The sequence below is a fragment of the Chitinimonas sp. genome (genome assembly GCF_036568685.1).
Taxonomy (GTDB): Bacteria; Pseudomonadota; Gammaproteobacteria; order Burkholderiales; family Chitinimonadaceae; genus Chitinimonas.
The window spans coordinates 1-55,639 of sequence record NZ_DATCSC010000047.1 but is presented as its reverse complement, the minus strand read 5'-3'; the positions used below and the strand labels follow the sequence as shown (position 1 = coordinate 55,639).

General features: G+C 63.6%; 55 protein-coding genes (1 of these 55 cut by a window edge). 32 read left to right on the top strand and 23 right to left on the bottom strand.

The features are described from left to right. The 4 genes from VIM95_RS07675 to VIM95_RS07660 form a co-directional block, all read left to right on the top strand. A protein-coding gene (locus VIM95_RS07675) for a DUF1345 domain-containing protein (RefSeq protein WP_331984446.1) crosses the window boundary here: on the top strand, nt 1-407 show its 3' portion. The gene continues 283 nt to the left of window position 1, outside the view; 407 of the gene's 690 nt are visible here — the last part of the coding sequence; its start codon lies beyond the left edge, outside the window; it ends in the stop codon at nt 405-407. Nucleotides 408-516: 109 nt separating this feature from the next. Next, complete coding sequence (locus VIM95_RS07670) at nt 517-870, top strand: GFA family protein (RefSeq protein ID WP_331984445.1); 354 nt, start codon at nt 517-519, stop codon at nt 868-870. Nucleotides 871-1,069: 199 nt separating this feature from the next. Beyond that, entirely contained in the window at nt 1,070-2,077 is a 1,008-nt protein-coding gene (locus tag VIM95_RS07665) for an SDH family Clp fold serine proteinase (RefSeq protein WP_331984444.1), read from the top strand. 111 nt (nt 2,078-2,188) lie between these two features. After that, nucleotides 2,189-2,641 carry a hypothetical protein gene (locus VIM95_RS07660; protein WP_331984443.1) on the top strand — a complete coding sequence of 151 codons (453 nt, stop codon included), beginning with the start codon at nt 2,189-2,191 and terminating at the stop codon, nt 2,639-2,641. A 6-nt stretch (nt 2,642-2,647) separates the two neighbouring features. On the opposite strand, the gene VIM95_RS07655 is transcribed toward VIM95_RS07660, so the two are convergent. After that, on the bottom strand, nt 2,648-3,412 hold the full coding sequence (locus VIM95_RS07655; RefSeq protein ID WP_331984442.1) for a class I SAM-dependent methyltransferase: 765 nt from the start codon (nt 3,410-3,412) through the stop codon (nt 2,648-2,650). 176 nt (nt 3,413-3,588) lie between these two features. Between VIM95_RS07655 and VIM95_RS07650 the strand changes: the two genes are divergently transcribed. From VIM95_RS07650 to VIM95_RS07640, 3 genes are all read left to right on the top strand, one after another. Then, nucleotides 3,589-3,990 (top strand): OsmC family protein, encoded by a 402-nt coding sequence (locus VIM95_RS07650; protein ID WP_331984441.1) that lies wholly within the window; start codon nt 3,589-3,591, stop codon nt 3,988-3,990. Nucleotides 3,991-4,117: 127 nt separating this feature from the next. After that, complete coding sequence (locus tag VIM95_RS07645) at nt 4,118-4,624, top strand: GNAT family N-acetyltransferase (RefSeq protein ID WP_331984440.1); 507 nt, start codon at nt 4,118-4,120, stop codon at nt 4,622-4,624. A gap of 151 nt (nt 4,625-4,775) precedes the next feature. After that, complete coding sequence (locus tag VIM95_RS07640; protein WP_331984439.1) at nt 4,776-7,817, top strand: sensor histidine kinase; 3,042 nt, start codon at nt 4,776-4,778, stop codon at nt 7,815-7,817. A 32-nt stretch (nt 7,818-7,849) separates the two neighbouring features. Here the strand turns inward: VIM95_RS07640 and VIM95_RS07635 are convergent, their stop codons facing one another. After that, on the bottom strand, nt 7,850-8,317 hold the full coding sequence (locus tag VIM95_RS07635; protein WP_331984438.1) for an Lrp/AsnC family transcriptional regulator: 468 nt from the start codon (nt 8,315-8,317) through the stop codon (nt 7,850-7,852). Nucleotides 8,318-8,494: 177 nt separating this feature from the next. Here VIM95_RS07635 and VIM95_RS07630 point away from each other — a divergent pair, with 177 nt between their 5' ends. Beyond that, entirely contained in the window at nt 8,495-9,421 is a 927-nt protein-coding gene (locus tag VIM95_RS07630) for a hypothetical protein (RefSeq protein WP_331984437.1), read from the top strand. Here VIM95_RS07630 and VIM95_RS07625 read toward each other — a convergent pair. The 3 genes from VIM95_RS07625 to VIM95_RS07615 form a co-directional block, all read right to left on the bottom strand. After that, nucleotides 9,410-11,620, bottom strand: a complete 2,211-nt coding sequence (locus VIM95_RS07625) for a DUF6351 family protein (protein ID WP_331984436.1) — start codon at nt 11,618-11,620, stop codon at nt 9,410-9,412. The two genes, VIM95_RS07630 and VIM95_RS07625, sit on opposite strands and share 12 nt — an antisense overlap. Before the next feature lie 157 nt (nt 11,621-11,777). Continuing rightward, entirely contained in the window at nt 11,778-12,194 is a 417-nt protein-coding gene (locus tag VIM95_RS07620) for a DUF6210 family protein (RefSeq protein WP_331984435.1), read from the bottom strand. Nucleotides 12,195-12,229: 35 nt separating this feature from the next. After that, the gene (locus VIM95_RS07615) at nt 12,230-12,985 is read right to left on the bottom strand and encodes a class I SAM-dependent methyltransferase (RefSeq protein WP_331984434.1); all 756 of its coding nucleotides are present in this window, start codon (nt 12,983-12,985) and stop codon (nt 12,230-12,232) included. 181 nt (nt 12,986-13,166) lie between these two features. On the opposite strand from VIM95_RS07615, the gene VIM95_RS07610 reads away from it, so the two are divergent. From VIM95_RS07610 to VIM95_RS07585, 6 genes are all read left to right on the top strand, one after another. Beyond that, nucleotides 13,167-13,310 carry a hypothetical protein gene (locus tag VIM95_RS07610; protein ID WP_331984433.1) on the top strand — a complete coding sequence of 48 codons (144 nt, stop codon included), beginning with the start codon at nt 13,167-13,169 and terminating at the stop codon, nt 13,308-13,310. A gap of 45 nt (nt 13,311-13,355) precedes the next feature. Further along, nucleotides 13,356-13,886 carry a DUF4337 domain-containing protein gene (locus VIM95_RS07605; protein WP_331984432.1) on the top strand — a complete coding sequence of 177 codons (531 nt, stop codon included), beginning with the start codon at nt 13,356-13,358 and terminating at the stop codon, nt 13,884-13,886. Nucleotides 13,887-14,157: 271 nt separating this feature from the next. Continuing rightward, the gene (locus VIM95_RS07600) at nt 14,158-14,556 is read left to right on the top strand and encodes a hypothetical protein (protein ID WP_331984431.1); all 399 of its coding nucleotides are present in this window, start codon (nt 14,158-14,160) and stop codon (nt 14,554-14,556) included. A 37-nt stretch (nt 14,557-14,593) separates the two neighbouring features. Then, nucleotides 14,594-15,532 (top strand): LysR family transcriptional regulator, encoded by a 939-nt coding sequence (locus VIM95_RS07595; protein ID WP_331984430.1) that lies wholly within the window; start codon nt 14,594-14,596, stop codon nt 15,530-15,532. 118 nt (nt 15,533-15,650) lie between these two features. Further along, the gene (locus VIM95_RS07590; protein WP_331984429.1) at nt 15,651-16,424 is read left to right on the top strand and encodes an SDR family oxidoreductase; all 774 of its coding nucleotides are present in this window, start codon (nt 15,651-15,653) and stop codon (nt 16,422-16,424) included. Nucleotides 16,425-16,613: 189 nt separating this feature from the next. Further along, entirely contained in the window at nt 16,614-16,766 is a 153-nt protein-coding gene (locus VIM95_RS07585; protein ID WP_331984428.1) for a hypothetical protein, read from the top strand. A gap of 74 nt (nt 16,767-16,840) precedes the next feature. Here the strand turns inward: VIM95_RS07585 and VIM95_RS07580 are convergent, their stop codons facing one another. After that, the gene (locus tag VIM95_RS07580) at nt 16,841-17,872 is read right to left on the bottom strand and encodes a sensor domain-containing diguanylate cyclase (RefSeq protein ID WP_331984427.1); all 1,032 of its coding nucleotides are present in this window, start codon (nt 17,870-17,872) and stop codon (nt 16,841-16,843) included. Nucleotides 17,873-18,128: 256 nt separating this feature from the next. On the opposite strand from VIM95_RS07580, the gene VIM95_RS07575 reads away from it, so the two are divergent. After that, complete coding sequence (locus VIM95_RS07575) at nt 18,129-18,281, top strand: hypothetical protein (RefSeq protein ID WP_331984426.1); 153 nt, start codon at nt 18,129-18,131, stop codon at nt 18,279-18,281. Between the two features lie 112 nt (nt 18,282-18,393). Here the strand turns inward: VIM95_RS07575 and VIM95_RS07570 are convergent, their stop codons facing one another. Further along, nucleotides 18,394-18,912, bottom strand: coding sequence for a carboxymuconolactone decarboxylase family protein (locus tag VIM95_RS07570; RefSeq protein ID WP_331984425.1), 519 nt, complete (start codon nt 18,910-18,912; stop codon nt 18,394-18,396). 122 nt (nt 18,913-19,034) lie between these two features. Continuing rightward, nucleotides 19,035-19,349, bottom strand: a complete 315-nt coding sequence (locus tag VIM95_RS07565; RefSeq protein WP_331984424.1) for a hypothetical protein — start codon at nt 19,347-19,349, stop codon at nt 19,035-19,037. 174 nt (nt 19,350-19,523) lie between these two features. Here VIM95_RS07565 and VIM95_RS07560 point away from each other — a divergent pair, with 174 nt between their 5' ends. The 3 genes from VIM95_RS07560 to VIM95_RS07550 all read left to right on the top strand — a co-directional run bounded on the left by VIM95_RS07560 (nt 19,524) and on the right by VIM95_RS07550 (nt 23,100). Beyond that, a complete protein-coding gene (locus tag VIM95_RS07560; protein WP_331984423.1) occupies nt 19,524-20,963 on the top strand; it encodes a PLP-dependent aminotransferase family protein in 1,440 nt (479 codons plus the stop codon). Nucleotides 20,964-21,022: 59 nt separating this feature from the next. After that, complete coding sequence (locus VIM95_RS07555) at nt 21,023-21,220, top strand: hypothetical protein (RefSeq protein ID WP_331984422.1); 198 nt, start codon at nt 21,023-21,025, stop codon at nt 21,218-21,220. 464 nt (nt 21,221-21,684) lie between these two features. Beyond that, a complete protein-coding gene (locus VIM95_RS07550; protein WP_331984421.1) occupies nt 21,685-23,100 on the top strand; it encodes an OmpP1/FadL family transporter in 1,416 nt (471 codons plus the stop codon). Nucleotides 23,101-23,343: 243 nt separating this feature from the next. Here the strand turns inward: VIM95_RS07550 and VIM95_RS07545 are convergent, their stop codons facing one another. The 4 genes from VIM95_RS07545 to VIM95_RS07530 are packed head-to-tail and all read right to left on the bottom strand — an operon-like array spanning nt 23,344 to nt 29,367. Next, a complete protein-coding gene (locus VIM95_RS07545; RefSeq protein ID WP_331984420.1) occupies nt 23,344-24,792 on the bottom strand; it encodes an efflux transporter outer membrane subunit in 1,449 nt (482 codons plus the stop codon). Beyond that, on the bottom strand, nt 24,789-27,905 hold the full coding sequence (locus VIM95_RS07540; RefSeq protein WP_331984419.1) for an efflux RND transporter permease subunit: 3,117 nt from the start codon (nt 27,903-27,905) through the stop codon (nt 24,789-24,791). Before VIM95_RS07540 ends, VIM95_RS07545 begins: the two co-directional genes overlap by 4 nt. Nucleotides 27,906-27,907: 2 nt before the next feature. Further along, a complete protein-coding gene (locus VIM95_RS07535; RefSeq protein WP_331984418.1) occupies nt 27,908-28,999 on the bottom strand; it encodes an efflux RND transporter periplasmic adaptor subunit in 1,092 nt (363 codons plus the stop codon). After that, nucleotides 28,996-29,367, bottom strand: a complete 372-nt coding sequence (locus VIM95_RS07530; RefSeq protein ID WP_331984417.1) for a hypothetical protein — start codon at nt 29,365-29,367, stop codon at nt 28,996-28,998. The genes VIM95_RS07535 and VIM95_RS07530 overlap by 4 nt, the downstream gene beginning before the upstream one ends. Nucleotides 29,368-29,816: 449 nt before the next feature. On the opposite strand from VIM95_RS07530, the gene VIM95_RS07525 reads away from it, so the two are divergent. Further along, nucleotides 29,817-30,404, top strand: coding sequence for a TetR/AcrR family transcriptional regulator (locus VIM95_RS07525; protein ID WP_331984416.1), 588 nt, complete (start codon nt 29,817-29,819; stop codon nt 30,402-30,404). A gap of 26 nt (nt 30,405-30,430) precedes the next feature. Here the strand turns inward: VIM95_RS07525 and VIM95_RS07520 are convergent, their stop codons facing one another. Both VIM95_RS07520 and VIM95_RS23365 read right to left on the bottom strand, forming a co-directional pair. Then, nucleotides 30,431-31,048 carry a TetR/AcrR family transcriptional regulator gene (locus tag VIM95_RS07520; protein WP_331984415.1) on the bottom strand — a complete coding sequence of 206 codons (618 nt, stop codon included), beginning with the start codon at nt 31,046-31,048 and terminating at the stop codon, nt 30,431-30,433. A gap of 65 nt (nt 31,049-31,113) precedes the next feature. Then, on the bottom strand, nt 31,114-31,479 hold the full coding sequence (locus VIM95_RS23365) for a SirB2 family protein (protein ID WP_414648496.1): 366 nt from the start codon (nt 31,477-31,479) through the stop codon (nt 31,114-31,116). Between the two features lie 30 nt (nt 31,480-31,509). Here VIM95_RS23365 and VIM95_RS07515 point away from each other — a divergent pair, with 30 nt between their 5' ends. Further along, complete coding sequence (locus VIM95_RS07515) at nt 31,510-31,953, top strand: SRPBCC domain-containing protein (protein ID WP_331984414.1); 444 nt, start codon at nt 31,510-31,512, stop codon at nt 31,951-31,953. Between the two features lie 25 nt (nt 31,954-31,978). Here VIM95_RS07515 and VIM95_RS07510 read toward each other — a convergent pair whose 3' ends face one another. The 3 genes from VIM95_RS07510 to VIM95_RS07500 form a co-directional block, all read right to left on the bottom strand. After that, complete coding sequence (locus tag VIM95_RS07510; RefSeq protein WP_331984413.1) at nt 31,979-33,358, bottom strand: MFS transporter; 1,380 nt, start codon at nt 33,356-33,358, stop codon at nt 31,979-31,981. Between the two features lie 420 nt (nt 33,359-33,778). After that, a complete protein-coding gene (locus VIM95_RS07505; RefSeq protein WP_331984412.1) occupies nt 33,779-33,991 on the bottom strand; it encodes a hypothetical protein in 213 nt (70 codons plus the stop codon). Between the two features lie 154 nt (nt 33,992-34,145). Then, nucleotides 34,146-35,408 (bottom strand): DUF418 domain-containing protein, encoded by a 1,263-nt coding sequence (locus VIM95_RS07500; protein WP_331984411.1) that lies wholly within the window; start codon nt 35,406-35,408, stop codon nt 34,146-34,148. 324 nt (nt 35,409-35,732) lie between these two features. Between VIM95_RS07500 and VIM95_RS07495 the strand changes: the two genes are divergently transcribed. From VIM95_RS07495 to phnF, 8 genes are all read left to right on the top strand, one after another. After that, a complete protein-coding gene (locus VIM95_RS07495) occupies nt 35,733-36,755 on the top strand; it encodes a putative 2-aminoethylphosphonate ABC transporter substrate-binding protein (RefSeq protein WP_331984410.1) in 1,023 nt (340 codons plus the stop codon). A gap of 78 nt (nt 36,756-36,833) precedes the next feature. Next, the gene (locus VIM95_RS07490; protein WP_331984409.1) at nt 36,834-37,379 is read left to right on the top strand and encodes a phosphonate degradation HD-domain oxygenase; all 546 of its coding nucleotides are present in this window, start codon (nt 36,834-36,836) and stop codon (nt 37,377-37,379) included. Between the two features lie 7 nt (nt 37,380-37,386). Further along, nucleotides 37,387-38,499 (top strand): putative 2-aminoethylphosphonate ABC transporter ATP-binding protein, encoded by a 1,113-nt coding sequence (locus tag VIM95_RS07485; RefSeq protein WP_331984408.1) that lies wholly within the window; start codon nt 37,387-37,389, stop codon nt 38,497-38,499. Next, nucleotides 38,496-40,196, top strand: coding sequence for a putative 2-aminoethylphosphonate ABC transporter permease subunit (locus tag VIM95_RS07480; protein ID WP_331984407.1), 1,701 nt, complete (start codon nt 38,496-38,498; stop codon nt 40,194-40,196). The genes VIM95_RS07485 and VIM95_RS07480 overlap by 4 nt, the downstream gene beginning before the upstream one ends. A gap of 35 nt (nt 40,197-40,231) precedes the next feature. Further along, a complete protein-coding gene (locus VIM95_RS07475; RefSeq protein WP_331984406.1) occupies nt 40,232-41,329 on the top strand; it encodes a 2-aminoethylphosphonate--pyruvate transaminase in 1,098 nt (365 codons plus the stop codon). Between the two features lie 25 nt (nt 41,330-41,354). Continuing rightward, on the top strand, nt 41,355-42,197 hold the full coding sequence (phnX, locus tag VIM95_RS07470; RefSeq protein WP_331984405.1) for a phosphonoacetaldehyde hydrolase: 843 nt from the start codon (nt 41,355-41,357) through the stop codon (nt 42,195-42,197). Beyond that, nucleotides 42,194-43,300 carry a TIGR03364 family FAD-dependent oxidoreductase gene (locus VIM95_RS07465; protein WP_331984404.1) on the top strand — a complete coding sequence of 369 codons (1,107 nt, stop codon included), beginning with the start codon at nt 42,194-42,196 and terminating at the stop codon, nt 43,298-43,300. Before phnX ends, VIM95_RS07465 begins: the two co-directional genes overlap by 4 nt. Nucleotides 43,301-43,313: 13 nt before the next feature. After that, on the top strand, nt 43,314-44,057 hold the full coding sequence (gene phnF, locus VIM95_RS07460; protein ID WP_331984403.1) for a phosphonate metabolism transcriptional regulator PhnF: 744 nt from the start codon (nt 43,314-43,316) through the stop codon (nt 44,055-44,057). 137 nt (nt 44,058-44,194) lie between these two features. Here phnF and VIM95_RS07455 read toward each other — a convergent pair whose 3' ends face one another. Next, the gene (locus VIM95_RS07455) at nt 44,195-45,217 is read right to left on the bottom strand and encodes an extracellular solute-binding protein (RefSeq protein WP_331984402.1); all 1,023 of its coding nucleotides are present in this window, start codon (nt 45,215-45,217) and stop codon (nt 44,195-44,197) included. Between the two features lie 301 nt (nt 45,218-45,518). Here VIM95_RS07455 and VIM95_RS07450 point away from each other — a divergent pair, with 301 nt between their 5' ends. Continuing rightward, nucleotides 45,519-46,289, top strand: a complete 771-nt coding sequence (locus VIM95_RS07450) for a transporter substrate-binding domain-containing protein (RefSeq protein WP_331984401.1) — start codon at nt 45,519-45,521, stop codon at nt 46,287-46,289. A 49-nt stretch (nt 46,290-46,338) separates the two neighbouring features. On the opposite strand, the gene VIM95_RS07445 is transcribed toward VIM95_RS07450, so the two are convergent. Together VIM95_RS07445 and VIM95_RS07440 are read right to left on the bottom strand one after the other, a co-directional pair. Beyond that, complete coding sequence (locus VIM95_RS07445) at nt 46,339-46,560, bottom strand: hypothetical protein (RefSeq protein WP_331984400.1); 222 nt, start codon at nt 46,558-46,560, stop codon at nt 46,339-46,341. Nucleotides 46,561-46,604: 44 nt separating this feature from the next. Further along, nucleotides 46,605-47,597: a GlxA family transcriptional regulator gene (locus tag VIM95_RS07440; RefSeq protein WP_331984399.1), complete on the bottom strand. Its 993-nt coding sequence runs from the start codon at nt 47,595-47,597 to the stop codon at nt 46,605-46,607. Nucleotides 47,598-47,709: 112 nt separating this feature from the next. Here VIM95_RS07440 and VIM95_RS07435 point away from each other — a divergent pair, with 112 nt between their 5' ends. Together VIM95_RS07435 and VIM95_RS07430 are read left to right on the top strand one after the other, a co-directional pair. Next, nucleotides 47,710-48,330, top strand: a complete 621-nt coding sequence (locus VIM95_RS07435) for a cysteine hydrolase family protein (RefSeq protein ID WP_331984398.1) — start codon at nt 47,710-47,712, stop codon at nt 48,328-48,330. Between the two features lie 130 nt (nt 48,331-48,460). Continuing rightward, nucleotides 48,461-50,866, top strand: coding sequence for a DUF1631 family protein (locus VIM95_RS07430; protein ID WP_331984397.1), 2,406 nt, complete (start codon nt 48,461-48,463; stop codon nt 50,864-50,866). A 3-nt stretch (nt 50,867-50,869) separates the two neighbouring features. On the opposite strand, the gene VIM95_RS07425 is transcribed toward VIM95_RS07430, so the two are convergent. From VIM95_RS07425 to VIM95_RS07415, 3 genes are read right to left on the bottom strand one after another with little or no spacing between them, the layout of a single operon-like run. Further along, nucleotides 50,870-51,943: a lipocalin-like domain-containing protein gene (locus VIM95_RS07425; RefSeq protein WP_331984396.1), complete on the bottom strand. Its 1,074-nt coding sequence runs from the start codon at nt 51,941-51,943 to the stop codon at nt 50,870-50,872. Then, nucleotides 51,943-54,477 (bottom strand): ABC transporter permease, encoded by a 2,535-nt coding sequence (locus tag VIM95_RS07420; protein WP_331984395.1) that lies wholly within the window; start codon nt 54,475-54,477, stop codon nt 51,943-51,945. Before VIM95_RS07420 ends, VIM95_RS07425 begins: the two co-directional genes overlap by 1 nt. After that, nucleotides 54,474-55,154: an ABC transporter ATP-binding protein gene (locus VIM95_RS07415; RefSeq protein ID WP_331984394.1), complete on the bottom strand. Its 681-nt coding sequence runs from the start codon at nt 55,152-55,154 to the stop codon at nt 54,474-54,476. Before VIM95_RS07415 ends, VIM95_RS07420 begins: the two co-directional genes overlap by 4 nt. Before the next feature lie 294 nt (nt 55,155-55,448). On the opposite strand from VIM95_RS07415, the gene VIM95_RS07410 reads away from it, so the two are divergent. Then, nucleotides 55,449-55,639 (top strand): carboxylesterase family protein (locus VIM95_RS07410; RefSeq protein ID WP_331984393.1); only part of this gene is annotated, 191 nt, incomplete at its 3' end.

Below are 55,639 nucleotides of genomic sequence, written 5' to 3'. Positions count from 1 at the left end.
TGGTGTTGGCCGCCATCGTCTCGCTCGGTGCCATCGTGGCCGAGCTGGGTACGGCGCATGACCTCGCCGGTTGGCCGCGCTTTATCCATATCGGCCTCGCCATCCTCACCATTCTCTCGTCCTGGTTCTTCACCCAGGTCATGTTCGCGCTGCACTACGCGCACGACTATTACGTCAACATCACCCATGGCAAGGCCGGTGGGCTGGACTTCCCCGGCACCCACGCACCGGGCTATGGCGACTTCCTCTACTTCTCCTGCATCATCGGTACCTCGGCCCAGACGGCGGATGTCACCATCACCGGTAGTTCGCTCAGGCGTACCAACCTGGTCCACTGCATCCTGGCCTTCTTCTTCAACACCACCTTGGTTGCTTTGCTCATCAACATTGCGTCGAGCCTGATCTAGGCAAGCTGCAAAGTATCGGGGCCGTGGCGGTGGCTAGACAGGGTGGGCTGCAAGGCACTGCTTTCTAGCGTTCTGGCGAGTTAAAGCAAACTTTCACTGGAGTCTTCCAATGCAACACTACCAAGGCAGCTGCCACTGCGGTGCCATCCGCTTTACCTTCCAGGGCGAGCCGCTCGTCAAAGGCCTGCGCTGCAATTGCTCCATCTGCCTGCGCCGTGGCGCGGCCATGACGCCCTACATCATCGCGCCCGAGCATATCCAGATCGAGGCGGAAGACGGCGCCCTGGCCACCTATAGCTTCGGCAGCTGCGTGGCCAAGCACCACTTCTGCAACCGCTGCGGCATCTACCCCTTCCACCAGACCATGCGCTGGCCGGGGCACTACCGCGTCAACCTGGGCTGCGTGCAAGGGCTCGATGCCACCAAGCTTCCGTCGGATGTATTCGACGGCGCTGCGCTCTAATTGCACATCGGCAACAGTCCCCCATTTGAAGGATTGCCAAGGCGGGCAGGGCAGTGCCAACATCATTGCCGGCTACGGCGAGCAAGCCCTGGGGAGGGGCGGCCGGGCCAGCACCCGACAACGGGCGCTTCTGGAAGCCTTGGTCGCTAGCTAGTTATGGCTTCTGGGAGTTCCCTTATTAGAAGAGGGACATCAAGCTTTGGAAAAAGCACCAGAAAAAACCATCAAGCAGCCGCCGGTCCTGTTCAGCAAGACCCAAGGCCTGATCGCCAAGATCAGCACCCTGCTCGGCGCCCCGCTGATCACCTACTGGACCAACCCGCGCGGCTCGGTCTGCCATAGTGATTCAGTGGCCCTGTTCGAGATCCTCGAATCCATCGGCCACCAGCAAACCATCTACCTGTTTATCAAATCCAACGGCGGCAACGGCCAGGCCTCGCTGCGCCTCGTCAACCTGCTGCGCCAGTACTGCCAGAAGCTGGTGGTGCTGGTCCCGCTGGAGTGCGCCTCCGCCGCCACCATGATCGCCCTGGGCTCCAACCAGATCCTCATGGGGCCCATCGCCTACCTTACAGCGGTCGATACCTCGCTCACCCATGCGCTCTCGCCGGTGGACAAAGACAACGACAGCGTATCGGTCAGCCTGGACGAGCTCACCCGCGTGGTCCGCCTCTGGCGCAGCGAGCAGCCCAACGAGCTGGAGAACCCCTACAAGGCCCTGTTCCCCCATGTGCACCCCTTGGTGATCGGCGCGGTGGATAGGGCTGAATCGCTCTCCATCATGCTGTGCAAGGAACTGCTGGGCTACCACATCAAAGACCCGCTGGTGGCCGAACAGATCGCCACCACCCTCAACAACAAATACCCCTCGCACGGCTACCCCATATTGCTCAACGAGGCCCGCATCATTGGCCTGAACGCAGACCCGCTACCGCACGAGATCAACGCCCTGCTACTGGACCTGCACCGTCACTACAGCGAGATGGGCCAGAAAGCGACGACTGACTTCGACGAAATCCGCGCCCATGGCAACGAGATATTGAACATCTGGGAGACCAGCAACACCCAGATCTACTTCCAGCAAGACAAGGATTGGTTCTACCGCGCCGAAGAGCGGCGCTGGATCACCATGAACGACAACTCAGGCTGGCGGAAGATTACGCGGGTGAAGGATCGGATACGGAAGACGGAGTTGCATATTGTTTAATGGGCATGTTGATTGAGCTATGAAAATTTACCGCCTCGGCATTGAGATCAGAAAGATTTTGGCATTTGTTATGGCTTTGAAATGAACCCGCTTAAGAGCAATACACTACATATGTCCTTGAATGTTGCTGCGAAACTTCTTCCCCTAGTCTTTTTTCTCACTAGCGCTGTTTTGCCTATTAGCGTGCTTGCGGCAGATGCCGATTTCTCCGGCCGCTGGTTCATAGACCTTCGCTCCAAGGAGGAACGCAAGGCAAAGGTTGAGTGTGGTTCCGCGGAGTTTTATCTGGTCCAAAAGGGCAAGAAGATAACGGGGCAGCATACCTTTGCGACACCACAGTGTGGGCGCATGAATGATAGTGAGGAAGAGACAGTAAAGGGTGAAGTCATAGGCTCTACCGCTATCCTGACGGTTACCAGTGGCCGGAATGGGGCAGTCGTGCGGGGTAAAGCTGTCCTACAGAAAGGAGCCCTGCACTGGCAGGTACTTGAAGAAATAAAGGCGGGCGATGTGGAGGGTGATTCGGCCTTGATTTTGGAGAAAGGTATTCTCGTTCGGAAATAAATTGAATTACAGGCGTTCAGTATTGGGCTTACGCTCAAACAATACATGCACCCAATTCCCCCGTGCCGGCGTCACTGCCCGCTGCACATCATTCAAGGTGACCGCTGCCCGCGTCAGCACCTTCTGCCATAGCGTGCGCTGGCTGGGGCGCACCAGCACCGCCCCGCATTGAATGCACGGTTCCTGCTGGCTATAGGTGCCATAGGGGTTGCCGGCCCGGTCCATCATCCAGCAAGCAAGGCTGTTGGTGCCTTCGCGGGTCTGGCCTACAAAGGATGTCTGTACCGCACGGTAGTCGGGGAAGAGCGCTTGCAGGCGGGCGAGGTCGAAGCTGTTGACGTGGCCCCAGGGCGGGTTTTTCTGGCCGCATTGCTGGCAGGTGGTGCGGCCAAAGCGGATGTCCTGCTTGTAGGGCACGCCGATCAGCACATAGCGGCTGGCTACCCGGCCCAGCTCGGCGCAGACCTTGGGCAGTATCTCGGTCGGGATGTGCTCCAGTACCTCGGCGCAGAAAACCAGGTCTGCGCTACGGTCTTCAAACGCCAGCGCGGCGGCATTGCCTTGCACGCAGGTGATCTGGTCGTGCTCGATCTCTGGCTTGGTGAGGTCCAACGCGGTTACCCGCTGACCTTTCTTGGCCAGCTCCACGGCCAGGTAGCCGTCCCGCGCACCAATGTCGATGATATGGCCCAGATTGCCTGGCACCAGCCGCATCAGGTCCGCTATCCGGGCCTGTTCTGGCTCACTGTTCCGGTATTCGGTCAGATCCATTACCCCTCCAGAAACGGGATAAAAAGGGCCGGGCTTGGTGGTTTGCTGGGCAGCGGCTCCGTGCGGAGCCGTACAAGCGTCTCGAATCAGTCTAGTCTTTCCTGGTAAATGCGCTGGCCAGCTCTCTGGCGCGCATGTTCCAGGTCAAACGGTGGTTTGGTTAGCTGGGAGTTGCGATGCAGATTTCGGCAAAGGTCAAAAATAGCGGGCAGGTCCACGAAACCAGCGTGACCACGGGCGACACGACGCAGACGCTGGCGGTGCCGGCCAAAGCAGCGGGCAATGGCTCCGCGGTGAACGGCGGAGAGTTCCTGATGCTGGCGCTGGCCACCTGCTACTGTAACGACCTCTACCGCGAGGCCCAACGCATGGGCATAGCGCTGGTCAGCGTGGAGGTCGAAGCCAGGGCAGAGTTCAAGGGCGTGGGCCTGGCGGCGCGCAATATCGAGTACCGGGCGGCGGTGGTGTCGCCAGCCTCACCCGAGCAGATAGAGGCGCTGCTGCGGGAGACCGATGCCGTGGCCGAGGTGCACAACACTGTAAGGGCAGGCGTGCCGGTGGTAATGAAGGGGGCCTGAGTTCGCCAGGGTGTTCGGCATTGGGTGCGTAGCAAGGCAAAGAGCGCAGTGTTATGGGGTCTGCCTTCCGTCAGTACTTTCGCCTACCATGGCAACCCGTCGTCCCTGTAACACTTCGAGTCCCCCCATGCCGCTCCACATCCGCCCCGCCGTCGTGACCGACGCCGCCACCATCCTGCAATTCATCACCGAGCTGGCCATCTATGAGAAGGCCGAGGACCAGGTTGCGGCCACCGTTGAGACCATTACCTCATCGCTCTTTGGTGCAAGCTCGCCGGCCAAGGCCTTGATCTGCGAGCAGGGCGGGGTGGCCATCGGCTTTGCGGTGTATTTCTTTTCCTATTCCACCTGGCTGGCCAAGCCGGGGCTGTACCTCGAAGACCTTTACGTCTCGCCGCAGGCGCGTGGCCTGGGTGCTGGCAAGTACTTGCTGCAGTACCTGGCCGGCATTGCAGTGGAGCAGGGCTGTGGCCGCTTCGAGTGGAGCGTGCTGGATTGGAACGAGCCGGCCATCGGCTTCTACAAATCCATCGGCGCCGCGCCGCAGAGCGAATGGGTGCGCTACCGCATGGAAGGCGAGGCGATCCGCGAGTTTGCCACTACCGGTAATGCAGCCGAGCCGGTGCCGGCCTAGGCCTGCTTCAACCGTCCTTGGGCCGGTGTGATGGCAGGCCCCTGCGCATCCTGTCTTGTGGATAACCACTAGCGAGTAAGGGTGTCAGGCCTATGTCAGCCTTGTGTAAGATCGGCGGTTGCCCCCCGCTCACGCTGAACACGAGAACGATATGCGCCCCTTGCTGCGCCTGCTGCACGTTCCCTTTGCCTGCTTTGCGCTCTGCGCCTTGCTGGCGCTGGGCCTACCCGCCCATGCGTCGGGAGAGGCCGAACCCAACCACCTTATTACCCTGCACCACACCAGCTGGCAGTCCAAGGATGGTGCACCACCCTATGTGACCGCGCTGGCGCAAACGCCAGATGGCTGGCTGTGGGTCGGCTCCTCGGTCGGCCTGTTCCGCTTCGACGGCGTGCGCTTTGAGCGCTTTACCCCGCAGGGGGCCGCCATGCCGTCGAGCTATGTGCGCAGCCTTTCAGTACTGCCAGATGGCTCGCTCTGGGTGGGCTACCTCTATGGTGGCGTTTCGCAGATCCGCAATGAGCGCATCGTCCACCACTACGCCCCGCGCAAGGGAGGGCTGCAAGGCTCGGTTCTCGATGTAAAGGTGGATGCCCAAGGCCAGCTCTGGGCGGCCAGCATCGTGGGCTTGTTCCAGCTCAAGGGGAGCGACTTTGAACGCGCGCCGGCCGAAATGCAGGCTCCCAAGAGCGCCATCCAGCTGCTCAATGACAGCCAGGGCGGCCTGTGGCTGCGCAGCGCACAGGGCGTGTACTACCGCGCCCCTGGCAAGCCGGCCTTCGAGCAACAGCCTGGCGAGTGGGGCTGGGGCAACCTCCTGGAAGCGCGCGATGGCAGCGTATGGGGGACTGATACCTCACAAGGCGGTGTACGCATGCTGCGCGGCCCGCTCAAGGGCACTGCCAGTCTGCAGTGGCAGCCCAGGCCGGGCGCCAATACGCAGATGGCGCTCGACAAGGCCGGCCGGCTTTGGGTGCTGCGCGAAGATGGTGTGGAAATGCTGCAAGCTGGCGGTGGCGGCAATGCCAGCCGGAGCATGAGCCGGCAACAGGGCCTGAGCGGGGAGAGCGGTACCGCCCTGCTGGTGGACCGCGAAGGCAACATTTGGGTTGGGACTGGCAACGGGCTGGACCGCTTCCGCGAGAACAAGCTCACCCAATACCCGGCAGCAGCTTCGCAAGGCGAGGCGCTGCCCCTGGCCGTGGGCAAGGATGGCGCGATCTGGACAGACCAGCAGTGGATCGCCCACCCGGGTGCCGCGCCCGAGCGGTTCGACCCCGCTCCCCCATCGGCCACCAATTTCTCGCTGGCAGAATATGTGGACCCGCAAGGCCGGCTGTGGACGCATACCCTCGATGGCCTCTACCGCGTGGAGAAAACCGCGCAGGGCTATAGCCGTACGCTGATCCCCCCTCCACCCAACATTATCCGGGCCTTGGCCAACGGCCTCGGCATGGATGGCGAGGGTAGCCTCTGGATCACCTTCGGCCCGCAGCTGTACCGGCTCAAGGCGGGTGTATGGCTGCGCAATGGCGGCTACGACGAGCTGGGCAAGAAGGCCTACACCACGATCTATAGCGACCCGAACGGCGACATGTGGTTCGGCGCCACCCAGAACACCCTGGTACGCCTGGCCCAGGGGCAGGTGCGCCGCTTCGACAGCAAGGACGGCATTTCCCTGGGCACCATCATGCAGGTCTACCGAGCTGGCAAGACGCTTTGGGTGGCAGGCGAGAACGGCCTGGCCTTCTTTGACGGCACACGTTTTCATCAGGTGCTGGGAGAGGGCGATGAACCCTTCCAGTCCACTGCAGGTATCGCCCAGGGGGCCGACGGTGACCTCTGGCTCAATGGTGGCCTGGGCATCTTCCGCATTGCTGCGGCCGAGCAAGCCAAGCTGTTGGCAGAGCCTGGCTACCGCGTGCATTTCACCCACCTGGGCTACGAGGATGGCCTTTGGGGTGCAGCGCCACAGCTGGGTGGCGTACGCTCGGCGGTTGCAACGGGCGGCAAGCTCTGGTTCACCACCACCACCGGCCTCTTCTGGCTGGACCCGGCGCACACCCTGCACAATGATCTGCCGCCACCCGTGTTGATCAAGCAACTGGCGGCTAAAGGGGGGCAGGGCGCAGATGTGCCCTACCTGCCGCAAGCCGGTCTGGCACTGCCGGTGGGGTCGCAGCAACTGCGTATTGACTACACCGCGTTGAGCTACACCATGCCCGAGCGCATGCAGTTCCGCTACAAGCTGGAAGGGGCGGACGATGCTTGGCAGGATGCCGACAACCGCCGCTCCGCTTTCTACACCAACCTCGCGCCGGGCTACTACCGCTTTGTGGTGCAGGCTGCCAATAACGATGGCGTCTGGAACAATGCCGGTGCCAGCCTCGGCTTCCGTATCGCGCCCGCATGGTGGCAGACCACCTGGTTCCGGGCGCTGGCACTGGTGGCCGTGCTGGCATGCATCTGGTTGCTCCATCGTGTACGGCTTTTGCAGGTGGCGGGCCACATGCGCGAGAAGTTGGCGGAGCGTTTGGACGAGCGGGAGCGCATAGCCCGCGAGCTGCACGATACCTTGCTGCAGTCGGTACACGGCCTGGTGCTGATCTTCGACAAGGCGGCCGGCCATGTGGCGGCCAACGAGGAGCGGCAACGGCTGGAGCGCGCGCTGGAGGTTGCCGGTGCGGTGATCGAGGAGGGGCGCGACCGAGTACGTGGCCTGCGCCAGGACGACCAAGCGGGCGGCTTGTTCGATTCCTTGCAGCAGCACGGCAGCCAACTGGCCGAAGACAGCAGCGCTGAATTCCACGCTACTGTGATCGGTGAGCCGCGCAAGCTGCACGCGTTGGTGAGCGAGCAGTTCCGCGCCATCGCCAAGGAGGCGATCTACAACGCCTTCCGCCATGCGAGCGCCAAGCACGTCGAGCTACAGGTGCAGTATGGCGAGAGCATGCTGCGGGTTACGGTACGCGACGATGGCTGCGGCATACCTGATGCCATACAGCAATCCGGCGCGCGCGACGGTCACTGGGGCCTGGTGGGTATGCAGGAGCGGGCCCGTAGCATCAAGGCTACGCTGAGCTGCCGCTCCAGTGCGGCAGAGGGCACGGTATGGCAGTTCTCCATCCCGGCCCGGTTGGCCTACGAGCATGCGCCGGGGCAGGGCTTCTGGCGCAGGTTGTTGTTGGCCTGATGCGTTGGGTTACCAGGCTTCAGTACCGCCGTTTAATCAGGTATCGGTACCTGTAAGCCAACTTTGACCGGCTCCATCACCACGGCGGTATGGAATTTCTGGATATTGGGGTTGTTGAAGAACAGCCGGTGGGTCAGCCGTTCATAGTCGGCCATGTCTTCGGCGGTGACGATCAGCACAAAGTCGTGCTCGCCGGTCACGTAGTAGCACTGCTGCACCTCGGGCATGCCGCGCATCTGGGCCTTGAAGTCGGCCACGATATCGCCTCGGCCGCGGGTGAGGGTGACCTGGATCACCATGCTCAGCTTGCGGCCCAGCGCCTCGGGTGCCAGCACCGCCTGCTCGGCGCGGATGATGCCGGTTTCGCGCAGGCGTTTGATGCGTCGTTGTACCGCAGTGGCCGATAGTGCCACCACGCCCGCCAGTTGCTCGCTGCTCTGCCGGCTGTCGCGCTGCAGCTCGCGCAATATGGCTCTGTCATAGGTGTCGATCTCGTTCATGCGGTGCAGTTTAACTGCACTTTCGGTAGTTAAATTGCAGCAAAGCGACGCGAAATGTCCTCATGATGCAGGCTGGCGATAAAACCGTGTCGTTATCATCCTTCTCTACTACATGTGCTGGGGCAGATCTGCCCACAGCCTCACCGCGCCCAAGGCGCGTTTTCCTGAGGAGGAAAAATGCTCGATTTCGGTATCGTCTCACCCGCCCTGGTTGGCACTGCGGAGCCCAGCAGTGCCATGCCCGAGCTGGCACCGTTGTGGGAAGGCCTCTTGGCTCCCGCCGTGCACCAGCGCTTCCGCTACACCGCCTACGGTAGCCAGAGCGAGCTGGAGCTCGCCTTTGCCGGTGGCCGGGTACACGCCATGATCGCCGACCGCAACCATAGCTACACACCACCCTACGATACCCGCCGGCTGGCGTTGCGCGAGCGCTGGGTGGGCATGCTGGTGCTCAATGGCGAGGCCCCCTTGTTTGCCGACCCACAGCTGCGGCGCGATTTTGGGTTGATGGCCCAGGCCCTGGCGCAGTCCTTGTTCCCGCGCCGCCAGGCGTCCTGGACCTGCTCGCCCACCTACTACACGCCGTGCTTTATGCCGGACGGCCTGTTGCCCGCCAGCTACTACCGCCGCAACGACATGAGCGTGGCGCCGGTGCGCTTTGCCGGCCGCTGGCGCGAACACTTTGCCGCCCATCCGCTGCGCCTGCTCTATACCCCACACCGTGGCGCGCTCACTCGGCTGCTGGACCTGCTGATCGCCGAGCTGCGTGGGCAGGGCTTGGCGCTGGAGGTGATCGAGACCAGCGGCGCGCCGGACGTGTATTCGCGGGTGGCGCTGGGCGAGTTTGATGTCGTGCCGCGCGGTTGGGCCGAGCGGGATGGCGAGGCAAGTGGCTTTGCCGGCGCCTTCGAGAAGCAGGCACCTGGGGCGCTGGCCAAGGCGGCCTATGCGCGCTTCCATGACCAGATCGCCGGGTTGGACCCGCAAGGCGACCCACGCCACGGCGAGCTGTACGCCGGTGCACTGCGGGCGCTGGAGGACCACTGGTTGTTTGTGCCGTTCTGCCAGGATCGGACGCGCTTGCTATACCGGCTACCTGGATAAGGCTAGATCGTTCGGCCGGCCCCGGTCTGGCTGGCTGTAGTCGCATACCCCGTCAGGGAAGATGCGTTCCAGTTGTGCTTGGTAGGGCCGCATATCGAGGGGGGCATACAGCCCCCGTGCCAGCGCTGCGGCCACAGGTTGCAGCGCGCACTTGAATACATCGCCGGCCATGCCTTCGCCAGCCTCGCGGCGGGTGTTGCTGTAGATGGGGTAGCGCGCCATACAGGCGCCGCGTGGCTGGCCATTCCAGGCGCCGTCCCAAACCCGCTTGCCGCTGGCGATCAGTTTGCTGTCCTTGTCCCAGCAGCGGTCCTCGGCCATGGTCGGTCGGTTACCGCTCACGCCGCGCTCCGGGTGGGCATGCAGGTTTGCTAACCAGCGGTCCATGGCGGCAAAGGCGATCGGCGTCGGGTCGTCCGGCTTGCGGCTCATCCAGATGGCCTGGTTGCGTATCTCGCCCCCGGCGGCGGCGATGCGCGCACGGGTTGAGAAGGTCGCGGCCGCGTGGTGCATGTCCAGCTCGGGGTCCAGATAGTGGCGCAGGTCGATCACCGGCATATCCAATTTACCCAGGAAGACCATGCCTGAGCGATAGGCGGCGGCCATGGCCTGCAGATCACCCTGGTAGCGTGGTGCCGGCTGCTCGCCTGGGCCTTGGGCGATGTTCTGCGCGCTGGATGGCGAAAAGTCCTTGAGTTCGCTATCGGCATTGCCGCTCAGGTGCCAAAAGCGCTCGCGCTGCATCTGCGCCGGCTTTACCCAGCTGCCCACCTTGGCATTGAGGTCGAGGAACTGCGCCACGCTGATCCTGCCGGCCTTGAGTGCGGCCAGGCCATATTGCACACCCACATTGCTCCAGGGTACGCGGGCAAAACCTTGCGTATCGGTGCCGTAGACATTGTTTACATCGTCGAAGTGGCTCCAGTGCACCCGGTCCACCAGGGCGGGGGCGAGCTTGTCGGCAAAGGAGGTGTAGCGCGGGTTCAGTACCAGCGGGGTCAGCCCGCGCCAGCTGGCGGTGCACTCGGTCTGGCCTGCGGCAAGATTGGGCCACTCGGCGCGGGCGGCGCTGGCCAGCTTGCGCACCAGGCCGTAGCGGTCGGGCGCGGCATCGTCCGCGCTATAGCCCTCTACCAGCGCCCGGCCGCTGGCCTTGTGCCAGAGCGGGTCGGCGCTGGCGGTCACATCGAAGTAGTGTTCCAGCAGCTCGCAGTCGAAGATCGGTATGGTCTGGGTCACCATGTCCGGGTAGGCATACTGGGCGATGCCGGCATCCAGAAGGCCGGGATGGTTCTGCGCCAGCAGGTACTGCTGCAGCCCGCCACCGGAACCGCCTATGCCCACGGTGTAGCGGGGTACGCCGTAGCGGGCCACGAACTGCCGCTTCACCCGCAGCGCCGTATCTTCCTGCAGCCAGACATGGTAGTGGTTGCTGGTGGCGTTGCCGGTGGAGTAGGCCACCGCATAGCCCAGCGCCAGTTGTGCGGCGCGTTCCTTCAAGAGCCGGGCAGGGTCTACAGAGCCCTGCCGGTGGCCGATGCCCACCCCGCCCTGGAACTGGTAGATCAGTCGCCGGTTCCAGCGGTCCACGCCTGGTTCGGCCGCCGTCTCGTGCTCGCCACGCAAGACGGCCAAGGCATAGATAAAGCGGTTGATGGTGCCCATCTCCACCCGCACGATAAACGGCACCCGCTTGCCACCTACCCAGGCTTGGTCCACGTCGTCTGCATCGGCATACCAAGGCGTGAATTCCTCGCTATCGATGGGTTTGTAGTAGTACCAGACCCGCGAGCGGGCGCCGCAGTCCCTGCTATAGCCCTGCAGTACCCGCTCGCCATTGCGCAGGGCATAGACGGCCGTGCCTATGCCTTCCTGGTTATCGACCACGGGCGGCCCGAGACGGGACTTCTCTGTCCCGCAGACAAAGGGGTATTGGCGTGGCCCGGCAAACAGCGCCTCAGCCGGCCCGACCTCGCCCAGGGCGATGGGGAAGTGAACAGGATCGTCCGGGCGGGGCTGGCTGGCGGGGTGGGGGCCGTCGTAGGACGGCAGGTTGGGTATGGGCTCGCCATCCAAGGGCATGCCCACTACCGGGCCGGAGGCCAGCCGCACGGTCTGGGCCTCTTCCGGCAGGCTGCCCGGGTCCGGGCTTGCACCGCCTACCAGTGCCAGCACCGCTACGCCCAAAGCCCAACTCATCCGCCCGCTCATCACGGCACCATTCGAGGTTTGGCTGACCACCGGATGTGGTCGTTTTGAGTATAGAAAGCGGTGTGGTGAGGGGAGGGCGTTTGGGAGTTTTCACGAGGCTTGCTACCCCGGCGGGCGGTTTAATCCGACGCGCGGCGAGGAGCCGTCAATCGCTATTGGACCAGGTCAGAATCGCCGGAGTGTCGGGTACACCATCGAGATTGTTTTGCATGTCATTCGGTACTAAAACATGTACCCAGGCTTCCAGCGAAATATTGGCGAAGGCTTGGTTCACCCGTATTGCTGCGGTGAAAGGACTGGCATCAAGTAGGGTTTGAATTTCCGCGAGCGCATGAGTATCCAAGTGGTCCCTACTTCCGTCGGCAAAGAGTGCCATGAGCTTTGCCTCAAGCCATTCTTCTGGCGAGTTCAGCGGTGACTCGTTGCCGATTGGAACCAAGTAGCCTTCTTGTTCGGGTTGAAAGCATGAGGTACCGCCTGCCTGCTGTTGGTAAATGACGCCTGTGGCGGCGGGCATGACCAAAGCGCATTGGTAGAGGTCGTAGAGAAGGACGCGCGGCATAGGGAGTAGTCTGCCTTTGTTGGAAGGCGGACATTCTAGCCCCGTCGCGTTCCCACCAGCACTGGCTGGTAGAAGGCCGAATCCATGCGCCTGACCTGCTTGAAGCCCACCTCGCGCATCAGGTCCATCAGGTGCTCGACGCCGATGGCGTAGTAGCGCGAGCGCAGGGCCTGGCTGCGGGTGGTGTTGCTGCGCAGGTCCTCCTCGATCAGGTAGAGCGTGAGGTCGTAGTGCGTGCCGTCGGCATCGAAGTCCCAGACCTGGAACAGCAGATAGCGCTTGTTGCCATCCACCCGCACGCCATAGGGCTTGAGCAGGTTGCGGCCACGTTCTTCCGCGGCGTAGTCGCGCACGCTGATGATCACCCCGCCACCATCAACCACGCAGGCATGCATGCTGCGCAGGGCGGCCAGGATGTCCTGATCGTCCAGGAGGTGGGGCAGGGCATTGTCGGCACAGACCACGACGTTGAAGCCGGTGCCGTGGAAGTGATTGGCCTCGCGCATGTCGCAGACCGAGAAGGGAATGTCCACGTCCCAGTTGGCCGCCTCGTCGCAGGCGCGGGCAACGGCCTGGGCAGAGAGGTCGGAGCCGATGACCGAATACCCCTTGGCAGCCAGGGCAATGGTCTGGGTACCGATGCCGCAGGCCACATCCAGTACGCAGCTGCTGCCCGGCCAGGCGGCTTCGATGATGTCCGCCAGCTGTTCGCCCTGGCGGCGCACGCTGGCCGGCCAATCCGGGTAGATCAGGTGGTAGTAGGGCGCTAGCGCGTCGTAGAAATCCGCCATGGTTCAAGCTCGCGGGGGCCGGGGTGCCAGTCTCGCAAAGCCCGGCCAAGCCCGTCATCCTCCAGATGGGGGATAGATGCCCGGGACTTGACCGCCGGTAGCCGCTGCCCGGAAGATTCCGCCCCTGTTCGGCCCGGCTTTGTCAGGCAGCGTTAAGCTGAGTTTGGCAACATCGCCCGCCATGCAAGACAACCCCAAACCATCCCGCTACCAATCGCCCGAGGACGACGAATATCCGCGCCTCGGCCGCCTGCTTATCGTCCTCTTGCTGGTCATGCTGGCGGTGGGCGCCAGCACTCTGGCCGCGGTGTATTTCTGGGGTTGATGCAGTCCCCTACCTAGATATTGAATTGATCAAGAGACCATCCCCATGGCCGAAGAGAAAAAAGAACCCTGGCTCAACCACCTGGCGCTGATGACCGTGATCCTGGCGGTGTGCGCGACCCTCTCCACCTTCAAGGGTGGCGGTTACTCCACCCGTAGCGTGATCACTCAGGCGCAGGCATCGGACCAGTGGGCCTACTACCAGGCCAAGAGCACCAAGCAGAACCTCTACGAAGTGCAGCTGAGCCAGCTGCAGCTGCAAAGCTTAACCCTGCCGAACGACGCGGAGGTCAAGGCGGCCTACGCCAAGAAGGTGGCAGACTACCAGGCCAAGATCGCCACCTATACCGACGAGCGCAAGACCATCCAGGCCGACGCCAAGAAGCTGGAAGCCGAACGGGACGACGCCCAGAAGCACGGCAAGCCCTTTGGCTTTGCAGTGATCTTTCTGCAGGTCTCCATCCTGCTCAATTCCATCGCTGGCCTGATGAAGGTCAAGCGGGTCTGGCACCTCTCGCTGCCGGTGGGTTTGGCGGGTGTGGTGTTCTTCGCCAATGGCTTCTTTCTGTTTTTTTAGGGGACGCTCTGCTAACTGCGGGAGTTCATTGCAGTTGTTCTGGGCCCGGCGAAGCCGTGCCTTCGTGAGCAGTGAGCAATCGACGGCGCCTTGCTGATTTAGCCCTCTCCCCCGCCCCCGCCGCCGCGGGGGAGCCTCGCTGGCGCGAGACAGCATCTCGAACCTGCGTTCGTGAATCTTGTGGTCGGTCACAGTGCCAACTGCAGCTAGCGGCGACCTAGAATGAAACGGCAGGCCCATGCGCCTGCCGTTTTCAATTTGGAGGTTTGCCATGCCTTACCTGCAGCTGGATGTGAATGGCCGCTATCCCATCGGGGTCAAGCAGCGGCTGGCCCGCGATATGGCAGATGCCTACGCCCGCCTCATGGCGGTGGATATCCGCCGGATCAGCATTGCCATCCGCGAGCTGGGCGATGGCAGCGTCTGGCGCATGGTGGAAGGTGAGGGGACCACGCCGCAGCCGGTATCGGTACTGATGTGCGACATACGCCGTGGCCGCAGCCCCGAGCTGCGCATGGAGGTGGCCAAGGCGCTCTGCGCACTGTGCGCGCAGCAACTGGGGCTGGACGAGAACCGGCTCAATGTGGAGTTCACCCAGCACAGCGGCGACGAGATGTACCATCCGGCGCTGGGCGGTTACAGTCCGGAGTGGAGCGAAGACGAGACCTGATTGCCGGCGGCTCCCCGGCTGCGAGACGGAGTGATGGATGGATGAACTGCGTGCCATATCGACCTTTGTGAAGGCTGCCGAGCTGGGCACCTTCAACAGAGTGGCCGAGGTCCAGAACACCACGCCGCAAGCGGTCAGCAAGACCATACGCCAGCTGGAGCAGCACCTAGGCTTGCGCCTGTTCCACCGTACCACCCGCAAAAGTACGCTGACCGACGAGGGTCTGCGCTTTCTGGAGGCGGTCAAGCCGAACCTGGAAGGCCTGGTGCAGGCACTGGAGCAGGCGCGCGGTGCCATACTCGACGAAGTGGGCCTCGTGCGTGTGACCGCCGGCGGGGCAGTGGGCCGCAAGGTGCTGGTGCCTTTGCTGAGCGACTTTCAGCAGCAATACCCACGCATACAGCTCGACCTGCTGCTGGAGGACCGCTTCAGCGATCTGGTCAGCGAGCGGCTGGATGTGGGCTTTCGGGCCGGTAACCCGCTCGACGCGCAGGTAGTGGGGCGGCATCTGTTTGCCGTACAGCAGGTGGTGTGTGCCTCGCCCGCCTACCTGGCGCAGCACGGTACACCACGCAGCCTGCAAGACCTGCTCACGCATCGTTGCACTGGTTACCGCCAGCCAGGAACAGGTCGGTCCATGCCTTGGGAATTCGAGATCGGCGGTCAGACGCTCTTTCAGGCTATGCCCAACGTACTGTGCAGCAACGATCCGGAGGCCGAGATGCACGCGGTGCTGGCTGGCATGGGCATAGGCCAGATCGACAGCATCAACGCTGCCGCGCCCTTGCGCGAAGGCCGGCTGGTACCGTTACTGGTCGATACCGTGAGCAACCGTATGGGGCTCTATCTCTACTACCCGCAGCGTACCGACATGCCGGGGCGGGTACGGCGCTTTATCGATTTTGCCGTGGCGCAGCTGCAAGGCAGCACGCAGTTTTCTCTCTCGGCCAAGGAACTGAGCAGCCTGGCACGCTGAAAGATTGGCAACTCTTCGTTGTTTCTAAGTCGGTTGTTTACGGCTTTTTCGGTTTTCTATCGGTTCATATAGTTCGCTCGTCGCCAAGCCCGGCGCTTTACCTGACGAGGAACCCATCATGAGCACTACCATCACCCATGCACTCTCCGGCCGTATCGCCGTTATCACCGGCGCGTCCAGCGGTATCGGCCAGGCCACCGCCCGTTTGCTGGCCAGCCAGGGAGCCAAAGTAGCGGTCATCGCCCGCCGCCAGGCTGCGCTGGCCCAATTGGTGGCCGAGATCGAACAGGCCGGTGGCACGGCGCTGGCCGTTGCGGCCGATGTGACCGACCAGGCCTCGGTCGATGCCGCCGCCGCGGCCGTACTCGCCGCCTTCGGTCCCACCGATCTGCTCTTCAATAATGCCGGCCTGATGCTGCCGGGCGCCATTGACGACAATATCCTGCCGGCCACGGAGCAGCAGATCGACATCAACGTCACCGGCGTCATGCGCGTGATCCATGCCTTTATGCCCCAGCTGAACGCAGCGGCCGCCGAGGGTGGCGTGGTGGATCTGATCAACACGTCGTCGATTGCCGGCCAGAACATCTACCCCTACTTCGCCACCTATAGCGCGACCAAGGCCTATGTCAGCCACCTCAGCCGCCATATGCGCGCCGAGCTCGGTAGCAAGGGCATCCGCGTGTCCATGATCGAGCCGGGTATCGTTTCGACCGAACTGCAAAGTCACTGGACCTTTCAAGGCGCCAAGGACTGGTTGGCCAGCGCCCGCGAACAGATGGAATTCCTGCAGCCCGGTGACGTGGCCGAGGTGGTCGCCTTCCTGGCAGCGCAGCCCAAGCATGTGAACCTGCAGCAGGTGGTGGTCATGCCGACCGGCCAAGCAAGCTGATTCCTGCCTAGGCAAAGGGCCGCCTCCCGGGGCGGCCCTTGTCGTTTATCGTGCCTGGCTGCATTTCATCCCGCCGCTTCGTCGTATCGTCTCAAGCTGGCTTTCTTGTGTGCTGGACTAGGACATGATGACCTCACTGCAAGCGACAACGGTGTCGCAACTAACTGAATACACAGAGAGGAACGTATCATGACCCGCATCAACGAACTCTTCGAAGCTACCCTGGTTGTTGGCCTGGCCGCCTTCTTCGCCGTGGCGCTGATTGGTGAGACCCAGCCCAAGGCCGAGACTGCCCAAACCGTGGCCCAGCTGACCCAAGTCGACGGTGCCCGCCATGGCTAAATCGAGCAGCGGTACAGTAGAAAGCGACACGGCGCCCGAGGGCGCCGTGTTTGCTTTGGGGGTGTGCGACGGGACTAGCTGGCCCGGCTACGTTTACGGGTGCGCTTGACTTCATACATCTGTGCATCGGCCAGGCGGATGGCTTCGTCAGCGGCCAGGCCCTCCGGGTCTACCGCGACGGCGCCCACGCTGGCGCCAGCGTAGTCCAGCACCTGCGTGCCCAGCTCAAAGCGGCCTATGGTGGCGGCGGCAATACGCTCCTGCAGGGCATGGGCTGCGGTCAAGGCCTCGTCGTTGTGGGGGCCGGGGGCGATCAGTACGAATTCGTCGCCGCCCACGCGGGCCAGGCAGTCCGAGGCGCGCAGAGTGGCGGTGAGGCGGCGTGACATCGCCTGCAGGAAGTGGTCACCGCTCTGGTGGCCATAACGGTCGTTGATGCCCTTGAAGCCATCAAGGTCGATGACCGCCACCAGCACGCAGCTGTGCTCGCGCTCGGCCTGGGCCAGCATGCGTTGCAGCTCGTCGAACAACGCCCGCCGGTTGGGCAGGCCGGTCAGCGCGTCGGTCATGGCAAAGGAGCGCAGCTGCTCATTGCTGGTCTGCAGTTCTTTCACCAGCCGTTCGCGTTCAATAAAGGTGCCAACCAGGCTGGAAAACAAGCGCAGCACAGCCTCGGCCCCCGGTGCCAGGCCATGCTTTTGTGCACTGGCGGCACAGAGCGTGCCGAGCAGCTCGCCGTCGCCATTGCGTACCGGGGTGCTCACATAGGTTTGGATGCCCAGTGCCTTGGCGGCTTCCGAATCGCCCCAGCAGTCGGCCACGTTGTCGGTATACATACGGCCTTCGTCCAGCGCGCGTTTGCACAGCGTGTCGCCCCAGGGTACCGAGAGGCCCTCGGGGATGGTCATGTCACCGGTATTGCGCGCATAGCGTACGTGCTGCACATCGTTGTCGGCGTCGATCACCGTCAGGTAGGTCGATTCCAGCCCGGTGACGGCACCCAGCATCTCGAGCAAGGGGCGGGTCAGTTGTTCCAACGAGCGGGCGGCGGGGACTGCGGTGGAGAGTTTGGCGAGGAGTGGGTCCACGTTGATACCTGATTGCATAGAGGTGGTGCTGGGGCCGATGGCATACCATTGGACGCTTATATTGGCCCAAGCGTTCCCGGCTGGGAAGATGCCCATGCCATGGGCATCGTCAGTTTGCCAACCTGCGAGCATTTCATCGGCGCTCGACGCATTTCATCCCGCCGCTTCGTTCAACCGTCTCAAGCCGCTCTTATTGTGAGGGGGCTTAACGCATGATGACCTCACTGCAAGCGACAACGGTGTCGCAACCAACTGAAATGAGAGAGGAAATATCATGACCCGCATCAACGAACTGTTCGAAGCTACACTGGTTGTTGGCCTGGCCGCCTTCTTCGCCGTGGCCCTGATCGGTGAGGCCCAGCCCAAGGCGCAGAGCGCCCAGAACGTGGCGCAACTGGCCCAGGCCGATGGTGCCCGCCATGGCTAAATCAACAAGTGGTAGCGAAGAAAGCGACACGGCGCCCTAGGGCGCCGTGTTTGCTTTGGCGTGTTGCTAGCGCGTAGGCCCGTGCTGGTACCGGCACGGGCGCGCTCGGGGCTCAGACCGCCACGACCGGGAAGTCGATCTCCGTGGCTGCAGCGTGGTTCAGGTAGTTGGTCAGCGTGTTGAGTGCCACGCCGCCGATCACTTCCACAATCTGCGCCTCGGTCAGGCCGTTGGCGCGGGCCTGGGCCAGGTCGCTGTCGCTGATCAGACCGTGCTTGGCCACCAATTGCTTGGCAAGGCTGGCCACCGGGTTGTTGATGCCCTGGCGGGCGTCCTGGATCTGCTCGTTGCTGAGGCCTGCGCCCTTGCCGGCCAGGGTGTGGGCCGAGAGGCAATAGGAACATTCATTGCTCTGTCCGGTAGCGAGCGCAATGCTTTCGCGCTGGGCCGCGCTCAGGGTGCCGCCAGCCAATGCGCCGGAGAGCTGCAGGTAGCCGCCGAGCACGGCGGGCGAGTTGGCCAGGGTGCGGATGGCGTTGGGCACCTTGCCCATCTTGGCCTTCACAGCCTTGAGCAGGGGTTCGGCGGCGGCGGGGACTTGGTCGTCGGTAAGGGCGGCGATACGGCTCATGATGGTTCTCCAGTAGGGTTGGTCGGTGCGTTTTGCACAGGACCCATACTAGAGATCGGATTGAGCGGATTGGGTGCTTATCGTCTTCAATAGGCAACCAATCGTATCGAGGCGTGCTTGTTTTATATGGCCAGCCGCAGCCAGCGGGCCAGCAAGGCGGCGAGCTGGAACCGGGGCTGCTTGGTGGCGGGGGCAGGGGCCACTACCGTCAGCCGGCAATTGGTAGCGGCGTAGACCACCAGCCAGCCACCCCGGGCCAGCCTGTGGCCGCCGCCGTTGAGCAGACGCGTGGTCTGGGCGGCGCCTGGCATGTCCAGCCAGGATTCCGGTTCACTCAGATAGGCCCGACCGCCTTCGATCAACAGTGTGCTGCCGCAGCGGGCGCGAAACTGTAGGCTCTGGCCGGCGGCCAAGGAAAAGTGCAGAGGCTGGGACATGGTGCGCTCCTGTTCGCTGAGGGTAGGCACAGCTTAGGGCGGGGGCATGCGTACAGGCAGGCACAAGGCCGGTCTGTCGTGACCATAACAGTGCAGATACTTTCTGGCTGTTGCGTAACAGATGCGGTCTATCTGCATCTGTTCTTGCCCCGCGGGCGGGCGCAAGATCGCCGCATGGAAGCCCAGTCTCTCTATCGCAAGCTCGCCAGCCACTATCTGCACGCCATCGAGGCCGGCACCCTGGCCCCGGGGGCGCGTATGCCCTCGGTGCGCATGCTCATGAGCCGGCATGCGGTCAGCCTTTCCACGGCCTTGCAGCTGTGCCGCTATCTGGAGAGCCAGGGGGTGCTGGAGGCGCGGCCGCGCTCGGGCTACTTTGTGCTGCCCCGCCGCGACCTTGGTCTTGATCGGGCCAAGGAACCGGCCCAGACCCTGCCGGATCCTGCCCGCTATGTGGGCGTGCACGAAAAGGTCTCGACCTTTCTGGAGCTGGGCCAGAAGGCGCCGGTACGGGTCAACCTGTGCGGTGCCTGGGCTGCCGCCGAGCTCTACCCCAACGAGGCGCTACGTGTGGCCATCAACCGTGCCTTGCGGCAGCAGCCCTTGCTGCTGGGCGAGCCGGCGCCGCACAACGGCGACCCGCACTTCCGTAGCGTGCTGGCCCGCAACGCCTTGGCCGCGGGCATGACCTTGTCGGCCGAGGAAGTGATCGTCACCCACGGCTGCATCGAGGCCCTCAATCTGGCCCTGCGTGCCACCACCCAGCCGGGTGATGTGGTGGCGGTCGAATCGCCGACCTTCTTTGGTCTCCTGCAGATACTGGAGAGCCTGGGGCTCAAGGCGCTGGAGATCCCCACCAGCCCGCACACCGGTATCTCGCTTGATGCGCTGGACCTTGCCGCCCAGGCCTACCCCAATATCAAGGCGGTGGTAGTGGTACCCAATCTGCAGAACCCCCTGGGCAGCGTGATGCCGGACGAGAACAAGCAGAAGCTGGTGGCCTGGTGCGAAGCACAGCGTATTGCCTTGATCGAGGACGATACCTACGCCGCGCTGAGCGACGCCGAGGCGCCCCTGCGTGCGCTCAAGTCCTGGGATGAGAGCGGTAACGTCATCCACTGCGCTTCCTTGCACAAGACGCTGTCGCCCGGTTTGCGGCTGGGTTGGTTGTCGCCAGGGCGCTGGCAGGCGAGGGTGGAGATGCTCAAGTACGCCCAGTCGCGCCCCAGCCCGGCCTTGCCGCAGATTGCGGTGGCAGACTTTCTTGCTTCACCGGCCTATGGGCGGCACCTGCGCCGGTTGCGTGGCCATCTGCGCGAACAGCGCGAGCGTACCGCCGCGGCGGTGGCACGGCACTTTCCGGCCGGTACCCGGCTCAGCCTGCCGCAGGGGGGCTTGGCCCTCTGGGTGGAGCTGCCCGGCCACCGCTCGTCCTCGGCACTTTTCCACGCTGCATTGGCCGAGGGCATACGGTTGGCGCCGGGCGCGCAGTTTTCCAACTCAGGCCGCTTTGAGCACTTTCTGCGCATCAGCTGCGGTGCGCCCTTCACGGCCGAGCTGGACGAGGCGCTACGCACCGTGGCCCAGCTGGTGCATGCGCTGCCGGAAGGCTAGGGCAGCACAGCCACCATGCTGGTGCGGCGCCCCGCTGGAGCAGGTTACACTGCCGCGCCATGAACCAAGCCGTCGACCCGTTGCGCGCACCCAACTGCATGCGCTGCCTGCACCACTATGTGACCTGGGACACCCGCTTCCCCTACGGTTGCCGGGCGCTGGGCTTCAAGAGCCTGCGCTTGCCCAGCCAGGAGGTGTTTGCCTCCTCCGGTCAGCACTGCCTGCACTTCCATCCTCGCCCTGTTCCTGCTCGCTGAGCAGTGTCTTGCATGTTGCAAGCCAGCCTGCAGGCGGCATTGCGGGTTTAATTGCACGATCGTTCAATTAATAATTGAACTGGTTTTAAAATCAGTTCATTAAATAACTAACCCGGTCAGTTATTTTTAACTGACCGGGTTAGTTATTTTCAGCACGATTAAGCGCTAGGGTAAACCCGCATAAAGAAACAGAAATTCACATTTATATCCCCCTGCCTACCTATCAACTGCTTGACTGCTACTGACTTTGTGTTCAGTATTCGCGGCATCTGGGGTAAACACTCTAGTTTGTTGAATTCATGGAGTATTTATTCTAAATCAAGCGATTTGGAATAAATGTCTTTATGTCTCAGTGATTTATGAGGATGTCCAAATCCTCTTCCTCACCGCTGTAATGCGCGCCTGTCCGGCATTGCTGGCCAAGGCCAAGTTGCGGCGCACCTACTTATAAAAGCGAGACGCGCGTGAAGTACAAATACCTCCCCCTACTGGTTACCGCCGCCCTGGGTCTGATTGCTGCTGAAGCGAATGCCGCGGGCTACCGTTTTGGTTCGCAAAGCGTGGCTGGCCAAGGCAATGCCGACGCCAACGGCGCCGAGGCCGACGATGCATCGACGGTGTTCTACAACCCGGCTGGCCTGACCCGCCTCAAGGGCAGCCAGATCTCGGCTGGCGCCACCCTGGTGCTGCCGGAATCGAGCTACACCGATGCAGGCTCCAAGCGCTTCACCGGCACCCCGACCGGCGGCGGCGCCCCCAAAGAGGACTATGTACCGCACGACGTGACCGCCCCCTCGGTCTACTTCAGCACCCCGCTGACCGACAAGCTGACCTTCGGCATGGGCCTGTTCGTGCCCTACGGCACCCATCTCAACTACGGCAATAACTGGGCCGGCCGCTACGCACTGAGCGACATCAAGCTGGAGTCGGTCGATCTCAACCCATCCATCGCCTACAAGCTCGATGAGCACCACTCCTTTGGCTTTGGCATCAGCGCCGAATACATGAAGGCCTCGCTGGGCCAAGCTGTGGACGTCCCCGGCTCGGTCATGGCCCTGAACGGCACTCCGCAAAGCGCCGCGCTGATCAAGCAGATCGTTGCCCTGGGCGGCAACCCTGCCGCGCTGGCTACTGTCCGCGACGGCCATGGCGAGAACAACGGCCACGATTGGGGCTATGGCTTCAACCTGGGCTACATGTACCAGTTGGATCAGAACACCCGCTTCGGCCTGGCTTACCGTTCGGCCATCAGCCACAAGCTGGAAGGCGACACCGTCTGGGACTTCTCGCAAGTGACCGCTGACCCGGTGGTGAACAAGGTGTTGGCTGCCGCCTCGCACAAGGTGAACTCGGGCGCCCGCGTGCAGCTCAAGACCCCTGAGACCCTGTCGGCCAACGTCTACCACCAGATCAACGACCAGTGGGCCGCCATGGCCGATGTGACCTGGACCCGCAACTCGCGCCTGCAGAACCTGAACATCGAGTTCCCCGGCACGACCGAGGGTGACGAGGTGATCCGTCAGCAGTGGAAGAACACCACCCGCGTCTCGCTGGGTGGCAACTACCGCTTCGACGACAAGCTGCTGTTCCGTGCTGGTCTGGCCTTCGACCAATCGCCGGTCCGTAGCGCTGAGCTGACCCACCCGGCTCTGCCGGACAGTGACCGTGTCTGGTACTCGATTGGCGCCAACTACAAGATCAACGCCAGCTCCTCGGTTGATGTGGCCTACAGCTACGTGGACTTCAAGGACGCGAACATCAACTACACCAACCTGTGCAACCCGCTGGCCACCACCTGTACCGGCAACGGTGAGACCACCACGGGCAGCTACAAGACGCACATCCAGTTCTTGGGCGTGGCTTATAACTACGCTTTCTGATTGAACTCGGATCGAGGGTGGAGAGGGCTGTAACGTTGGCTCGGCGCTCGGCAAAGCCGAGCGTTGACCGGCAATTGATGTACGAGCGCGCTTTCGCTTTTATATCGTCCACTCCCCCCGCCCTCGCCGCCGCGAGGGAGCCTCGCTGACGCTCGTTGGATGAGGCTCAACCTTTGTGGAGATCTGATGTAAAAAACGCCCGACTAGTCGGGCGTTTTCTATTGCTGCTGGGTACTGCGGGCTTCAGGCTGCCGGTTGTTCGGTGCTCCAACCACCGCCCAGGGCCTTGTAGAGGCCGATGCGGTTTTGCAGTTCGGCCAAGCGGGTACGGATGGCCTGCTGTTGCACCGTGAACAAGGAACGCTGTGCGTCCAGGTACTCGAGGAAGCTGGCTTGCCCCCCCTCGTAGCGTGCCCCCGCCAACCTGAAGCGGACCTGTTCGGCGGTTTCCTGCGCGTTTACGGCGCGTAACTCCTCGCTGAGCGTTGCCTGGCCGGCCAAGCCGTCGGCCACCTCGCGGAAGGCGACCTGGATGGTCTTGTCGTACTGCGCGATTGCGATCTCCCTATCGGCCTTGGCTACGCCCAGGTTGGCACGATTACGACCGCCGTCGAAGATGGGTAGCGATACCTGTGGCAGAAAGCTCCAGGCGCGGCTGCCTGTGTCGAACAAGCCGGATAGCTCACTGCTGGACGTGCCGATCGTGCCGGTAAGGCTGATGCGCGGAAAGAAGGCCGCGCGCGCCACGCCAATGTTGGCGTTGGCCGATCTCAGCAGGGCCTCCTGGCGCCGTATGTCGGGCCGGGTGGCGATCAGGTCGGACGGCAGGCCGGCCGGGATATCACGCATGATCCGACTATCCCACGCTGCCGTAACCGGCGGCAGCAGATCGGCCGGCAGGGGGCGGCCGAGCAGCAGGGCCAATGCGTTTTCGTCCTGTGCCCGCTGCCGGGTCTGCTGCGCCACGGCGATCTTGGCGGCTTCAAACAGCGATTCCGACTGGCGCAGATCATATTCCGAGCTGGCCCCCTGTTCGTGCAGTTGCAACTGGCGCTGGTAGGATTCGGTCCGGCTGGCCAGGGTCTGCTGGCCCAGTGCCAGCAGTCGGCCATCGGCAAGCGTGCTCTCGTATAGCGCTGCCACTTCGGCAATCAGGCTGATCTGCGCACCACGCCGGTCTTCCTCGGTCGCGACGTAGCGATTAAGCGCTGCCTGGCTCATGCTGCGCACACGCCCAAACAGGTCCAGTTCAAAGGCCGTGACGCCCAGCCCGGCGCTGTAGCTGCTCGATATCCCGCCGTGCCCGCCGGGGGCCAGGGAGTCTGGCACCTGCTGGCGCGCACCGCTAGCCCCGGCGCTGACCGTCGGTAGGCGGTCGGCCGCCTGTACCTGGTAGAGCGCGCGGGCGCGCTCGATGTTGATGATGGCCACCCGCAGATCACGGTTGCCTTCCAGGGCCAGGCTGATGGCCCGCTTCAGGCCTTCGTCCTGAAAGAAGTCCTGCCACTGGATATCTTGTGCCTTACTGGTAGCAGGCGTGCCCGCCGCAGTGGCCGTCGCCTCCGGCCAGCTACTGGCTACCGGCAGGGGCGGGCGCTCGTAGCTTGGCATCAATGAACAGGCGGAAAGGACCAGGGCAGCCAGGGCCAGTGGCGCAGTCTTGAGGCCGGGTAAAGTGGTGTAGAGGTTCATGCTGCTTCCTTTGTAACGAGGTGCAGGTTGCCGTGTTGGATAGCGTGCGGCTTGGCGGTATGGCTGCTGCGGCTGACCTTGAACCACAGGGCGTACAGGGCCGGCAGGAACAGCAGGGTCAGCACCGTGCCAACGCCCACGCCGCCGATCAGCACATAGGCCAGGGGGCCCCAGAAGCTCGAGTGCGTCAGCGGGATAAAGGCCAGCATGGCGGCGAGCGCGGTCAGGATGACCGGCCGGGAACGACGTACCGTCGACTCAATCACGGCTTCATAGGGCGTCATGCCGCTATCGAGGTCGTGCCGGATCTGGTCGACCAGGATCAGGGTGTTACGCATCAGGATCCCTGCGAGGCCGATCAAGCCCAGGATGGCGTTGAATCCGAATGGCTTATGGAACAGCAGCAGTGTCGGGACTGCGCCCACCAGGCCAAGCGGTGCTGTCGCGAATACCATCCACATGGTTGAGAACGACCGCACCTGGAACATGATCACCACCAGCATGAGGATGATCATCAACGGGAACATCTTGGCCAGCGCCGCATCGGCCTTGGCGCTTTCCTCGACTGCACCGCCAGTGTCGATGCGATAGCCCGCGGGCAGGCTGGCCTTCAAATCAGCGAGGGCCGGCAGGATGGCCTTCGTCACGTCAGGCGGTTGCTTGCCATCACGTACATCGCTTTGCACGGCAATATACGGCTCGCGGTCATAGCGCTTCAGTACGGCGTTTTCCATGCGCATTTCGGTATGCGTGACCTGTGAGAGCGGTATCGCGATGCCATTGCTGGTCGTCAAAGTAAGGCTGCCGATGTCCGAGAGACCGGTGCGCTCCTGGTGCGGCGTGCGGATCAATACCTCGACTGAACGCAGACCTTCACGAACCTGGGTGGACGGCGTGCCATTGAGCAGTGCCTGCAGTTGGCTGGCGGCATCCTTTGGGGTCAGGCCGACCTGGCGCAGCCGCTCCTGGTCCAGAACCAGGTGCATGGTGGGGGTCATATTGCCCCAGTCCATATGCACGTTGCGGGTGTCCGGGTTCTTTTCCATTACGTCACGCACCTGCTCGGCGATGGTACGTACCTTGTCGAGATCAGGGCCGACCACGCGGAACAGAACAGGGAAGGGCACCGGCGGGCCAAACACGAACGGGGTCACCCGTACACGGGCCTCGGCAAAGCGGCCATCGGCAATCATCTTGCGGATCTTGGCCTTGAGCGCATCGCGTGCATGGGCGTCCTCGGTGAGGACGATCATCTGGGCGTAGCTCGGGTTGGGCAGTTCAGGGTTGATCGCCAGGAAGAAGCGCGGTGTACCCTGGCCGATATAGCTGGAGACGATCTTGGCTTCGGGCTCCTTGCGTACTGCAGTTTCGATCTTGCGAACTGTCGCATCGGTCGCGGCAAAGGCGCTGCCGGGTGGCAGGTTGATCTCGATGGTCAATTCCGGCCGATCGGTATCCGGGAAGAACTGCTTCTCTACCGCCCCCATCCCCACCACAGCCAGTGCAAATACACCGACCGTCACGCCAGCCGTGGTCCACTTGTGGTCCACACACCAGCGCACCAGATTGCGCATGCGTTGATAGTTCAGCGTGCTGTAGATCGCGTCGTGGCCACCTTGCTTGACCGGGATATTAGGCAGCAGCTTGACGCCCAGATAGGGGATGAACAGCACCGCCACCACCCAGGAAGTGATCAACGCGAAGGCCACGATCCAGAAGATATTGCCGGCGTATTCACCCGCGGTGGAGCGGGCAAAGCCCACCGGCAGAAAGCCGATGATGGTCAGCAAGGTGCCTGACAGCATGGGGGCCGCGGTGGCGCTCCATGCGTGGGTGGCGGCGGCAATGCGGCTCAGGCCTTCTTCCATCTTCACCACCATCATCTCGATGGCGATGATGGCGTCGTCCACCAGCAAACCCAACGACAGGATCAGCGCGCCCAGGGTGATGCGATCGAAATCGCGCCCGGTTGCCAGCATGATCACGAACACCGCGGCCAGGGTGAGTGGTACGGCGGCGGCGACCACGATGCCGACGCGCATACCCAGGGTCAGCAGGCTGACCACGATCACCACGGCCAGCGCGACCACGAACTTGATCATGAATTCGTCGATCGCCCCCTTGATGGCCCGGGATTGGTCGGTCACCTTGTCGAACTGCAGCCCGGTAGGCAGCGTTGCACTGATGCTGTCTTGCGCCACCGCCAGGTCCTTGCCCAAGGTCAGGCCGTTGTAGCCCTTCTTCATCACTACCCCCAGCATCAGGGCAGGCTCGCCCTGGTTGCGGATGATGAAGCTCGCGGGGTCTTCATAGCCGCGCTTGACCTCGGCGATATCGCCCAGCTTGAAGGTGCGGTTGCCCGCCAGGACAGGAATGGCCTTGACGGTTTCAACGCTGTCGATGGCACCATCAAGGCGCAGCTGCACGCGAGGCCCGGCGGTTTCCACAAAACCGGCAGATTCCATATTGTTTTGCTTGCCGATGGCGTCGATCAGATCCTGGCCCTTGATGCCCAGGGTGGCCAGGCGCTGGTGTGAGATCTCAACAAAGATCTTCTGTTGTTGCTCGCCCAGAATATTGACCTTCTGCACGCCCTCCACATGCAAGAGACGCTGGCGCAGATCCTCGGCCTGCAGTACCAGCTGACGGTGCGGTACCTGCTTCCCGACCAGCGAGAACAGTGAGAAGTAAACGTCCGAATACTCGTCATTCATGATCGGACCGGTTACGCCCCGAGGCAGGTTCAGCGCCTCGTCTCCCAGCTTCTTGCGTACCTGATAGAACTGCTCGGGCACCGACTTGGGCTCGGTCGCATCCTTCAGGTAGAGCTTCATGGTGATCAGGCCGGGCCGTGCTGCAGTTTCTACCCGGTCGTAGGATTCCAGTTCCTGCAAACGCTTCTCGAGCCGGTCGCCGACTTGCTGTTGCATCTCCTGTGCGGTGGCCCCAGGCCAGATCGCGCTGATGGTCATGACCTTGACCACATAGGCGGGGTCTTCCGCCCGGCCCAGCCTGAACAGGGCGAAGGCGCCGGCCACTGCGATCGCGATGATGAGAAACAGTGTGATGGCGCGCTCGCGCACCCCAAATGCTGAAAGATTGAACCCGCTCATGGTCAGCTCCCTACTTTGACAGGTGCTAGCAGTTCAACCTTCTGCCCGGACTTCAGCAGATGGCCACCGTAGGCAACGGCGCGTTCGCCCGCTGCAAGGCCTTGCGACAGGCGGATTTCCTCCTCACCCAGCTGGGCCACTTTGACTGGCCGGAGGCTGATGGTGGAATTCTTGCCGTCGATCACCCACACGCCGGGGCCCTTGCCCTGGTCCACCAGGGCGCTGACGGGAATACCGATCTGCTCGCCGCTATTGCCGGCCAGGTGCACCGTTACCGTCGCACCAATAGGGGCTTGGCCGGCACTGCCGCCCAGTACATAGCGCGCCAGATAGGTGCGGGATTGTGGGTCGGCAACAGCCGACAATTCGCGCAGCGTGGCGGGGAAGGATTGCCCCTTCTCGCTGTAGAGCGAGGCGGTGGCAGGTTGCCTGGCCTGCGCCAACGCGGTTTCAGGCAGGTAGATCAGCGCTTCACGCGCACCTTGGCGGGCCAGTTTGACGACGGTTTGTCCTGCCCCTACCACCTGGCCCGGTTCCGCCGGCACTTCCATAACCACACCATCCATGTCGGCCAGCAGCAGGGCATAGTTGCTCTGGTGGTCGGACTGGCGTGCCCGGGCGCGCTCTGCCTCGGTCTGTGCAACCGCGGTATCGGCGGCGGCCTTGGCTTGCTCATAAGCCTGGCTGGAGACCGCGCCGGCAGCCAGCAGCTTGCGCAGCCTTGCCTCATCGGCAACGGCCTGGAGCTGGCGTGCTTCGGCAGCTTCTACGGCAGCATGTGCCGCGCCTGAGGCGAGTGCATAGTCGGTCGCATCCAGGCGCATCAGTGGCTGCCCTTTGCTCACCTTTTGGCCCGGGTCCACCAGGCGCTCAACAATCTTGCCGGCGACGCGAAAGCCCAGATTGCTCTCGGTACGGGCATGGACAACGCCGGTGAAGCCGGCCTGGTCCGATAGTGCGGGTGCGGCGGTGAACCAGGCCACCTTGGCCAGGGGTGTGGCTTGCTGGGTGGGATTGCTGCAGGCGGCCAGAGCGAGGAGCAGCGTCGCGCCGGCGAGTTTGTAGCCTGGGATGGAAAGGTGCGTGTGCTTCATTTTTGTAACCTCACTTGGTCGAATTGCGGTTCGGATATGACGGTCAGCGTGTTGCTACCTGCCTGCACCCGCAGCCCTGGTGACGTATGCAGCAACTGACCCAGCGGCGTTTGTGGCCCGACCGGCATCAGGTCGAAAGTGCGCAGTGCAGCAACCCGCAGAGGCAGGGTCTTCAGCAGGCAATCTGCTTCGTCTGCCGAGCTGACGTTGATGACGAAAATCACGCCGGTGTTGGCGGCGCGGTGCCAGAACTGCTCCATCCTTGCTTCGAGGTACAAGCGCAGTGCCGGCGGAATCTCTGCCGGTACTTGCTGCACCCACTGTGCTTCTGTCAGCGGCTGCAGATTTCCAATGGCCATCACCTTCATGACGTTCTCCTGGCGAGGATGTCTTGCTAAGGAGTCTTGATGTTTAGATGTCATCTAAACTCTAAATTTAGCGTACACATAAACTCTAAAATGTGCAATCACTATTTCTGGGACCGTAGAAGCAGGGAGCTCGGGCCCGGGAGCCTGGCGGTGATAACGCTTGCCGATCACCGCCCAGGGGCGAGGGGGCGGCTGTGTTTGGGAGCCTGGGTGAATGCCTTGATTGCCCGATGAGGCAGGGCCTGCGGATGGTTGCTTGTTTGTGCCTGCCGACGAACGGGTGATGCAGGGAGAGCTGGGAAAGGTGCGGAGTCCTGCTGCTGTCGAGACGTGTGGGTCCGGCTTGGCTACCACCGTTGGGCGCGATCCACTCTGTTTGACTTGTTATTCTTTAGAGCTCGATGATAATCTAAATATAGATTTCAAAGACCCTCTATGAGGACTTAATTGTGAGAAAGTCAAGAACGGATACGGCAGAGACCAGGCAGCGCATCGTGGCGGTAGCGTCGAGAGAATTCATGGCCAAAGGGCTGGCGACAACCGGCATTGCCGACATCATGGCCGCCGCAGGCCTGACCCAAGGCGGTTTCTACCGGCACTTCGAATCCAAGGAGCAGCTGATCGCAGAGGCCAGTGCCCTGGCCTTTGCACAAGGGTATGAGGTGCTGGAAGCATCGATTGCCGGCAAGACGCGCGGTGAGGCGCTCAAGATCATGATCGACCTCTACCTGCAGCAGCTGCAGCGAGTTGATTCGGACTATCTATGTCCGCTGGCCAATATCGGCAGTGAGCTCCGGATCAACGATGAGGCGATCAAGGCGACCGCCTGCGAGGGCTATCGGCGCTTGGCAGAATTATTCGGCCGGCAGGCCGAACTGGTCGATCTGCTGAGTGATGTTGAGATCGGCTATGCCGTTGTCTCTACCCTTGCGGGCGCGATCATGTTGTCGCGCCTGGCGAAAGACCCGGCTTCTGCTGAGGCCGTGCTGCGCAGTGCCAAAAGCCTGCTGCTCCTGCTGTTGCAGAAGGAACACTGAGGTCGCCGACACGCAGGGCTGGGGGGTCAGGCCGGCGCGTGGGCCTGGGCCTTCTGGGCAGACTGCACGATCAGATCTATGGTCTGGCGGGCATTGTCCAGTATCGCCAGCGAGGAGGATTCGGTCAGCGCCAGCCGGGCTGCGGTCACGGCACCCAGCATGGTCGAGAATACGGTATCGGCGATCGCCGCCTGATTGGGTACCCCCATTTGCTGGATCAGCGCCTCGATATAACCGACCAAACGCCGATAGCCGACATTGACGATGGCTTTCACTTGCTCATCTGCATGTGGTAGCTCGCTACCCAGGTTGGCCATGGGGCAGAGGTAGACAGGTTGCTTGGCGTGGTGCTGGTACAGGTAGGCCTGCACGATCTTGTCCAGCGCCCCCTTGGGGCCCAGCCCCTGGCCCGCAACTTCCTTGCCTATCGTCGTGAAGATCTGATCGAAGGCCATCTCGTTCGCCTCGGCGATGAGTTGCTCCTTCGATTCGAAATGGCGGTAGAAGCCGCCTTGGGTTAGCCCCGCCTCCTTCATGACATCGGCGATACCCGTCGCAGCCAAGCCCCGCTCCAGAAAAAGCCGGGAGGCGATCAACACAATGCGCTTACGCGTTTCGGCGGTATCGGCTTTGGATTTCTTCACGGCAGTGGCCTGTTGGGGGATAGAAAATAATTGTAATCTAAGTTTTCCTACTCCACCGGCACCACTCATCCGGACTTTGGCCACTGTAATGCCCGTCCCGCACGGCTACCGCTGGCGATGGGTGTTAAGTACCGAGGAATAGCTTGTATGCTGATCGCGACGGCGACTATATGGGCTGCGCAGCAGAGTGTCAGTGCTAGCCATGCTGCACGTCGGGAGTGCAGCGGGGCTGGTCGCAAAGCTCGTTGGCCACGCAGGATATAGAGTATCGGGGCCATCAATGTGGCGGTGGGCCAAGCCTGGTGAAACAGGTATTGTTGGCTAGCCCAGACCAGGACGATTGCCATGCCCAGCAAGGCTGTGTCGACTACATTAGGTACCGGCCCGGGGGCTGTCGACCTGAACCCAAGTACCTGGCGATGGCCTAATATCGGGTGACAATCTTGAAGGAGTCAGCCGAGATGGAACAAACCACTGGACCCGGGGTCTTGCAGACGCAGCGCGTTCTGCCTTTCTCGCCTGAGACCATCTATGCGGCCTTTGCCGATCCGGTCCGCCTCGCGCGGTGGTGGGGACCGGCGGGGTTCAGCAATCGCTTCGAGGTGTTCGAGTTCCACGAGGGTGGAAGCTGGCAGTTCGTCATGCAGGGGCCGGATGGCAAGCACTACCCCAACCGCAGCCTCTTCCGCACGCTGGAACCGGGCCGTAAGGTGGTGGTGCAGCATCTTTCTGCGCCGCACTTCACGCTCACCGTCGAGCTGCAGCCTGACGTGGCCGGTGCCTTGCTGCGCTGGGTGCAGGCCTTCGATGACCCCAAGGTTGCTGCAGCGGTTGAGCACATTGTGGTGCCCAGCAACGAGCAGAACCTGGACCGCCTGCACGCCGAGTTGGAACGGCGCGGCTAGCGCCTGTTCATGCTGATATAGCCTGCTAGCCCTGTGCCATGGCCTTGCCAGCATCGTGCGGCAGGCGGCGGGTGAGGAAGATCGAGGCGATGGAGAAGAGGCCGATCAGGATGAACACCGGCCAGAAGTCGCTGGCGTTCAGGTCGCGATGGCCCTGTACATGGCTCGACAGCTGCAGCGCCATGCCAGCGACGATCACGCCGGTACCGAGCGAGAGTTGCTGCACTACGCTGGCCAGGCTGGTGGCCCGGCCAGCGTCCTCGTGGCGGATATCGGCATAGACCACCGAATTGAGCGCGGTGAACTGCAGGGCCGGGAAGACGCCGCCCAGGGTGACGATGGCCACCATCAGCCAGACCGGCATGGCGGGGTTGAAGAGGCCGTAGGCCATCAGCGCGAGGCCTGATAGGAGCGCGTTGACGATCAGTACTTGGCGAAAGCCCCAGCGCCGCAAGGCGTGTGGCGCCAGGGTCTTCATAAAGATGGCACCGAAGGCCGAGGCGCAGGTGATGGCGCCGGAGTGGAAGGGGCTCATGCCCATGCCTTCCTGCAGGGCCAGCGGCAGGATAAAGGGCGTGGCACCGAGGCCGATGCGGAATAGTGCGCCGCCTACCACGCTGGCGTGGAAGGTGGGAATGCGCAGAAAGCGCAGGTCCAAGAGAGGCTTGTCTTGGCCGCGTGCATACGCAAAGTAGCCCAGCAGCAAGGCAATGCCGACGATGCTCATGCCGCCGGCCAGCCAGTGCGGGACCAGTGGGCTGCCCAGCATGGCGAAGCCGAGCATGGCCAGCGAGCTGCCGATGGCCGAGAGCAGAAAGCCTGCCACATCCAGCGCGCTGGCGCCGTGCTCACGGGTGTTGTCTATGTATTTGCGGGCCAGGTAGAGACCCAGCACGCTGACCGGGATGTTGACCAGAAAAATCCAGCGCCAGTGGAAGTAGGTGGTGATAAAGCCACCCAGCGGTGGGCCGATGATGGGACCCAGGAGCGCGGGCAGGGTGAGATAGCCCACTGCCTTGACCAATTCTTCGCGCGGTACGGCGCGGAAGATGATGATGCGGCCGACCGGCACCATCATGGCGCCGCCCACCCCTTGCAGAAAACGCGCCGCGACAAAGGCACTCAGGGTGGTGGAGATGGCGCATAGCAGCGAGCCGGCAATGAAGACGCCGATGGCACTGCAGAATACGCTGCGGGGGCCAAAGCGGTCGGCCATCCAGCCGCAGACCGGGATGAACACCCCAAGACCCACCACATAGGCGGTCAGCGCCAGCTTGAGGGTGATGGGGCTTTGCCCCAGTTCGCGCGCCATGACAGGCAGCGAAGTGGCGATCACCGTGGCGTCCATATTCTCCATGAACAGGGCACAGGCCACGATAAGGGGGATGATCAAGGTACGGGGCATTGCGGTATGCCGATGCGAAGCAGGGCCCTGCGACAGCAAGGCTTGGGTCCGCAATGATAGATCAGCTAACCCCGACAGCAGCCGAGGACACTACATATATTCTGGCTGATGCAGGGAATGTAGGGGGCGTGCAATCGAGGTGCACTGGGTGCGGCGAGCTGGCGCCACGAGCGTGGCGAGGCTCCACGCCCGCGGAGCGGCTGCCAGAGTTCTTGACGCGTCATGCGCCTAGAACCTGTGCGTGCAAGGCTGCGGAGGGGTAGGGATTAAATCAAGGAGTGAGCAGCGCTTCAGTTTTCGCAGCTGCTTAGCGCTCGGGTGAGCGAAGTCGTTGCCACCTTCCAGGTGGCTTACTACTTCGGCCTCCTCCTTGCGGGGACCCCGAGCGCCCGACCTGAACTTGCCGCCTGGACGCAGTAATTAAGTATCTATGCGAAACGTGCAGCCTGCGCCCAGTTCCTCGCCGGCCAACAGGATGCGGACAGCCGTGCCTTTGACGAAGGCTTCAAAACCGAGCGAGCGGTTGTGCTCGATCAGGTCGGCATCGATCATCGCCTCAAACAGCTTGGCGGATACCTGGACAGACTTGGCGGAAGGGCTGGCCGCGAGGGCCTGCTGAAGGTCTTGGATCATGGATTCAAACGCTTACCGGGTGATGGATGGCCCGGCGCAGGACGGCAGGCAAAGTGCGCGCAATGATAGGTCAAGCGCTTCTAGGTCCGCATCGCCCATATGGGGTAAGGGGATATCAATCAATCTCTGTTAATACATAGTCATATACTGCAGTTCAGCCGCTCAAGCCTGGCTGCGTGGGTGCCGGCAATGCGCTGCTGCCGGTCGAGCGCCGGCCGTAGGTCAGTACCCGCCAGGCGTATTCCAGCGGGCCGTAGCGGTGGCGTTTGAGCCACCACGTGCTGAGCGGCATCTGCACGCCCAGGAACAGGGCGGTAGCCAGCAGCACCTCGGCCATGGGGCCGGCCTGGTTCCAGTAGCCCAGGCCCCAGTGGTAGAAGATGAAGATGCCAAGCAGGGTCTGCAGCAGATAGTTGCTGAGCGGCATGCGGCCCATGGTGGCCAGTGGCGCAAGGCGTTGGTGCCAATTGGGCAGCAAGGCCAGCCGTGCCAGTGTCAGGGCATAGAACAGTGCCAGTGCAAGGCGGCCCCAGGCCTGGCCCAGGCTGAACAGCAGCTTGGCAGGGGAGGAGGCGATGGTGCCGGCGTAGGGCAGGGTAAGAGCCACCAGAACGGTACAGCCGAGCCCGGTGACCAGGCTCAGCCACTGCAGCCGCTTGAGCTGCGATAGCCGGTCCGCCCCTGCTTGCAGATAACCATGCCGGCCAGCCAGGTAACCCAGCAGCATGCTGGCAAAGAGCTGCACACTGTAGTTGCCGAGGCCACGCAGGTTATAGATGCTGGTGTGGTTGTAGCCGAACATGCTGATCGATTCGGCCACCGCATCCCAAAAGCCGCCTTGGCCATAGGCCAGGTTGTCGTTGGCGACCCAGCGGGCCGACTCTTGCGCCAAGTAGGCGCTGACCTCGGGGTTGATCCAATGAAAGCGCATCAGGCCGTAGGCCAGCGGGAACAAGGCGCAGGCGATAAAGATGCCGATCAATACCCTGTCTGAGCGGCGATGCAGCAGTAAGAGCAGAAAGCCCAGCAGGGCGTAGAGGTGCAACACATCACCCGGCCAGAGCAGGGCGCCGTGCAACACGCCGATGAGCAAGAGCGCGCCAAGCCGACGCAGATAGGTGACGGTGGCCCGCGTGGGCGCATCGCGCTGCAGCCTGGCCAGCTGCAGCGCAAAGCCGTAGCCGAACAAGAGGCAGAACAGGCTATTGAATTTGCCTGCGAACAGCAGTTCACGAAAGGTATCGAAGAGCTGGTCCAGCCAGGCATGGGCCAATTGGACACCGTTCGCTTCGGCATAGCTTGAGTGCGAGAACCCCGGCATGTTCATGATGAAGATGCCGTAGAGGGCGACGCCCCGGATCAGGTCCAGCGAAAACAGCCGCGCTTCGGCCGCGACGGGCTGGCTGTGCGTAGACATCCTTTGTCACTCCGTATTGGTGGTGGGCTGGACGGTTGCCGATACCGTCAGCCCAAACCCTGCGCACTTCATGGGTTGCGCTTCTGCTCTTTATTGCCTGACCGGTCCCACGGGCTGATCTTCGCAGGTCAGTCCAGATGGCGGTTTGACTTGGCATGAGCTTACCCATTCGCTGTCATGACGGCATCATCCAAATGGGGGAAGGCCGCACTGTGTGGCGTATATCGCAGGTCATCTAGACGTCACGATGCCGTAACGAAGGCCCTCTAGAGTGCGCAGGCCGGTCGATCAGCGACTCGCCCCACTCACCCACGAGGAGTTCTCATGCAATTCCGCACCTTTCTGAAGCCGCTTGCCGCGCTCGTCGCCTTGCTGGCCGGTGTCGCCCACGCCGAAACCACCCTGACCGTCTACACCGCGCTGGAAGCTGACCAGCTCAAGGCCTACCAAGCCCAGTTCGAGAGCGAATACCCCGATGTGAAGATCAAGTGGGTACGCGACTCCACCGGCATCATCACCGCCAAGCTGCTGGCCGAAAAAGCCAACCCCCAGGCCGATGTGGTGATGGGCGTTGCCGCCAGCTCGCTCCTGGTGTTGGAGAAGGAAGGCATGCTGCAGGGCTACGCCCCCAAGGGCGTGGAAAAGCTCAGCAAGGGCTATGTCGATGCCGCCAACCCGCCTGCCTGGGTGGGCATGGACGTGTGGGGTGCCACCGTCTGCTTTAACACGGCCGAGGCCGCCAAGCAGGGCTTGAAGAAGCCCGAGAGCTGGCGTGACCTGCTCAAGCCTGAGTACAAGGGCAAGATCGTGATGCCCAACCCGGCTTCGAGCGGCACCGGTTACTTCGATGTGACCGCCTGGATCACCCTGTTTGGCGAGAAGGACGGCTGGGCCTATATGGACAAGCTGCACGACAACATCGCCCAGTACACCCATTCCGGCTCCAAGCCTTGCAAGCAGGCTGCTGCCGGCGAATTCCCCATCGGCATCGCCTTCGAGTACCGCGGCGCCAAGCTCAAGGAAAGCGGCGCCCCCATCGACCTGATCTTCCCCAAGGAGGGCCTGGGTTGGGATGTGGAAGCCACCGCCATCATGAAGGGCACCAAGAACGTAGAGGCCGCCCGCAAGCTGGCTGACTGGTCCGCCTCCAAGTCCGCCAACGAGCAGTACGAAAAGAACTTCGCCATCGTCGCCTACCCGGGCGTGGCCAAGCCCAACAACTTCATCCCGACCAACTACGAGCAGCTGCTGGTCAAGCAGGACCTGAAGTGGTCGGCTGCCAACCGCGACCGCATCCTGGCCGAGTGGACCAAGCGCTACGACGGTAAGTCTGAACCGCGCAAGTAAGCCCTACCGTGGCAAGCCCGGTCGCCAGGCCGGGCCTGCCGCATCCCCCTGCGTTTCCGTTACCCCTCCAGGTTTGCTATGTCGCTCACGCTCTCCGATATCCAGCACCTCTACGCCGCAGCCGGCAACGCCCTCTATGGTGGTGAGGCCATCAGCCAGCGCGAGCATGCGCTGCAGGCTGCCTGGCTGGCCGAGCAGGCTGGCGAGGACGATGCGCTGGTGATCGCCTGCCTGCTGCATGACCTGGGCCACCTCTTGTTCGAGCAGGGCGACGATGACCTGCGGCAAGGCTTGGACGACCTGCACCAGTACAAGGTACTGCCTTTTCTGCGCCATCTCCTGCCGGACGAGGTGGTGAACCCCATAGGCCTGCATGTAGAGGCCAAGCGTTATCTCTGCCAGGCCGAGCCCGGCTATGCCGAGGCGCTGTCCGAGTCTTCCCGCTTGAGCCTGGCACTGCAGGGTGGCGCCATGAGCCCGGAGGCGGCCGTGGCCTTTGCCCACCAGCCGCACGCGCAGCGTGCGATTACCCTCAGGCGCTATGACGACGCCGCCAAGATCGTCGGCATGGTGACCCCCGAATTCGATTATTTCCTGCCGCGCCTTGCTGCGCTGGCCAAGTGAGCACGCCATGAAACGCCAGGACTTCTCCACCGTCGCCGTTGCCGGTAGCCAGGAGGCCGGCTGGCTGCGCTTTGCCGGCATCCAGAAGCAGTTCGGCGCCTTTCAGGCGCTGGCCGGCATCGACCTTGAGATACGCAAGGGTGAGTTCCTTTGCCTGCTTGGCCCCTCCGGTTGTGGCAAGACCACGCTCTTGCGCATCCTTGCCGGCCTTGAGCAACAGGACGCCGGCAGCCTCTACATGGGCGCACGCGATATCGGTCGTTTGCCGCCTGCCCAGCGCGACTACGGCATCGTGTTCCAGTCCTATGCGCTCTTTCCCAACCTCACCGTGGCCGCCAATATTGGCTACGGCCTGCGTACCGGCCGGCAGGAGAAAGCCCGCCGGATAGAGGAACTGCTGGATCTGGTTGGTCTGCCCGGTTCGGGCCACAAATACCCCGCCCAGCTCTCCGGCGGTCAGCAGCAGCGGGTGGCCTTGGCCCGCGCCCTGGCCACATCCCCGAGCCTCTTGCTGCTGGATGAGCCTTTGTCGGCGCTGGATGCTCAGGTGCGTGAACACCTGCGACGCGAGCTGCGCACCCTGCAGCAAAAGCTGGGTGTCACCACCATCATGGTGACTCACGACCAGGAAGAAGCCCTGGCCCTGGCCGATACCATCGCCGTGATGCGGCAGGGGCATATCGAGCAGGTCGGTACCCCCGAGCAGGTCTACCGCGAGCCGGCCAACCGCTTCGTGGCCGAGTTTGTCGGCCGCGCCAACTGGCTGCCTGTGACGGTGGAGGGGGAGGGCGCCTTGCGCCTCGCCGGCGTCACCCTGGCCTGTGGCAAGGAGCTGGGGGTGAGCGGCCCGACCGCTACCTTGTTCTGCCGGCCTGAGGATGTCTGCGTGGAGCCGCACTGGCAGCCGGGCGGCAACACCCTGATGGCCACGGTCGAGCGGGTGGACTTCCTGGGCGGACTGCGCCGTGCCACGCTCTCGCTGTGTGCCGCGCACGAGATCACCCTGTTGGCCGACGTCGGCCCCAACGATGCCGGCTTCGCCGCCCTGGTCCCCGGCCAGCGCGTACCGGTGCGCCTGCCGCCTGAGCGGCTACGGGTGTTCGCCGGGGGCGCGGCATGAGCGTGCTGGCCCTGCCCTGGCGCGCCGGCATGGGCGCATTGCGCAGCCGTGACGAGCAGCTCGCCGCCGGCCTCGTGTGGCTGCTGGCCGCCGCGCTGCTGCTATTCCTGGCCTGGCCGCTGTCGGCCATCCTGGTCAAGGCCTTGCAGGCGCGCGACGGCAGCTACGTGGGCCTGGCCAACCTCTGGGAGCTTGCAGCCGAGCCACGCATGCGCGTGGCAGTATGGAACAGCGTCTACCTGGCGCTCATGACCCTGGGCCTGGTGCTGCCGCTGGCGCTGGCCTTCGCCTTCGCACTCACCCGCAGCCGTATCTGGGGCAAGCCCGCCTTCCGCCTCGCCGCGCTGGTACCGCTCTTGGCGCCTTCGTTGATGCCCGCCATCTCGCTGGTCTACCTGTTCGGCAACCAGGGTCTGCTCAAGAGCTGGCTGGGGGATGCCAGCATCTACGGCCCCGTGGGCATCGTGCTGGGTGAGATCTTCTACACCTTTCCGCACGCACTCTTGATCCTGGTCACCGCGCTTTCGGTGGCCGATGCTCGGCTCTACGAGGCCGCCGAGACACTGGGCGCCGGCAAGCTGCGGCGCTTCCTGACCGTGACTCTGCCCAATGCCCGCTATGGTCTGATCTCGGCCGGCCTGGTGGTGTTTACCCTGGTGGTGACCGACTTTGGCGTGCCCAAGGTGATCGGCGGCCAGACCAATGTGCTGGCGCTGGAGGCCTACAAGCAGGTGATCGGCCAGCAGAACTTCGGCAAAGGTGCCGTGGTGGGTCTCTTGCTGCTGCTGCCGGCTGTACTCAGCGTGCTGGTGGAGCGCTGGCTGGCCCGCGGTCATGGGGCTGCCATGAGTGGCCGCTCGGTGGCTTACAAGCCGGGCCGCAATCGTGGCCGGGATGCGCTGCTTTGGCTGTTTTGCGGCGGCATGAGTGCCTTTTTGCTGGCCCTCCTCGGGGTGGCGGTCGCCGCCGCGCTGATGAAGCTCTGGCCCTACAACCTCAGCCTGACCCTGGACCACTTTGACTTCGACCAGGTGGATGGCGGCGGCTGGCTGGCCTTCCGCAACAGCCTCAAGCTCTCGGGCTATACCGCACTCCTGGGTACGGCACTGGTCTTTGTCTGCGCCTACCTCAACCTCAAGACGCCAGCCCCGCGCCTGCCCGCAGCGCTGATCCGCAGCCTGGCCCTCTTGCCCATGGCGGTACCGGGCCTGGTGCTGGGGCTAGGTTATATCTTCTGCTTCAACAACCCGGCCAACCCGCTGCACGGGCTCTACGGCGGCATGGCCATCCTGGTGGCCGCCACCATCGTGCACTTCTACACCACCGCCCACCTCACGCTCACCACCTCGCTGCGGCAGATCGATCCGGAGATCGAAGCCGTGGCGCGCAGCCTGCGCCGGCCCTGGTGGCGCAGCTGCCTGCAGGTCACCCTACCCATCAGCCTGCCGGCCTTGCTCGACGTGGCGCGCTACCTGTTCGTCTCCAGCATGACCACGGTCAGCTGCGTGATCTTCCTCTACACCCCGGACACCGTGCTGGCCTCGGTGGCCGTGCTGAACATGGATGACGCCGGCGATACCGCCGCGGCTGCCGCCATGGCCTCCCTGATCGTTGCCAGCTCGCTCTGCGCCACCTTGCTGATAAACGCCGCCGGCTGGCTGCTCAACCGCCGCGCCCAGGCCTGGCGCGTGGCCTGACCGAACACGAACCGATAACCGAACTGGATACGACCATGCGAGACCCCATCCTGCTTACCCCCGGCCCGCTGACCACCACCCTGGCCACCAAGACCGCCATGCTCAACGACTGGGGCTCCTGGGACAGCAGCTTCAATGCCCTGACCGCCGACGTCTGCAAGCGCCTGGTGGCGCTGGTCGATGGCAGCGAGGACTTTGTCTGCGTGCCGCTGCAAGGTTCCGGCACCTTTGCGGTGGAGGCCGCCATCGGCACCCTGCTGCCGCGCGACGGCAAGCTGCTGGTGCTGGTCAACGGCGCATACGGCAAGCGCATGGCCAAGCTGACCGAGGTCATGGGCCGGGCCGTCAGCGTGCTGGACTTCGGCGAGACCGCACCCTTGGACCCGGCCCAGGTCGCCATCAAGCTGGCAGCCGAGCCGACCATCACCCACGTGGGCGTGATCTATTGCGAGACCTCCACCGGTATCCTCAACCCGCTGGCCGAAGTCGCCGAGGTGGTGGCCCGCGCCGGCAAGCGGCTGATCATCGATGCCATGAGCGCCTTCGGCGCCTTGCCCCTGTCGGCCGCCGATATCCGCTTCGATGCCGTGATCGCCAGCAGCAACAAGTGCCTGGAAGGGGTGCCCGGCATGGGCTTCGTGCTGGCCCGCCAGGCAGCGCTGGCGCAGGCTCAGGGCAATGCCCACTCGCTGTCGCTGGACCTTTATGACCAGTGGCGCTATCTGCAGCAGACCGGCCAATGGCGCTATACCCCGCCCACCCACGTGGTGGCGGCCTTTGCCAGCGCGCTGCAGCAGTACGAGGCCGAAGGTGGCCGGCCGCAGCGCCTGGCCCGCTACAGCGCCAACTGCAACACCCTGATCGAGGGTCTGCGCGAACTGGGCCTGGAACCCTTCCTGCCCGCCCCCATTCAGGCCCCCATCATCGTCACCGTACACGCGCCCAAGCATGCCAACTGGCAGTTCGGCGAGTTCTACCAGCGGGTGAAGGAGCGTGGCGTGGTGCTCTATCCGGGCAAGCTGACCGAGGTCGAGACCTTCCGCGTCGGCTGTATCGGCGCCATCGGCAAGGCTGAGATCCAGATGGCGGTCGACGCCATCGGCCGCGCCCTCATTGAAATGCGTATCCGTTGATTGTCTGAACCCACAGGACTAGCTCATGCAAGCCACGCCGTACCGCTACACCCGCCACTACCAGGGCCTCGTGCAGGCCGTCGTCTTTGACTGGGCCGGCACCCTGGTCGACTTCGGTTCCTTCGCCCCCACCCAGGTGCTGATCGACGCCTTCGCGGGCTTCGGCATCGAGATCAGCCTCGCCGAGGCCCGTCTGCCCATGGGTCTGGCCAAGTGGGACCATATCCAGGCGCTGGGTCGCCAGGCCGGGGTGGATGCCCGCTGGCAGGCCAAGTTTGGCCGCAGCATGAGCAAGGAGGATGTGGACGCGCTCTACGCTGCCTTTATGCCGCTGCAGATCGAACGCGTGGCCGAATATTCGGCCGCCATCCCGGGTGCCACCACCGTGCTGGGCAATCTGCGCGAGCGCCGCATCAAACTCGGTTCCTGCTCGGGTTACCCGCGGGTGGTCATGGACAAGCTGCTGCCGCACGCGGCTGCGCAAGGCCTGCGTCTGGACCATGCGGTAGCCACTGACGACCTCAAGCCCGGTGGCCGCCCCGGCCCCTGGATGGCGCTGGCCAACGTGATCGAGTTGGGCGTGGGCGAGCTGGCCGCCTGCATCAAGGTGGACGACACCGTACCCGGTATCGAGGAAGGTCTCGCCGCAGGGATGTGGACCGTGGGCCTGTCGCTGTCGGGCAACGAGACCGGCCTGACCCTGAGCGAACTACGCGCCCTGGGGCCGGATGCGATCCAGCGGCACCGCCAGCGTGCCACTGCCAAGCTGGCGCAAGCCGGTGCCCACTATGTGATCGACAGCATCGCGGACCTCTTGCCGGTGATCGATGCGATCGAAGCCCGGTTGGTACGTGGCGAGCGCCCATGAACCGACCCAAGTTGGCCATTATCGGCGCGGGCGTCGTCGGCTTGATGCACGCGCTGGCTGCAGCCCGGCGCGGCTATGCGGTCACGGTGTTCGAGCGCGACGCGCAGGCCGTGGGGGCCTCGGTCCGCAACTTCGGCTTGGGCCTCTCGCTGGGCCAGCCACAGGGCGATCTCTACGAACTGGCGCAGGCCAGCCGCCGCATCTGGCTGGACCTGTTGCCCGCCACCCATAGCTGGCACAAGGCGCAGGGTAGCCTGACCGTGGCGCGCAACGCCGCCGAGCTGGCCGTGCTGGAGGCCTTCCAGGCGGAGCACGGCGCGGCCTACGGTACCCAGCTGCTCGGCGCTGCCCGTCTCACCGAGCATCATGCGCTGGGCTTGGGCGGGCTCTACAGCCCCAGCGAGATCGCGCTGGATGCCCGCCGCACCATCCCGGCCCTGGCCAAGTGGTTGGCCAAGTGCCACGACGTGATCTTCCACTACGGTACCCAGGTCAATGCCATCGAGCTGCCAAGGGTCCACACCAGCCGTGGCGTGTTCGAGACCGAGCAGGTCATCATCTGCGCCGGCCATGACTTTCAGACCCTCTACCCGCAGGCCTATGCCCCCTTGGGCGTGCGCCGCTGCGCCCTGCAGATGCTGCGCCTGGCCAACCCCGGCATCCAGCTCGGGCCGGCCCTGATGACTGGACTCTCGGCGCTGCACTACGGCTCCTTCAGCCAAAGCCCGGCGCTGGCCGAACCCTTGGCACGGCTGCGCGAGCAGGTCCGCCGTAACCGGCCTGCGGTGCTGGAGCACGGCGTCCACCTGATCATCCAACAGGTGGGCGAGGAGGGCGAGCTGATCGTCGGTGACTCGCATCACTATGGCGAGACGGTCTCGCCTTTCAAGCCGGCCGAGGTCGAAGACCTGCTGCTGGGCCTGGCCGAAGGCCTCTTGAACCGGCCCTTGCAAGTGCTGGAGCGCTGGCAGGGCATCTATGCCAGCGGCCCGCGCGCCTACGAGATACTGAAGCCAGCGGATGGTGTGACTGCGGTTGCCATCACCGCCGGCGTAGGCATGTCGATAGCCCCGGCGCTCGCGGAACGGGTACTGGCCTCATAATTAGGCGTTGCCGATGACACAGCCTCTACCCATGCCCCCCAGCCCCATCGTCCGCCGTGCCGGTACCACCGTCTGGCGTCAGATCGAGGAAGCGCTCGCTGCCGAGATCCTGGCCGGCAACCTCAAGGGGCGTTTGCCCAACGAGACCGAGCTGGCCGATCGCTTTGGCGTCAACCGCCATACCGTACGGCAGGCCGCCAAGGCATTGGCCGAGCGCGGCCTTGTTGAGGTGGTACACGGCCGTGGCACCTTTGTGCGCGAAGAAGTGATCGACTATGACCTTGGCCGCCGCAATCGCTTTGCCCACAGCGTGGCCAAGGCTCGCCGGGTGGGCAAGAGCCAGGTGTTGCGCGCCAGCGAGGTCACGCCCCGGCCCGAGGTCGCCAAGCTGCTGGAACTGCCCGAAGGCGCCAAGGTGTTGCAGATCGATTCGCACGACGTGCTCGACGGCAAGATAATCGGCGTCTGCAACCAGTACTTCCCACTGCCACGCTTTCGCGGTTTCGATGCGGTCTACGCCGAAACCGGCAAGACCCACCTGGCCCTGGCCCACTACCAGGTAAACGAAATCTCCCGCCGCCTGAGCCGCATCACCGCCAAGCTCCCCAGTCGCGAAGTTGCCCAGCAACTCGGTCAACCCGCCGCCATGCCCATCCTCTATGTCGAGACGGTCTACGTCGACGAGCACGGCACCCCCATCGAACTCGGCATCTCCAGATTCAGCAGTACTGCCGTGCAGTTGGTGATCGAGCCATAGGCCCAATGAAGAAACCGCAAGTCACTGTGTAGGATTTGCTGGCTTCATTCCGTGCGCTTCGAGCGTAGCGAGGTTTCCCCGGCGCCTAAATAGGATCGCGTCGTTTCACAATCCTGGTAAAAGCGGGCCCTCAGCCCTCAATACATCCCCCGCCTGGCCCCCGAAAGGATGCGAGACCAGTATTGGTTACGTAGCGTCGTATCCTCCACCGGCTGCAGCCAGAAGAGCTTGTCCTGCGGCCGCAGATTGGTCGGAGCCTCCAGGGTGTTGGGCAGGTTCTGCCGTTTCCACAGCGCCTGGCTCACCTCGGGGGTGAGCATATAGTTGATCCAGGCATGCGCCAGTGCGGGGTTGCCGGCATGGCGCAGCACGGCCCAACAGTCCAGCCAGGCCAGTGCACCTTCCTTGGGGATCACGTAACCCACGTCAAAGCCGGCCTTCTGCAGCAGGCTGACCTGCTGGCTGCCATAGTTGCCAAACATGTAGGCAATCTCATGCTCCTTGAACAAGGCAACGGCCTGTTCCGGGCTGCTGTAGAAGAAGGGCCGGTTGCTGCGTAGCGCTACCAAGCGGCCCACCGCTTCGCGGAACTGCTCGGCATCGAGCTTGAAAGGGTCGGGTACACCCATGACCAGGGCGGTGATGCTGAAGTTATGGCTGCTGCCCTCATAGAGGGCGATCTTGCCACGCTGCTTGCGTTCCCACAGGGCAGTCATCGAGCTTGGTGCTTCGGGCACCAGGCGCTTGTTGTAGATCAGCCCCATGGACGAGTAGGTATAGGGAACGGCATAGCGTTTACCGTTACGCAGCGTACCGTTCGCCTGCTGGAAGCGTGCATGCAGCTGGCGGATATTGGGCACCTCGGCAGCGGTGATGGGCTGCACCATCTGCTTGTCGATCAAGCGCTGCAGCTCGGCGGTATTGATCGCTACCACGTCGAAATCGCGGCCATCGTTGCCCTTGAGCATGTCCCACATGGCGTCGTCGGTATCGACTAAGGTCACCGTCACCCGTGCGCCGCTCTTTTGTTCGAAGGCGGCGACCAGGTCCGGGTCGGCGTAACCCGGCCAGGCCAAGACCCGCAAGGTATCCGCCGCCCACAGCAGTTGCGTGCCACACAGGCAGAGCAGGATCAGGCAAAGGGTACGCAGGGTTCGCATGTCATCAGTCTAGACGAAGGCGGCCGGCCGCGTCTTTGTCGTGGCGCATAAGGGCCGCGAACAAAACCCTTCGGCGTCCTACTGGGGGAGGTTGTGGTGATAAAGCACCAAAGTACCGGCGACCGCGCTCAGGTGTGCGAACGTAAGCACGTGCAACGGACAGTAGGCTTGGTATGGCAAGTCTACGTTGCAGTACCAGATGGGTTTTGCCGGTGGCGCCGAGCCGGCACGGACAATTGGCGGCCGCTACCTATACTTGAGCATTCGCAAGACCTACTGTCTGCGCTACCGGGACCTAGTCATGTCCTTGACCGATATCCGCGCTCGCTGGCTATTCCGTTGCGCCTGCTGCCTGGCTGTCTGGGGTTGCCCGTTGCCCGCCTGGGGGGCAGAGAAGGTGGCGCTTTACACGAGCTATACCGATCCGCCCTATGCCACCCGCGAAGTCGGCAATCTGACCACGCTGCTGGCCGATTGGCTGACCCGGCATGCCGAGGGGCGCTATGAGTTCGTGGCCACCCAACTGCCGCGCCGACGCATGGACCTGCTCTTGACCAAGCCCGATTGGGATGGCGTGGTGGCCTGGGGCAACCCGGTCTGGTTCAACGATGAGGCCAGGCAGCGCTACGCCTGGTCGCAACCCTATATGCAGGACAGCGACCTGGTTGTCTCGCGCAAGGACAAGCCGGTGGAATATGAAACCGGCGGGCATACCCTGATCGGCCTCAAGCTGGGCGGCATAATAGGCCACCGCTATGCAGAGATCGAACCCCTGCTTAACTCGGGCCAGATAGTGCGTGACGACGCTGTCTCGGGGGAGCAAAGCCTGCGCAAGCTGCAGCACGGCCGGGTCGACTTCTGTTTTCTGCAGGCCAGCGCCTTGCCTTATTTCCGCCGTACCTTGCCGGGTTTTGAGGAGTGGGCGCGCTTGGCACGTGAGCCGCGTGCACGCTACCAACGCTATCTGTTCGCCAGCAAAAAGCAGCAAGCCTTGATCCATTACCTGGATCTGCAGCTTGAACTGCTGCAAAAGGACCCTGACTGGCAGGCGGTGCTAAAGCCTGGTCGTTAGCACGGGCCCGCTGCCGCGGCTCCGATGCCGATACTTTTATAGAGCTTCCCTAGGGCTTGGCCAGAACCAGGTGGTAGCCCATGCTCTCGATATCGGCCAGCGCCCGGCTGACGTCCACCCCCATGATGCCGGTGTCTTCCTCCAGCACGGTATTGCGGACCGAGGGGTTGGCGCCAGCAATGGCCTGGACCTCGGCCGGCAGTTGCAGCAACTCGGCTTCCTTGGGCAGAAAAATCTTGCCGCTTTCCGATTGGTAGACCTTGACCAGCATGGTTCTGTCCTCCCGATGCCTGTGCTTGGTCCTTTATAGTCCCTTCAGCCTTGTTGCAACTGGAATTGCCGGCGGTAGCTGGCCGGGGCGATCCCGAAGGCGGCGCCAAAATGCTGCCGTAGTGATACGGCCGAGCCAAACCCGCTGGCGGCGGCGATCTGTTCCATACCGTGCCGGCTTTGCTCCAGCAATCGTTGGGCGTGGCTCAACCGTTGATGCAGCAGCCAGGGTAGTAGGGTGGTACCGGTGGCCTGTTTGAAGCGGCGGGTGAAGGTACGGCGGCTCATGGCGGCCCTGGCTGCGAGGCTCTCTACGCTGTGTGGCTCGGGCAGGTGGTTCTGGACCCAGATCAGGACCTCGGCCAGGCGATCATCCTGCCGGCTGGCAGGCAGTGGCTGTTCGATGAACTGGGCCTGCCCGCCTTGCCGGTGCGGTGCTATCACCAGCCGCCTGGCCACCCGGTTGGCCACCTCGGCACCACAGAGCCGACGCAGCAGGTAGAGGCAGCAGTCCAGGCTGGCCGCCGTACCGGCCGAGGTGAGGATCTCACCTTCGTCGACATACAGCACGTCGGGGTCTAGCCTGACTTTGGGAAAGCGACGGGCAAAGCAATCAGCCAGGTACCAGTGCGTGGTGGCGGTGCGACCATCCAGGAGGCCTGCGTCGGCCAGGACAAAAGCGCCCAGGCAGAGCCCTACCACGGTGGCGCCGCGAGCATGGGCGGCGCGCAAGGCGGCCAGTACGGCTGTAGGTGCTGCCTCGTCCGGGTCGCGCCAGGTGGGGACGATCACGATATCGGCTTCTGCCAGCGACGCCAGGCCGTGCTGCGGGATGATGTCGAAACCGGCCTGCGTATGCAGGGCTTGGGGCTCGGCGGCGCAGACCAGTAGTCGGAAGGGAAGTACGCCTAACTCGCGTCTATCCTCACCAAATACCAGGCAAGGTACCGAGAGATGGAAGGGACTGATGCCGTCGAAGGCCAGCACGGCGACGGTGATGGTTGGCAGCGGTCGCTCCGCTTGGGGTGGCAGATGCATGATGGCCCAAATTCATCGATAAATGGTCTTCAGGCCACTATGGCATAGCCGGTGTCCTCGCCACAATGCCTTCCAACGACCGCACCGCGGTCTCCAACCGAGGAGTCACCCCATGTCCAGCCCACGCCGCGCCCTGATCGTGATCGATGTCCAGAACGAATACGTGACCGGTGGCTTGCGTATCGAGTACCCACCCATCGAGCAGTCGCTGCAAAGGATAGGCGAGGCCATGGATGCGGCGCAGGCTGCCGGTGTTCCCATCGTGCTGGTGCAGCATGATTCGCCGGCCGACTCGCCGCTGTTTGCCACTGGTTCGGACGGCTGGCAGCTACACCCGAGCGTGGCCGGCCGGCCCCATGACTACCTGATCCACAAGACCCTGCCAGGCAGCTTTACCGGCACCGAGCTTGCGCCCTGGCTGGCCGAGCGCGGCATCGACACGCTGACCATCGCCGGCTACATGAGCCAGAACTGCAATCTTGCCACCGCGGTACAGGCCGCCCACCTGGGGATGAACGTGGAAATGCTGTCGGATGCGACCGGTTCGGTACCCTACGAGAACGCCGCTGGCCGCGCTACGGCAGAAGAGGTGCATCGCGTGCTGGGGGTGATCTTCCACAGCCGCCTGGCGGCCATGGTGGAGACCGCCCAATGGATAGACAACCTCAAGGCCGGTGTGGCGAGCGAGAAGAGCAATATCCTGGTTTCCAACCGGCAGGCTGTGGGGCATTGAACACACCGCGCCGCCACCTTGGGGCGTGGCGGCGTGTTTGCACTGGCCGACGGCTGCAGCTCTCCTATACTGCGCAGTACTTGCTACATAGAAGCATCAGAAGCCGGTAGCCAATCCGGCCGTGACGCGCATGGAATCCGCAAACCTGCTGGCCGAGGTCAGAGCGCAATTCGAGGAAGCCTTCAACAGCGCACAGCCCACGCTGTTCGAGCGCACGGCTGCGCAACTGCTGGTGCTGGCCGACAAAGCACCGTCTGTAGCGCAGATGGGGCTGCTGTTCGACGCCCGCACCGCGCTCCTGACTGGAGATGCCGAGCTGCGAGCCGAAGTCGCCCGCCAGCTTGCGCGCTTGCTGGACCGCAGCCTGCAGACCGCCTACAACCGCGAGCGTCCGTCAGGTGGTCTGAGCCTGCCACCGCTCAAACTGAGTCTGCTCGATACTTCGGTGATCGAGGCCAAGCTTGCACTGGAGGGCTTGACCACACAGCTGCGCAACGCAGCCGAGGCCGACCTGCGCGATTTCAATATCCGCGTTGCCTTTCTCTACCAACAGCCCCTGGTGACCGAGCGGGAAAATCCCTTCCGGCCCTATGTGCTGGCCTGCAGCTATATCTCTGCCGTGGCGGCACGCGGACTGACGCAGGAGCTGTGCGTGGTGCTGGCGCGCGAGCTGGTACGCTCGCTCTGCAGCGAGGTCGAGGGCATCTACCAGCGCCTCAACGCATTGTTGGCAGAAAACCAGATCTCGGCCGAGCTGCCCGTACTGCGCCGCGCCACCGTGGGCGACTCCGACCTGGCGGAGGACGTCTCGGCTGCCGTCGTCGCCCAGGCACGTGCGCGTATCGCGGCTGATGCGCCGCGCCAGTCGCGCAACGATCTGCTGCTGCGCTGGGTGCAGATGAAAACCCGGCCTGAAGCTTATGCCCAGGCCCGCGGCGAGGCTGAAACCGAGGCGGTGGCCGCCGATGAGCAGGCTGTCTTGGGGGGGAGTTGGCTGGGCAATGTGCCCAATGCCGGTTCGCTCCTGCGCGACCTGTTCGGGCAGGCCAAGCCTGGGCAGGGAGGGGCCGCACGTGAGTTGTTCTCCACCTATAGCGGCAGTACCGTGCTGGCCGATGCCATCGGTCAAATGGAGCAGGAGGCGGTGGCGGAAACCGGGCGCCGCGAGACGGGTGAGGGCTCGCTACGCAACCATGTATTCGAGAACCGTACCCGGCTCTGTGGCATGACCAGTTCCCCGGCCGAGCAGATGACGGTGGACGTGGTCGCCATGCTGTACGAGTTCATCCTGCGCGATGGACAGATTCCCACCGGTGTGCGGGCGGATCTGGGGCGCACCCAGTTCCTGCTGCTCAAGCACGGTCTTTCTGACCCAGGCCTCTTCTCCCAGCCCGACCACCCGGCCCGCCGCTTGCTCAACCGTATCGGTTCGGTCTCGCTGGGTTTCTCGCCGGCGGATCCGGTCACGCTCGCCATCCGTGCCGAGATCGGCCATGCCATCGACCAACTGACCGAGGCGCCAGCCGGCAATACCGAGATTTTCGATGAACTGCTGAGCGGCTTTGAGCGCTTTGTCGACAATACCTTGCGGGCTGGCGATACCACGGTGGGCCAGGCGGTCACCGTGCTGGAGCACGCCGAGCGGCGGGCGCAGGAGTATGCCCGTGCCAGCAAGGAGATTGCCGAGCTGTTGCTGCGCTACGAGATCGATCCCTACCTGCGCGACTTCCTGGTCGATGCCTGGGCGCTGGTCGTCGAGCGCATGGACCGCAAGGACCCAGAGGGGGCCACGGTTTACCGGCGCGCCGTACCACTGTTGATCTGGAGCGCCCAACCCAAGCAGAGCAACGAGGATAGGGTGCAGATGCTCAAGCTCTTGCCCGACCTTGTCGGCACCATACACAGCGGTCTTGCGCTTACGCGCTGGGATGCGGCGCGGCGGCAGGGCTTCCTCGATTGGCTGGTCAACGCCCACGTACACGCCATTCGTGACAACCTGACCCCGACCTCTCCCAGCTTGTCCGAGCTGGAACTGCACTTCGCCGACTTTATCGCCGGCCAGCACGCACCGCAGTCGCTGGCCGAACTGCAGCGCTTCGATAGCGAGTTCGTGACCGAGGTGGCGACCGAACTCGACATTGCCTTGGAGCTGTTGGATCAGCAGCTCGATCGCAGCGAGGTTGGCGTGGTGGGCGAGGACACCGGTCTGGTGCTCGACGAACACTACCGTGCCAGTGTGCTCAAGCGGCTGCGCACCGGCATCATGATCGAGTTCACCTTGGGCGACCTGCCACGGCGGGCACGGCTCAACTGGGTCAGCCCACAGGTGGCCAGCATCCTTCTTACGGTGGAAGAAATGGCCGCGCCGGCCGCCATCAGCGTGCACCTGTTCCGCCGTCTGCTCGCGAGCGGCCATATCCGCTTTATGGAAAGCGAGCCCATGTTCGAGCGTGCGGTGGCGTTGCTGCTACGTACTGCCGACGAGATGGAAGGCTGGCTGGGTGCGCAGGCACAGGCGGAGTCGGTCGGCAGATAGGCCTTACAGCCTCAACCTGCCGCCGTAGCCTGTCAGCTCCAGATACCCCCGTCCCGCCGGTTTGCCCGCGCGGCTGGCGTGTACCGCGCCCTCCCAATACAGCGTGCCGGTGCTCTGTCGGCTGTCCAGTTCCTGGTCAGGTATCAGGGCCTGCAATTGCCAGCTTTCCTGTAGCGGGCCGCTCAGTTGCAAGCTCATGCCCACCGGGTAGCGCACGCCGGTGCGTGGTGAGGTCCAGTGGCTGCTTGGGATGAAGTGGATATCGTTCGGGCCGAGCGGTATCTGCTTGCCCTGGGCGTCACGCCGGCTGCCACCGGCCCAGCGGGTATTGCCCGCCGCGTCGCGCAGGCGAAAGGCGGTCAAGGCGCCGCCGTCGTCCAGGTTCAGGCCTACCCAGTCCCAGCCTACCGTGTCCTGGTCGAAGATCTCGCTCGACCATTCATGGTCCAGCCAGGCCACGCCGCCCACCGGCACGGTCTTGCCGGTGCGGACCAGGCTGCCGCCGACCTTGAGCTGAGGCTGGCTGTAGTAGTAGCTGGCCAGCCCCGCCGCGGCCCCTTTGCGGCTATAGCCTGCCTCACCTTGCAGCAGCATGGGCTGGCTGGGCGTCAGGGTCAGCCGGTAGTGGAAGTCCTGAGTCGGGATGTCCGCCTCGTAGCGGCCATCGGGCAAGCGCCTGAACGACCAGTCGTCGAGCACCAGGGCGGTGTCCTGTTCGCTGGCCTCTGCCAAACCGAGGCCAGCGCGGGCGCTGCGCTGATCGTGCAGCAGCCGGCCCTGGGCCGGGTCGCTCAATGCGGCATGGGCAAAGATCAGCTGGCGGGGAGCAAAGCGGCTGGGGTTGTCGGCAGCCAGGCCGGTACCGCTGCGAAAGAAGGTCAGCTGAAAGCCCTGCTCCTTGCCATCGGGCAGCTGCAGCCAACCGGTCACATACCACCACTCGGTACGGAAGGCCGGGTGGGCGCCATAATCACGGGGGAAAACCAGCGGCACACCCGGCTTTACCGGCGCAAAGTCGGCCAGGCAGGTGGCTGCCAGCAGGGTGGCCAAAAACAGGCGCAAATAGCGCTGCAACATCACCAATCCTCCTTCACGGCACGCACGGCGCCGACACGCAAGGCCCGCCGTCCGGCCAATACGGCGGTCAGCGCTGCCAGCCCCACCAGGGCCAGCGAGACCAGCAGCAACATACCCAGCGGCAGGCTGTGGCGCATGGTCCAGTGGAAGGATTGCGGGTTGACCACGTCGATCAGGATGCGGCTGATCAGCCAGCCTACCGCCAGTCCTGCCAACACCCCTATGCCGGCCAAAAGGGCGCCTTCCACCGCCAGCAGGCGGTCGATGTCACGCTGCCGGTAGCCGATGTGCCGCAACATGCCAAACTCACGCAGGCGGGCCAGCGCCTGGCCGCCAAAGCTCACACCTATGCCCAAGAGACCCACCAGCACTGCGACCGCTTCAAGCAGGTAGGTCACTGCAAAGCTGCGATCGAAGATCTGCAGGCTCATCTTGCGGATATCGCCAGGCATGGCGAACTCCAGGCGCTCGCCATGCGACAGCCGGCTGCGCAAGGCGGCCTGCACCCCGGCAGCGTCCCCGGCTAGCCAGAGCGCGGCGTTGTTGACCTGCTGGTCGCCGGTCAGGCGCCGGTAGTCGTCCAGCGTCATCACGATAGAACCATGCTGGGTGGCGTAGTCGCGCCAGATACCGGCCACCTGCACCGCCAGTGACTTGCCCCGCACCGGCAGCTGCAGGCGGTTGCCTGGCTGGACGGCATAGAGATCGGCCACTGCTTCGCTGATCCAGATCGGCGTCATCCCCGGCGCTACGGCTGTGGCCGGGCCCACCAGCGGCAAGCGTTCGGCGGCATCCGCCGCGCTCAGCTCACGCGCCTGCAGCAGCACACCCGGCCGCGCCGGGTCGAGGATCACCCCCTGCAGGCGCTGGAACACCACCTGCCGTACTCCGGGGGTGCTTCGGATCAGCGCCTGTTCGGCTGGCGATAGGTAGACCGTATCGCCGCTGGAGGCAGGGCGCAGGTACATATCGGCCGGCAGAACCTGACCCAGCCATTCGGTCACCGAATCGCGAAAACTCGCCACCATGATGGCCATGGCCACCATCAGGCTGAAGCTCGCCAGGATGCCCGCCAGACCTATCCCGGCATAGCCCGGGGCCTCCTTGAGCTGGGTCAGTGCCAGACCCGCGATGGGACCCTCGCGCCAGCGCTTTGGAGTGGCAGCGAGCAGACGGGCGGTCAGCCAGGGCATGAGCCACAGCGCGCCCACCAAAAGGCAGGCAATCGCTGCATAGCCAGGTATGGGCAGTTCACGTACCGGGCCCAGCGGTAGCAGCAGGCCGGCAAGGGCGATCAGCGCGAGGCCAGGCCAGGGCGAACGGGCGCGGGCAAAGGCGGCTTCCTCGTCGCCTGACTTGAGTGCCCGGGCGGGTTTGGCTGCGGCAGCCTCCCAGGCAGGCAGCAGGCTACCGGTCAGCGTGGCGCCGAGGCCCAGCAGAAAGAAGCCCACCAAAGCCCAGGGCGAGACATGCAGGCTGGGAGTTACGCCATTGAAGAAGCCACCACCGAGGTCCGCACCCAGCAGCTTCAGCGCTGCGTCGGCGATCGCCAGCCCCGCCGCAATGCCCAATGCGCTGCCGGCGCTGCCCAGCGCCAGCGCTTCGAGCAGCATGACCGCCATCAACTCACGGCGGCGCAGGCCCAGCACCCGCAGCAGGGCCAACTGGCTGCGGCGGCGCAAGAGCGATAGCACCTGGGTGGAGAAGACAAGGAAGCTGCCCGTGAACAGCGCCACCAGGCCCAGCACCGCCAGGTTGACCCGGTAGGCGCGTGATACATTGGCACTGCGCTCACCGGTCGCGGCCGGCGTGTCGATGCGGCTGCCGGCCGGCAGGCGTGGTAACCAGCGCTGGCGGAAGTCGGCCAGATTGCTACCGGGCTTGAGTTTGACGTCGATACGGCTCAGCTCGCCCAAGCGCCCCAGTCGCCACTGCGCTGCGGCGATATCCATGACCGCCAGGCGCTGGCCGGCACCGGCAGCCGGCAGACTGCCAGCTACCGTGAAGCGCACATCCTGCAGGCCGACCTGCACGGTCAGCGACTGTCCAGGTGCGAGTTTCAGCCAACTCAGTGCGGCGGGGGAGAGAAAAATCGCGTCAGGCTCCAACAGCGCCAGCCCTTGTGTCCCGTCAGCGGGCCCTGCGGCCGGCTGGCCCAGCAGGCGTGGTACCACCTTGGCAGCACGCAGTGCGTCCAGCCCGATCAGTTGCAGCGGCTCGTTACGGCTGGGCAGGTGGGCTTGTACTTCCAGCGCCGGGCTGGTCGCCGCCACCACCGGGTCCCGCGCAATAGCGGGGTAGAGTGTATCGGGCAGGTTGCCCTTGATGGTGAGGTCGGCCTCGCCGCTCAGGGAGCTGGTGGCGTGGCTGAACTCGTTGACCGCCGAATCGTTGATCAGGTGGATGGCATAGCCCAGCGCCACGCCGATCAGGATGGCCAGCATGCAGGCCAGGCTGCGCAGTGGCTGGGCACGCAGCCCCAGCCAGGCAAGGTGGGTCAGCAGGCGCCAGGGGGGAGTGGCAGCGGGCTTCATGGTGTAACCGGCATCAGGCCGTCCGCCGTCAGTCGGAGTATGCGGTCAGCACTGCTGGCCGCCACCATGGAGTGGGTGACCAGGATGCCGGCGGCACCGGTAGCGCGCAGCTGCGAGCGCAGCAGCTCAAGTATGGTTGCGGCTGTGTGAGGGTCCAGGTTGCCGGTGGGTTCGTCCGCCAGCAAGAGGGCGGGGCGGTGCACCAGCGCCCGCGCGATGGAGACGCGCTGCAGCTCGCCGCCGGAGAGTTCACGCGGCTTGCGGTCCGCCTTGTCGGCCAGGCCCACCGCCGCCAGCATGGGCAAGGCGGCGGTATCGGGCAGGCCATTCAGCGCCAGCGGCAGCCGCACATTCTGCAATACGGTCAGGTGGGGCAGTACGTGAAAGGCCTGGAACACGAAGCCGACCTCCTTGCGCCTGAGCAAGGTGGCTTCATCGTCGCTGAGCTCGGCCAGCAGGCGGCCGCCTATGCGCACCTCGCCGGCGTCGGGCTGGTCCAGACCGGCCAGGAGGTTGAGCAGGGTGGACTTGCCGACCCCGGATTCGCCGATCACGGCGACGTATTCGCCGGGTGCCAGTTGCAGATCCAGGCCACGTAGCACCTGCTGGCGCTGTGCGCCGCTATAGCTTTTGGCAACTTGCTGGAGGGAGAGGACGGGCTCGCTGGCTGGGGGCACGGTAGTGGGTCTGTGATTGAACAAGTGCGCGCAGCCTAGGTGTACGGGCTTGGCGGTGTCAATTCGACTGCGATGGAATACGACCAGCTAGGGTAAGCAAGCCGGAAAGCAAGGATGAATAACGCACTGCGCGCTGCCGGCGATGATCGATTTTACGCACCCCGCACCACGTATTCTGCGCTCTATCCGATTCGCTCCATCCAACAGTACCTGCATGGCTAGGCTGGCACTGCCGGTTGTTCCCGTCCGGGATCTACGTCACAACCTTGGCATCACTTTTGAAGAGGAGCTTTCATGCGACCTATCCTGCGCGCAATCGGCCTGCTGGCCGCCCTGGCTGGCGCCAACGGGCCTGCGCTTGCCAAGCCGGTGGAGACTGAGGCGGGTTTGTTGGAAGGGCTGAGCAGCAAGGGCCTGCACATCTACAAGGGCGTGCCCTATGCCCAAGCACCGGTCGGCGAGCGACGCTGGCGGGAACCGGCGCC

Coding starts and splice junctions, on each gene's coding strand:
- VIM95_RS07670 (WP_331984445.1), top strand. CDS start 517: ATGCAACACTACCAAGGCAGCTGCCACTGCGGTGCCATCCGCTTTACC.
- VIM95_RS07660 (WP_331984443.1), top strand. CDS start 2,189: ATGTCCTTGAATGTTGCTGCGAAACTTCTTCCCCTAGTCTTTTTTCTC.
- VIM95_RS07655 (WP_331984442.1), bottom strand. CDS start 3,412: ATGGATCTGACCGAATACCGGAACAGTGAGCCAGAACAGGCCCGGATA.
- VIM95_RS07650 (WP_331984441.1), top strand. CDS start 3,589: ATGCAGATTTCGGCAAAGGTCAAAAATAGCGGGCAGGTCCACGAAACC.
- VIM95_RS07645 (WP_331984440.1), top strand. CDS start 4,118: ATGCCGCTCCACATCCGCCCCGCCGTCGTGACCGACGCCGCCACCATC.
- VIM95_RS07640 (WP_331984439.1), top strand. CDS start 4,776: ATGCGCCCCTTGCTGCGCCTGCTGCACGTTCCCTTTGCCTGCTTTGCG.
- VIM95_RS07635 (WP_331984438.1), bottom strand. CDS start 8,317: ATGAACGAGATCGACACCTATGACAGAGCCATATTGCGCGAGCTGCAG.
- VIM95_RS07630 (WP_331984437.1), top strand. CDS start 8,495: ATGCTCGATTTCGGTATCGTCTCACCCGCCCTGGTTGGCACTGCGGAG.
- VIM95_RS07625 (WP_331984436.1), bottom strand. CDS start 11,620: ATGAGTTGGGCTTTGGGCGTAGCGGTGCTGGCACTGGTAGGCGGTGCA.
- VIM95_RS07620 (WP_331984435.1), bottom strand. CDS start 12,194: ATGCCGCGCGTCCTTCTCTACGACCTCTACCAATGCGCTTTGGTCATG.
- VIM95_RS07615 (WP_331984434.1), bottom strand. CDS start 12,985: ATGGCGGATTTCTACGACGCGCTAGCGCCCTACTACCACCTGATCTAC.
- VIM95_RS07610 (WP_331984433.1), top strand. CDS start 13,167: ATGCAAGACAACCCCAAACCATCCCGCTACCAATCGCCCGAGGACGAC.
- VIM95_RS07605 (WP_331984432.1), top strand. CDS start 13,356: ATGGCCGAAGAGAAAAAAGAACCCTGGCTCAACCACCTGGCGCTGATG.
- VIM95_RS07600 (WP_331984431.1), top strand. CDS start 14,158: ATGCCTTACCTGCAGCTGGATGTGAATGGCCGCTATCCCATCGGGGTC.
- VIM95_RS07595 (WP_331984430.1), top strand. CDS start 14,594: ATGGATGAACTGCGTGCCATATCGACCTTTGTGAAGGCTGCCGAGCTG.
- VIM95_RS07590 (WP_331984429.1), top strand. CDS start 15,651: ATGAGCACTACCATCACCCATGCACTCTCCGGCCGTATCGCCGTTATC.
- VIM95_RS07585 (WP_331984428.1), top strand. CDS start 16,614: ATGACCCGCATCAACGAACTCTTCGAAGCTACCCTGGTTGTTGGCCTG.
- VIM95_RS07580 (WP_331984427.1), bottom strand. CDS start 17,872: ATGCAATCAGGTATCAACGTGGACCCACTCCTCGCCAAACTCTCCACC.
- VIM95_RS07575 (WP_331984426.1), top strand. CDS start 18,129: ATGACCCGCATCAACGAACTGTTCGAAGCTACACTGGTTGTTGGCCTG.
- VIM95_RS07570 (WP_331984425.1), bottom strand. CDS start 18,912: ATGAGCCGTATCGCCGCCCTTACCGACGACCAAGTCCCCGCCGCCGCC.
- VIM95_RS07565 (WP_331984424.1), bottom strand. CDS start 19,349: ATGTCCCAGCCTCTGCACTTTTCCTTGGCCGCCGGCCAGAGCCTACAG.
- VIM95_RS07560 (WP_331984423.1), top strand. CDS start 19,524: ATGGAAGCCCAGTCTCTCTATCGCAAGCTCGCCAGCCACTATCTGCAC.
- VIM95_RS07555 (WP_331984422.1), top strand. CDS start 21,023: ATGAACCAAGCCGTCGACCCGTTGCGCGCACCCAACTGCATGCGCTGC.
- VIM95_RS07545 (WP_331984420.1), bottom strand. CDS start 24,792: ATGAACCTCTACACCACTTTACCCGGCCTCAAGACTGCGCCACTGGCC.
- VIM95_RS07540 (WP_331984419.1), bottom strand. CDS start 27,905: ATGAGCGGGTTCAATCTTTCAGCATTTGGGGTGCGCGAGCGCGCCATC.
- VIM95_RS07535 (WP_331984418.1), bottom strand. CDS start 28,999: ATGAAGCACACGCACCTTTCCATCCCAGGCTACAAACTCGCCGGCGCG.
- VIM95_RS07530 (WP_331984417.1), bottom strand. CDS start 29,367: ATGAAGGTGATGGCCATTGGAAATCTGCAGCCGCTGACAGAAGCACAG.
- VIM95_RS07515 (WP_331984414.1), top strand. CDS start 31,510: ATGGAACAAACCACTGGACCCGGGGTCTTGCAGACGCAGCGCGTTCTG.
- VIM95_RS07510 (WP_331984413.1), bottom strand. CDS start 33,358: ATGCCCCGTACCTTGATCATCCCCCTTATCGTGGCCTGTGCCCTGTTC.
- VIM95_RS07505 (WP_331984412.1), bottom strand. CDS start 33,991: ATGATCCAAGACCTTCAGCAGGCCCTCGCGGCCAGCCCTTCCGCCAAG.
- VIM95_RS07500 (WP_331984411.1), bottom strand. CDS start 35,408: ATGTCTACGCACAGCCAGCCCGTCGCGGCCGAAGCGCGGCTGTTTTCG.
- VIM95_RS07495 (WP_331984410.1), top strand. CDS start 35,733: ATGCAATTCCGCACCTTTCTGAAGCCGCTTGCCGCGCTCGTCGCCTTG.
- VIM95_RS07490 (WP_331984409.1), top strand. CDS start 36,834: ATGTCGCTCACGCTCTCCGATATCCAGCACCTCTACGCCGCAGCCGGC.
- VIM95_RS07485 (WP_331984408.1), top strand. CDS start 37,387: ATGAAACGCCAGGACTTCTCCACCGTCGCCGTTGCCGGTAGCCAGGAG.
- VIM95_RS07480 (WP_331984407.1), top strand. CDS start 38,496: ATGAGCGTGCTGGCCCTGCCCTGGCGCGCCGGCATGGGCGCATTGCGC.
- VIM95_RS07475 (WP_331984406.1), top strand. CDS start 40,232: ATGCGAGACCCCATCCTGCTTACCCCCGGCCCGCTGACCACCACCCTG.
- phnX (WP_331984405.1), top strand. CDS start 41,355: ATGCAAGCCACGCCGTACCGCTACACCCGCCACTACCAGGGCCTCGTG.
- VIM95_RS07465 (WP_331984404.1), top strand. CDS start 42,194: ATGAACCGACCCAAGTTGGCCATTATCGGCGCGGGCGTCGTCGGCTTG.
- phnF (WP_331984403.1), top strand. CDS start 43,314: ATGACACAGCCTCTACCCATGCCCCCCAGCCCCATCGTCCGCCGTGCC.
- VIM95_RS07455 (WP_331984402.1), bottom strand. CDS start 45,217: ATGCGAACCCTGCGTACCCTTTGCCTGATCCTGCTCTGCCTGTGTGGC.
- VIM95_RS07450 (WP_331984401.1), top strand. CDS start 45,519: ATGTCCTTGACCGATATCCGCGCTCGCTGGCTATTCCGTTGCGCCTGC.
- VIM95_RS07445 (WP_331984400.1), bottom strand. CDS start 46,560: ATGCTGGTCAAGGTCTACCAATCGGAAAGCGGCAAGATTTTTCTGCCC.
- VIM95_RS07440 (WP_331984399.1), bottom strand. CDS start 47,597: ATGCATCTGCCACCCCAAGCGGAGCGACCGCTGCCAACCATCACCGTC.
- VIM95_RS07435 (WP_331984398.1), top strand. CDS start 47,710: ATGTCCAGCCCACGCCGCGCCCTGATCGTGATCGATGTCCAGAACGAA.
- VIM95_RS07430 (WP_331984397.1), top strand. CDS start 48,461: ATGGAATCCGCAAACCTGCTGGCCGAGGTCAGAGCGCAATTCGAGGAA.
- VIM95_RS07425 (WP_331984396.1), bottom strand. CDS start 51,943: ATGTTGCAGCGCTATTTGCGCCTGTTTTTGGCCACCCTGCTGGCAGCC.
- VIM95_RS07420 (WP_331984395.1), bottom strand. CDS start 54,477: ATGAAGCCCGCTGCCACTCCCCCCTGGCGCCTGCTGACCCACCTTGCC.